The sequence below is a fragment of the Paenibacillus xinjiangensis genome, from assembly GCF_059686975.1.
The window spans coordinates 115,343-173,013 of the sequence record NZ_JCAALS010000012.1 but is presented as its reverse complement, the minus strand read 5'-3'; the positions used below and the strand labels follow the sequence as shown (position 1 = coordinate 173,013).

Genomic DNA, 57,671 nt, shown 5'->3' with positions numbered 1-57,671 from the left:
CGCATAGAGGCTGACTGCCAAATGGCGATAGCCGTCGAGCCAGTAGACCATTGTGACGACTAGCAGCTGCAAGAGGTAGATCAGGAGCAGAGGCGTTTGCTCGCGTAAAAAAAGCTTCATTGCGTCCCCTCCCAATTGGAATGGAGTCGGTACCCTTGTCCTCGAATCGTCTGGATTGCTTCTTCAATAGCTAGTGTGGACAGCTTCTTGCGAACTCGAGTGACATATACATTGAGTGTATTATCATCAACGAAGGCTTGGTCATCCCATATTCGCTCGAGCAGCCTGTCACGGCTAACCACTTGACCCGCTTTTTTCATTAGCTCATCCATAATCTTGACCTCCGTGAAGCTAAGCTCGATCTCGGTCCCCTCTAAGGTAAGAGTAAGCCTGTCTATATCTAATGCTAGACCCGCGACTGTCACCATACGCTCGTTAGACTGCGCTGAATAGCTTCCATAGGCACGACGAAGCAAGCTGTTAATCTTGGCCGTCACAATCTCATAATCGAATGGCTTCGTGATATAGTCGTCTGCTCCGTTCTCCAAGGCCATCACTTGCTCCATCTTGCCTTCCCTTGCTGAGATGAATAGGATCGGGCAGGTTGATACGCTGCGAATCTGCCTGCACCAGTAATAGCCGTCGAACTTTGGAAGATTAACATCCATAATTACAAGGTGAGGCGCGATCTGCTCGAACTGCTGCTTCACCTCATTGAAATCCTCTACGTGGTGTGTCTCATAGCCAAATTTATTGAGATGCTCCTCCATTAACCGGACAAGCCCTTTATCGTCTTCAACAAGCATTAATTTGAACATAGGATTGGTACCTCCATACTCTGAACTCTCATTCATTTAGGAATGATTATGTTCTTTATTATTCACGATTAATCGCGCATTCGCAACAATTGCAGGGTCAGCGGGCTTTTGTCACGGATAGGCAGCTGGCGCCATAGACTATTGTAAACAGCAAACAGCCGTGAACAGAAGGTTCACGGCTGCCTTATACATGCGCTGTTAAGCGCCGAATCTTTGTCTGTAGCCGCATTTGCGGCAGAGCTCTTCGACTGCCTCTCTTCTGGAGAAGCCATCTACGAGATTATTCGCTCGTTCGCTCTCTATGATGTCTGAGAACGGTGTGTGGTTGATATTGCCTAGGTTAATGACGCCCTCACCGTCCAGGCAGCATGGCACGACTGTTCCATCCACCAGTATGCCCGCCTGATTGCGCAGACCGTGGCAGAAGCCTTTGCCATCGTCTTCCTTCGCGTTCAAGTCCGGCCATTGGAACTCGAAATCTTGATTCAGATAGACACGCTCTGCGATCTTGAGCCCTTTGCCTGGAGATACTCTCTCTTCAATCCGGTAGTCGAGATCGAATTCACTCTCGATAGCGCTGAGCATCTCACGGTTACGATTCTTCTCGGCGTTAGTCGCATTGTCTTGATCCAGATTCCACAGTCGCAGCGATATAATCATATTCGTCTTCTCAATAGCCTCTCTCACGAATGATAGAACGCTGCCAACATACCCTTCCTTATCCGTTGAGCCCTCATGACCATCGAAGCTGTGCAGCGAGAAGTTCATCTGGCGGATGGCTGGCTTCGTGAGCAGCTTCTCCCTTGTTTTGTGAAGGAGCGTTCCGTTTGTTGTAATGTTCACCTTGAAGCCGCGCTCGTGGCTTAAGTCCAGCAAATCGCCGATCTTCGGGTGGAGCAGCGGCTCGCCTTTGAGATGGAAGTAAATATAATCGGTATGTGGTTTGATCTGATCTAATCGTTTCGTGAAATCATCTATCTTGATGAAATTAGCTTGACGCTTTGTCTGCGGACAAAAAGAGCATGCCAGATTGCATACGCTTGTAATTTCAATATAGAACTTTTTGAATTTCTTCATCCGTAAGTGCTCCATTCTGATCCTAACTATAGTCTGTCGTACATTATACCACTAATTAGGACCAGTTAGATTGTGATAATGATTATCACGAAGGGAGTTTGCTATATCAACCATGTTCATGCACAATCAAGGAGTAGCTGGAGTGCTATGCAGTGTTATGGGTGGAGAAGTGTACATCATTCAGTACCTGTATGCTTCGCAATTCGCCACCTTCCATTATTCCTTTCAAGAAATCGCAGATATTCTCCCCTATCCAGGCTGTCAGTAAGCCAATTATAAAAGGCAGCGCAGAGCATTACGATCATGCTCCACACTGCCTTCTCTATTGGTTACCCCATAATGGATAGAATGAATAATTATTGCTCTTTGACTGCCGAACGATCTACAGCTGCTTCCATTCCTTCTGTATAAGAGCGGAACAGGCCTAACCGCCAGAATGCTGCGCCCTTCAAATCATAGCGCTTGGCAAGACCAAGCTTATCGTCAATAGAGCCCGGCGTTTCACTGCTCATATCAATGCCTAGCAGCAGCTTGCTCTTCGGCACTCCCGCTTCAAGTGTCTGCTGAATTGCAGCGTTCACCAAGCTGTTCGGTTCAGGAACCTGTGACGCAGTGCCCGCAGGGTTATACTGATACGCCATGAGAACAAGATCATCCGCGATAGAAGCCAATGTTTTGTAATCATAGCCCTGATAAGCACTATTCGGAGGCGGTACGGCAAGAGATAGCGCTGTTCCTTCCGGCAGGCCTGCCTTCAGAAGCTTTACATAATCATTAAGCAGCTTCCGCTGTTCTTCTTTATCCAGCTTGAAGCCTAAGCCCTCGAAATCAAGCATGACGCCTCCGAAGCCATTATCTGTTACAGCAGCTGCAATACCTGCTATTGATTCCGCGCGTAACGATTCTGAGCTCAGCATCTTGGTGAGCTCTCCTTGCCCATCGAGTGAATACACCATCAGATAGGGCTTCACACCCTGATCAGATGCATCCGATACCAAGGATTGTGCCGTTATTTCTCCAGATGGAGCGGGAATTTTATATTCAGAGCCACTAAGCGTGAACTTGCCATCTCTATCGATTCTGCTCCAGCCGAAGGCGACCGAATTCATGGAATCTATCAAATCCTTCTCTTTGAAAGATTCGAGCGCATAGAAAGCACGCAAATGCATTTCTCTCTGAGGCGATACGATTGTAACCGTACTCGTCACTTGATTCCAGCCGACTTGCGCTCCGAACTGTGTACTGAAGAAGCTTAGCGGTATAAGCACTCTATTGCTTGTCATCTTCGGTGCCGCAGGCAGCTTAAGCTTCGCTCCATTAACGTCTGCAGTAAGGCTGCCGATCTTAAGGATGACTACGACTGGCTTGCCATCACGTTCGCCTGTTGCCTTGACCGTCTGTGTCTGGTTGTCCCAAATGACTGTAATTCCGAGCGCTTCCCCAATCGTTCGGAACGGTACGAATGTGACTCCCTTCGTTACCATTGGTGCTGCATCGAAGGCCAAGGGCACATCATCGAGCAATATAGTAACCTTGGATTCCGCATGCGCCCTTCCATCGTATATGCCCGTTGTTAGAATAGCTGCAGCAAGCATAGCTGCAGCTGCTTTCGTTCCCCATTTGTTCATCGTGGTCTCTCCCTCTTGTTCTTGTATGGCATCATAGTTAATAGAGTAGAATAGCACTCGCCTATTATAGCAATAATATTGTAATAGATACAAATTTCTGGATCTCAATTGATTGACTTTAAATGGCAGAACTGATACCATGTGGGCGTATTATAGAGCATCATCCCGGTTAAAGGAGCCAACAGCTGTATGGATATGACTTCATTGTTTCTGCTTGGCTTGGGTGCGCTCGGCATTATTAGCAGCAACTCTGCCGTAGCGATTGCCACCCTCCTACTTGTACTGCTGCGCGTGACGAACCTGCATCAGCTATTCCCTTGGATTGAGAAGAATGGCTTAACGATTGGTATTATTGTTCTGACAATCGGTGTTATGGCACCGCTGGCAAGCGGCAAATACAGCATGTCGATGATTGGTTCGCTATTCCTGCATTGGAAGTCACTGCTTGCGATTGTCATTGGCGTACTTGTCGCATACCTAGGTGGCAGAGGCGTTACGCTTATGACCTCTCAGCCAACCATTGTTGCAGGCCTGCTCATCGGCACTGTGATTGGTGTTGCCTTGTTCAAGGGCGTGCCTGTTGGACCGCTCATTGCAGCTGGCATTTTATCCTTGTTAATTGGAAAAGGTTAGGCCTCACTCTGAGCAAAAATAAGGGCTATCCCATATGGTCTTAGACCATTAGGGATAGCCCTTATTTGCTCAGCTCTATATCTAACTGCTCACGCAATACTTGGGTTCCTTGCTTAGTAATATGAACAGCTCGGCCTTTCTCTGCTCTCTTAATCCATCCTTAATCCAAAAAACGAATCACGATCGCAGATCCCAGCCAACCAGCCATATGATAACGTCTTTCACTCCAGTCAAGACAAGGCTTCGCAAACACTCTTTTGCTCTTATCTGCCTCTTCGATACGGATGCCTAGTTGAGTAAACCATTGCTTCCCAAGCTCCGTTATTACGTAGCGTCCTTCCTCTAGATAGAGATATGTCCTGTCTAGCAGCGCCTCTGTTAATTTCACGCCAAGCTCGCCTGCCAAATGGTCATAACAAGTTCTGGCATGACGAATCTTCTTCAGTTCATCCGATTGGCGCAAGGAACGAACGATCACTGGAGGAGCGATAGTCCCTAGTTTTTCGATAACCTCTGCAATCTCTGCACTAGCTAGACGGTAATAACGATGTCTGCCATGCTGTTCTGTAATGATTAAATGACCCTCCACTAATTTGGATAAATGAGAACTGATCGTTGGATTTGATACTTTGGCCCTATAAGCCAGTTCACTAGCAGGCAAAGCCTGACCATTCATTAAACTATCCAGAATGATCGCTCTTGCAGGCTCAGCAATTAGTTTTGCGATATAAGAAATATTCGGATATACATTCATATTTCGATGATACCCTAATGTTATTTGTATTACAATTGCCCTCTAACGACTAACAAGGAGGACATTACTATGAATGCAACTAGACTTAGTGTATTGAATTTAGAGGAAACGCGTAGACGCTCCATTAAGCTGTGGAGTTCACTTCCTGAGGGCTGGATCCATTGGCGACCGGATAAAGAAGCGATGTCCTTCGGGGAAATGATCAGGCATGTATGGAGCGGCAGCTTTCATTATCATGCTATTTTACAAAACAAAGGATCCTTGCAAATAGAAGCTCCTGCTCCGTTTGACGATGAACCCATCCTTTCTGTAGAGAAAGAAATTGAATTATCACAGGCATACTTTGAACCATTTATTCTATACGTGAAGTCCCTCACGAGTGAAGAACTAGAATCAACACTGATCGACCGTAGTAATATTGGCTATCAGCGGTATTTGGGAGACATGCTGCTGCGAATTGCCTATCATGATGCCGTTCATACAGGCCAGTTTTTACAATACTTGCGAATAGCCGGATTAGACAGACCCCAGATATGGGACTAAACCAAAAAGAGAAACGAATCTAAGTTCTAGATCCGTTTCTCTTGTCTCGATTACATGTTCAGATTCCGCTGCATGTTATAATAAATGCCTTCCTGAGCCATTAACTTATCATGTGTGCCTTGCTCAGCTATCCCGCCTTTGTCAATTACGAGAATGTTGTCTGCATTCTGAATCGTAGATAACCGGTGAGCAATGATGAAGCTTGTTCTCCCCTTCATCATCTCCAGCATAGCCTTCTGAATGCGAAGCTCGGTTCGAGTGTCGATGCTGCTGGTGGCCTCGTCCAGAATCAGTATAGACGGGTTAGCTAGCATCGTTCGGGCGATCGCCAGCAGCTGCCTTTGCCCTTGGCTCAGATTTCCTCCGTTCTCTGTAAGGGGAGTATCATATTTCAGTGGCAGTCTTCTAATGAAGCCGTCCGCACCCGCCATTATAGCTGCTGCTCGTACCTCTTCATCAGAAGCATCCGGCTTGCCGTATCTCATATTGTCCTTCACCGTACCAGAGAACAGATAAGTATCCTGGAGCACGATTCCAAAAGCACGCCGCAGACTGTCTCTTGTATATTGCTGAATATCGCGATTATCTATCGATATCGTTCCATCTGTTGCATCATAGAATCTGGTCAACAAATTAATGACGGTCGTTTTACCTGCTCCAGTCGGTCCTACGAGTGCAGTGCTGCTGCCAGCCGCTGCCGTGAAGCTTATTCCTTTCAGAATCTGTACATCTTCTCTATATCCGAACTGAACATGATCGAAGGACACCTCCCCTTTCGGGTTAGTCAATTGTACAGCATTCGCAGGATCTGGTATTTCCTCGCGTTCGTCGATGACCTCGAATACTCTCTCCGCACCGGCAATGCCTGATTGCAGTACATTATATACGTTCGCCAGATCATTAAGCGGTCTGACGAACTGCCGGGAATAGCTGAGAAAGCTAGCAATAACCCCGACTGTAATCATGCCTTTGACCGCCATGATCCCGCCTGCTATAGCTACAGCAGTAAAGCCGATATTGTTAATCACACCAAGGAGCGGCATCAAGAAGCCTGACCATATTTGCGCTTTTGTCCCTACTTTGATTAGCTCTGTATTTACTTCTCGGAATTCTGTAACCGCAGTCTTCTCATAATTAAAGGCTTGGACCACGGTGAAGCCAGAGATTGTCTCCTCAATCTGACCGTTAAGCTTGCCGATCTGTACTTGCTGAGCTTTGAACAGCAGCCGAGTACGCTTCGTAATGGTACTGGCTAACAAATAGACGAGCGGGACGGTTATAAGACTCGCTAGCGTCATGAGCGGACTAAGGATGAGCATCATCACAAGTGAGCCTATTATCATGATGAATCCTGACATGAGCTGTGTCGCCGTCTGTGATACGGAGGTGCTCACATTGTCGATATCATTGGATAGTCTACTCATTAACTCACCATGTCTCCGAGTGTCGAAGTAAACGAGCGGGAGCTTCTGCAGCTTGGCGAACAACGCTAAGCGCAAGCGACTGACCACACGCTGAGAGATGCCTGCCATCAGCCAGCCTTGCAGCAATGAGAACACTGCGTCACCCAAATAAGCAGCAATCAGTGCAAACAATATGATATGCAGCAGCTTGAAATCGACACTATTGGCCCCATCTACCATCGCATTCACACCTACGCCAATTAAGTAGGGTCCTAGAAGTGCAACGGCTGAGCCGATGAGAATGAAGCCGAACACAACAGAAAGACGGATGCGCTCTTCGCCCATATAGCTCCACAGACGAAGCAAGGTTCCTTTGAAGTCCTTGGGCTTCGCCTTAGCATCTCCTCGTGGAGTGCGTCCCCCTATTCCTCCCATGGCAGTGCCCGCAGCTCGGCTGGCTTGCTCTTGATTAGATGAAGAAGCCTCTTTATCCTGCTGAGACATGGCTGCCAACCTCCTTACCGATCTGAGAACGATAGATTTCCTGATAGACAGAGCAATCCTGGAGCAATTGCTCATGATTGCCAACACCTGCAATTTCACCGTCATCCAGCACGATAATGGTATTCGCATCTTTTACAGAGGAAATTCGCTGTGCAATGAGCAGACAGGTCATATCGTCCGCATACTGATGAATCGCTCGCTTAATCGAAGCTTCCGTTGCACTGTCCAGCGCACTCGTACAATCGTCCAGAATAAGAATATCGGGTCTTCGTACAAGCGCTCTTGCGATTGATACCCGCTGCTTCTGGCCGCCGGAGAAGTTGACTCCTCCTTGACCTAGCAATGTGTCATAGCCTTCTGGCAAAGTAGAGATAAACTCATGGGCAGAAGCCATCGTTGCAGCTTGTTGAACCTCCTCCATCGTAGCAGAAGGATTGCCTATTAGAATATTATCCAGAACTGTACCTGTGAACAGAATCGATTGCTGCGGTACGATGGCAATGTTGTCTCTAAGATAATGGGGGTCAAGCTCCCTGACATCAACACCATCTATCAAGAGTGTACCTGAGTTTGCATCATAGAACCTAGGAATCAGATTCACGAGGCTGCTCTTCCCTGCGCCAGTAGTGCCAATAATCGCTACCGTTTCACCCGGATTGCAGGTGAAGGATATCGACTTCAGTACATATTCTCCTTCTCCGCCACGATACCCGAAGCTAACCTTATCAAATGTAATGGTACCTAGCCGCTTGTGAGGCTGCTGCTTCTCGGCAGTATCCTGCCCAGTCATTCCATTGCTCACAGAGAGTACCTCTACAATTCTTCCATGAGACGCTCTGGCTCGAACGAACATATTGATTACCAACGTCATCGTCGTTAGTGAGAATAGAATTTGGGTCATATAGTTGACAAACGCTATAATATGACCCACCTGCATATGTCCTTGATCAACTCGTAAGCCGCCTAACCATAACACAGCGACAATTCCGAAGTTCATCGCGAGCGTTACACCTGGGCTAAATACAGACATGATTCGCTGTGCCTTGATTGAACGAGATTGGTAATCTTCATTAACGTCATTGAATTTATCGGTCTCATAGTCGAAGCGATTGAATGCTTTCACTACGCGTACACCGGATAAATACTCACGCATAATACCATTCAACCGATCGAGCGACTGCTGTACTTTTAGAAATAATGGAAACCCGATTCGCATATTAAGTACGATCAACAGCCCCACGATAGGAACAACAACCATCAATACCATGGATAGATAAGGGTTAAGTCGGAATGCCATCACGAAGCCCCCGATACAGAGGAGCGGAGCCTTCACAAATATCCGCATCATCCCATTCACGAAATTCTGCACCTGCGTCACATCATTCGTCAGCCTCGTGACGAGCGAAGCCTTATCAAGCCGGTCCATATTCTCGAAGGAAAGCTGTTGGATCTTCTCGAAGAGATCCTGCCTTAGCTCTCCTCCGAACCGCTGGGACACCCAGCTCGATACGACGTTCCGACTTGAGGCGGATATTGCACCTATAGCCGTTATGAACAGCATCCAGCCACCAAGCCGAAGTACGATATCCATATCGCTGTGTGCAACACCTTCATCGACGATTCGTGCCATAATGGTTGGCTGAAGCAGATCGACGATCGCCTCAATGGTCACAAGCATGACGGAGAAAGTGAAGAGCACGCCATATTTGCGAATATATTTCATCATGTAACGCACATCTACTACTCCCTTCCCTCTCGAACTTGATCCATGACAAGTTATTTCAACTGACTTAGCCACAGAACCAGTGATTTCTGATCACGCTCCGCTCCTATTTCTTTCAGCAGATCTCCTGCAGGCAGATCGGTCACAGCTTCCCCATTCCACCGTTCAATAACGATCTTAGTCAGCAGCTGACGATGAAGGATTTCTCTGAACACCATCTTCAATTGTGCTGCCTTCTCTGCGCTGCTGTAGAAGCTATGAATGCGTTTTCCATTGCTCTCTATCCAATATAACCACTGCTCCCCTTGAATGACAAGGAAATTGCCTGACTTACGAGCGAAGGCGCAGGACTTCTCTTGCGGCCAATCCATGATTAAGCCAAAGGGGTTAGCAGGATCTACAGCAGATAATAAGGTTATTGAATCGCTGCTGGATTCTGGCAGCTTGGCTCGCAGCTTCTCCGCAATCGCTGGTGTTGTGAACTGCATCGTTATGGTACCGTCTATGAAAATCCCTCGTGTAATCGTTCCCCATTCCTCGAACCTCTTCAGCAGCGGCAGCAGCTGATCCCATTGGAATGGCGATACAGCAGCAACCAGCTCTTTGGTAACAATGCCGTAGGTATCCAGCAAATGCCGAACCCAATAAGCTGCTGGCGATTCTGTATGCTCCGCATTCGCACTCGGAGTGAGGCCAATGGCACTGCTGTGAAGAACATTACCCTGTGGTTCGACTTGCAAGCTGTTGTCCTCTAATATAGTGGCTGTCGAATACCACCTGCCAAGTCCTGAGCCAGTACGCGCCCAGTCCTTGCCTTTCTTATTCGCTAACAGCCGCAAGGGTGCGAACTGATCATTCGATACATGACCCTCCCAAGCAAGCTCTAGGAGTGCCGCCAACGTGTCCGTCGGTGCTAGTCCTGCATCTCTGCTTATTCGGGTAAGGAAGCTGGCGCCCGATGCCTGCAGCTGCTCCAGCAGCCTAGGATGAGCTGCGGTTTTCTTATCCTTAGTAGATAGATATGGCTCATAGAGCGACCTGCTTGTAGCCAAGAAGAACGCAATCTTGCCTTCCTTATCCCCTGCATTCTTGCTTCCAAGCCAGATAACCTCACCTGTTGAACAGAGAAGATCAAGCTCTTCCTTACGGTACTCAGCCATTCTCGAAGGGAATATAATGGTTTCCCAGTGTGATACAGGAATATACAATCCCTGCAGTCGTTCGATAATCGCTCGCAGCCCATCCATGCCCCGCAGCTGTGTGCCTTGTAGAACATATTGCTGCATAGCCATCTGCGAGCACCAGCGAACAGGCTGGACAGGCTCCGCCTGCTTACGAGCTTCCAGAGTGGACAGACGAATCATACGAGCTGCCGCATTCCGGCTTGACCAGATGCGTTCATTCGCTTCATAGGCGAATGGTGCTTGCTCAATGATTCCTTGTCCCAGCAGCTCATTGACTATCCGCCTTGCGTCAACTAAAGACAGCTGTGGATATCGCTCGCATAATTCAATCTCGGTGAAGGAAAGCCTATAATCTGCGAACCGCCCAATGATGAATACCACAGACGCATGCTCGGTTGGAAAAGAACGATAGATATCCGCTTCATCTCTGCATATCCAGCGCAGATGTTCGTCATCTGAACCAAGCTGAACCAGCATGACTTCCCCTGCTTGCTCGGCTTGCTGAAGCAAGCCTACTGCTTCAGAACCGGCGAGCTTCATCCATTCATCGGTTGTCATGTCACCTCTTCGTTTCAACAGCTTAACTGCGTCGGCTCTATCTTGTACAGGTAAGCCCGATTCGTTCATTCGCTGGAGCTCAGCCTGCAGCACTTGCTCTGGAATAGCACTCTGAAGCGCTTCTTGTCCGAACAGTCTCCCCGCCAGCTCTTTGCTAACGTTCATCAGCTGCATCTGGACAGCTGCATCCAAGCCGTCTCCTTCATAGATGCGCATATTCACATAATCAGCAAGAAACTGCGCAGCCATAGGTGTTGGGAACTCCGTTTCCCTAACGACCATTTCAATATGTCCGGCACGGATATCCCCAAGCACTTCGCTTAGCCGATGGATATCCAAGTAATCATTCAAACATTCCTTCATGGCTTCATTCAAGTAAGGGAACTGCTTAGCATAGGGCAACGCCTCTCGAAGAAGCTCCTCGCTGCGAAGACGTTTCTGCCACAATGGGGTACGTGTGAAGCTGCGCGATAACAGAAGTGAGGTTTCTGCAATATGCCTGAACGCAATAGCCAGCAGTGGCGAGCCAGCTATCGCTTCCATCAGCATTGGTTCCAGACTTTCTGGAGTAACATGCCAGATCGATTGCAGCCATGACGGTTCCCTTTCTGGAAGCACGAATTCAATGCCATTATCCTTGGCATTGCCATACAGCCGATAAGGCAGCAGCTTCTCGAATTGCTGTTCAATAGCAAGCAGCCACGTTCGATTCACACGCCTGCCGAATGGATTATGGATAATAACATGCGTCTGATTCATGACATCCTTATAGTGCTCGATTACAACTCTGCGATGGGTCGGAAGCTCACTAACTTTGTGCTGGGATCGGATTAATGAAATAAGCTGGTCTGATGAGTGAGCATCTAATCCATACTGCTCCTGTAGCATGTCCTGTACAGGAGCATGCTTCAGCAGCTGCTCCTCATCTTCCTCCACCATAGTCGTCCTATCTTTTTCTTGCAGACCGAGCTTCTCTTCCAGAAGCTCGATGAACCTGCCTACTCGCAGCCCAAGAGCGAATGATCTCCCTGGACCTTCATTCCGCCAGAACGGGATTTCACTGAAGTTGTTCGCTGCTTCCCCTACATACACTTTATCCTTATCGATTCTGCGAATCATCCACGCATTCGTTCCCAGCTGGAACACATCACCAACACGGCTCTCCTGCACGAACTCCTCATCCAGCTCGCCAAGATGTATACGACTGTCTACATGATGCACAGGATAGGCAGAGCTCGACGGGATCGTCCCAGCCCCGGTCAATGCTGCAAGCGAAGAATTTTTCCGTCTCGTCAGCAATCCCGTATCCCGGTTCCAGTCCAGCAGTGGCCTGGCGAATGGATATAAGCCAGCAAGAACCTGCACCGTAGCCTCTAGCCTATCAACGGGAAAATTATTGTAGCTATCGCTCTGACAGATCAGCCGAAACAGCTGTACAAGCGTTATATCCTCTGCCGCTACGATCGACACCATCTGCTGTGACAGTACATCCAGCCTGTCTCTAGGAATTTCGATAGGCTCTATATCACGCTCTGCAATCTGTCTGCTTAGTACAGCAATCTCCGCTAATGAACCACGCTGCCGCGCAACAATAACACCTCGGCTAGCCGCTCCAACCGCATGGCCAGCGCGGCCAATACGTTGAATGCCTGAGGCAGCAGCAAGCGGAGAATCGAGCTGCAGGACAAGATCGATATGTCCGACATCAATGCCCAGCTCCAGGGATGAGGTCGCAACGATGCACCGCAGCTCCCCTTGCTTAAGCATCCTCTCTACTTCCAGTCGGCGCTCCTTGGCCATGCTCCCATGATGAGCCCGTGCCATCTCATAGCCGGCATGATCGTTCAACCGCAAGCATAGACGCTCGCACAGCCTTCTGCTGTTGACGAATAAGAGAACCGAACGACAGTCTGTCATGAGCGCGAATAGCCGATCAAGCAAGGGCAGCCATACCGACTCTCTTGTTGGCATCGGCTGGGAATGATCCGGCATTGTAACACTTACATCCATCTTCTTCTGCATGTTGCTCTCTACAATCGTAACTGGGCGAGGCCGGTAGCCTAATGGATGATTAGTTGAAGCTGAATTCACTTTCTCACCAATAGCGGTAAGCTCAGCTGCTCCCGATTCATTCGGCTCCCAGCCTCCGAGAAAACGTCCTACCAGCTCGAGCGGCTTCTGTGTGGCAGATACGCCAATTCGCTGTATAGGATGACCACTCAATCGCTGCAATCGCTCCAATGTCAAAGATAGATGAGAGCCTCGCTTGTCCGCTGCCAGGTCATGAATCTCATCGACAATGGCGAACTTAACCGTCTGCAGCAGCTCTCTGCCTTTCTCAGATGTTAGCAATATATAGAGGGATTCTGGTGTTGTTACGAGTATATCAGGAGGTCGTCTTAGCATCGCTGCGCGCTTGGAGCTGCTTGTATCTCCTGTTCTTACCGCAGAGCTGATGCCAGGCCAATCGCTATCTTGCTCCTGAGCATGCTGGTCAATTTGTTTAACGAACGAGACAAGATGATCATAGATATCATTATTCAACGCCTTTAACGGAGTAATGTACACAATTCGCACTCCGCTCTGCGGCCTTTTCTTCTGACTAGCTGCAGAATTAATCTTATCTTTAATAATAGCATCCAAGCACGGAAGCAAGGCAGCCAGTGTCTTGCCCGAGCCAGTCGGTGCAGCGATTAACGTATGCTTCCTTGACCGGATGGAATGCCAGGCTTGTCGTTGTACATCCGTCGGTTCACCGAAGGACGCTCGGAACCATACAGACAGTGAAGGATGAAAATGTTCAAGATCAGAATTCAACAATGGCTTCAGCTCCAATGAATAATATCCCTAATTATACCAGTGTAGAGGAAGATTCACCAAGCTGTTGCCCTATTTACTAGAACAAAGCCAGATGATACAATATGTATCATCTGGCTTTGTTCTAGACGGATGGAGCTGACTAAATTACTTGTTTCAATGACGAATTCAAGCGGATTGCGAGGTAGAGGTATTGATCGGTCAACTGTACAATCAACTAACGCTAAGAGCTTTGCTAATCGGGCTTCTGGTCCTATGCTTCACCGACGCCGCTCTTACAGACTATGGAATAAGATCAGCGTACATTCAAGAGTCTAACCCACTAGTCCGCAGCCTATATGAATGGCATATTGGAGCCTATTATGCCATTAAGCTTGTATTGCCGCTCTTATTGCTCCTGATTTATTCCAAGCTGCAGCACAAGCAATGGTTAAAAACATTATTGCTGCTGCCCTTTCTGCTCTATGCAGCCGTTAATCTGTATCATTTGGTGTGGCTATGCCTCGCTTTGAAGGCCGGCATGTAACAGCAGCAGCATTAGGAATGAAAGGAGCTCCAGAACTCGCCATTCCGATCAATGATACCTTTGATTTGCTCGAAAGGTATAGTGAAGGTTGGGAATCCCGCCGCGTAAGGAGCAATCTCATAGGGTTCAAAATATAAATGAACAGCTTCCTCTGTCACATAAAAAGGCTGATCCGGCTTAATCCCAGTATACGTGCCTGGAAAAACATAGCTGTACTGCGGATCATTCTTAATCTGTTCCCCTACTATGTCACTCAATACTTTGACATAATCACTTCCTGGCTTGAACAAATCCTTAAGCTGATACATAGAACCCGTCGTCACATTGATATGCGAATAGATTCGAATTGGCATGCCATGCGCTGCTCCGAAGGGGAAATGATAGCCCTCCAGCTCAATCACAAGCAGATCCTTATGGAAGAAAGCCACATTGTAATCACCCGAATAAGAATAGTCAAGCTGAGCATCTGATGGAATGGGCTTCACCTTCGACAGCGTCTTCCACGCTTCATTGATCTTCTTCTCTGCACTGGCATTAACCATTCCAACCAGTACTGGATAGTATACCAAATAATCTTTATTAGGTTTATATTTAACCTCATTAATTCTCAAAGGATACCGTAACGGAATCGTCTGATTCGGCTGCCAAATAAGCTCGCCATTATGCCGGAAGTAGGAGATTCGATTATCAATATTCACTTGAATAAGCCCATTCATTAAGGTCAAAACACCGTTTCCATCAAACCGTGGATATCCTGGAGCTGCTTCACCGCTGCGATCGATGAAATAGGTTTCTGCCCCATCAGAGGCTGAGGTAACACCCTCTTTATATTCCGAGACATCTCTATACTTGAAGTCGGATAATCGGATACCTTTTGTATCATATATCGCAAAAATAGACCCGAGAAAAGGCTGCTCCTCATCTAGCGCCTTACCTACAGCGAGCCGCTGCTGCCTAAGCTGTCTGATCTCATTATACGCAGGCTGAATGATCCATTGGCCGCGCCCATCAATAACACCATAGCGGGATTGGAAATCCTCTGCTGTATTCACAATCGCTCGACCATCTTGAAAAGCCATTGCATTCATATAAGCAGGAGCTATAACGATTGCCCCTTGTTCATTCAAATAGCCGTATTTGCCGCTTGCTTCCTTCTGGAACGGCAGCAATCCGTCACCCCATTGGCCAACAAAGGCATAAGGATAAGTAGCAATTCTCGTTCCATCGGGCTTAATGAGCGCATACTCTCCATCTTTCACTTTGACGACTGCGCGTTGTTGATTGAAATCATTAGCTTCCTCGTATTGAAGGGGAATCACTTCTTGTCCTTGCCTGTCAATATAGCCATATTTATTGCTGCCATCTGCCAAAGTGTTGTATACCATAGCTCTGCCATCATGCATAGAAGACATATATGAATACGTTTGCGGAGTAATCACATATCCCGACTCATCGATCAATTTAAACCCATCCTGATCAATAACAGCAGCACGACCTTCCGAGAAAGGTCCGATGAATTGATAGATGGGCTGCACGGCATAGGCGCCAGATTCATATATAAGTCCGCTATGTCCTCCCTGCTGAACAACAGCTAACCCAACCGGCTGAAACTCGTAGGCATATTCATACTTCGGCTGGATGGTCATCCTTCCGTTGCTGTTAATATAACCCCACATCGTGCCTTGGGTTGTTTTGACTGCACCCGGATATAGCGCGTAAGCTCTTGTGGACTGGTGCAGCAGCTTCTCAATCCGATTCTTCAAGTGAAGCATAGCTTCTCTGGATGGGTAAGGCTCCTCGAATGATAAAGCATGCTGTACGGATACGTAAGCTTCAGCTGGCAAGCCTGCCTTCAGCTGCGCATCAGCCAAATAAGACCAGTAAAAAGAATAATCGGGATGCTGATTTACAAGCTTTTTATAATAATGGACGACCTTCGGGAAATAAGCCGCATAAGCGTCTCTAGCAGGGATGAACGACCCTTGACTCCATCTAAGAAGCTCGACTTGATAAGCCTCGCCTGTGTCATGAGACCATAATGCCAATATAGATTCACCGCTAGGAACAGCTGCACTAGGTACGCTTACTACCTCCGCATAGCTGAAAGTAAGCTCAGCCGGAGTCAAGTCCTTAAGGCCCTGCGATGTCCATTCATACACAGATAGCTTCGACCATATCGCCCCGAGCTGCCAACCAATGAGTAGATTATTCACTTGAGGGCTAGTAATTGGTGCGGCTGTAAGCAGTGTTACACCATAGCCTTGACCTGGTTGACGCGCAACGGTTACCCAAGAATGCCCCCGGAATGCCAGAATATCAACATATAATTGATCATTAGAGCGGAATACGACAGCAATCTCCGGCATATGATCCCCATTCAGATCAGCCATACAGATAGCATATGGATTGGGTGATTGATCAAGTGTGATCAGCTCTGCACCTGCTGGCAGAGAAGCTTTGACGACTCTTATCAACTGCTCATTTATTGGATACATAATAGCACCCCACCACTCATCGCATTATTCAACTTAACTAAATAATCGTATGCTTGGGGCTGCGCATTATGCTATTTAGTTAACATAATATTTATTATGTTACTTCACGAGTCCGATTGGAATTTTACTGGATATATTACCCATTGCATGCTGAAGCTGCTTGTTATCAATATGCGTATAGATTTGGGTCGTCTCGATACTCGCATGACCAAGCAGCTCCTGCAGCGTTCGAATATCGGTGCCGCTGCGAATCTGCATCGTTGCGAAGGAATGTCTCAGCTTATGGCTGGATATCGATTTATCCCCTAGGCTGGGCCAATCAAGCTTCAGCTGTCTGATCGTTGTATCCGCGACTGTCTGGATCATACGAATCGAGAGACGACGGCCGAGCTGCGATACGAATACCGGCTGCTCCTTGCCCGCTCTCACATCCATTCGATCATCCAGCGCTTTGCGAAGCACGTCATGAAGGGCGGCAGGGAGCGGAATAACCCGCCATTTGCGCCCTTTGCCGAGCACATGAATGGCGCCATCTTGCCGAATATCGGGAACATTCAGCCGATGAATCTCACCAACACGCAGACCGGCATAGGCCATAAGCAGCACAATTGCCAGATTACGATAATAATATTTGCCATGGATTGATTGAACGAGAGCTTCCAGCTCATTCTCCTCCAAGTAGACCGGGATCCGATTCTTCTCCTGCTTGGACTTCGCTATCAACGTGGCAGGATTGGCATCGGCCGCTTCCATTTCGATAAGAGCCTTGAAGAAGGAACGGAGTGAAGACAGCTTGCGATTCCATGCTTCATCTCCTGCCCCATTCTCACGGCAGCCCGATAGAAACCGCATCACATCCATTTTGCCAAGCTGCTTCACACTAACAGGATGCACTTCATGCAAAAAATGACGGGTATCATTCAAGTATGCTTGTTGAGTCGCTTTGGTCATTCCTTTATTTTTCATCCAGATCGAGAACAGGTCGATTTCCATACTATAGGTATCTAGTAGTTCATGATGTTTGATCGCTAATGCGCCTCCGATGTAAAATAATGGTTAATAATACGATAAAATAAACAGTACTCTGTATTCTATCACACCCAAAAAGAGGCTTACAATCGAAATTGCGTGAAATATGTATTTCATGCAATTTTTCTAAGCCAAATATCGCCCTATTTCCCCACTCATCGAGCATTCCTTTCATTGGTGAACGCAAAAAAAGAAGAAGAGACCGCCTTCTCCTCTTCTTCTACTTGCTTATATCATTTATTGCTTATCCTAGCAGCTGTACAGCAACACCTTCTGGAATAATATGCTCTACTCTTTGTCTAACTTCAGATTGATTCAGCTCTTCTCCGAACAAAATAATCTGACCTGCGTCTTCTCGCGAACGAATGAGCCGTCCTATCCCCTGTCTAAGACGAAGCAGCATATACGGCATGTCCACATCCTCGAACGGCTGCTCTGAATCATTGCGTCTAGCTGCAAATACCGGATCATTCGGAGGGAATGGCAGCGACCACACAATTACTTGGGATAAGGATGCGCCTGGAATATCCAGCCCCTCCCATAACGTAACTGCACAGAGAATACTGCTCTCCTCATTCTGGAACTCACCAATCAAGTAACTAATCTCAGCAGATCCTTCATAGAGGAATCGATATTGTAAGCTGATAGGAAGCTTCTGCATCTCTGCACGGAACTGTTCAAGCTCCTCTTGAGATGGGAACAGCAGTAAGGTTCGTCCGCCGGAAGCGATTAACAGCTCCGTCGTTTTGCTTATTTTATCCGTGAAGGACAATGTCGTTCCTTGTTCAGGCACAAATAGCTTCATTTGATTCTCGTAATCATACGGAGATGCAACAGAGAAGCTAAGCGCTTGATCAATTCCTAAGCTGTCTTTAATGTAGTCAAAGGAACCATTAACAGACAACGTGGCAGATGAGAAAACAATCGGCATTTTTTTGGAGAACACTTGCTCCTTCAGTACTTCCTTCACCCATTTCGGCATAATCACTAGGGAGATCCCTTTGGAATCGTCGGTTACCCAGCTAATTGGCTTCTCTGCCTGCTTAAACAGAGATAATGCGAATTGAATCATTTCCAAGTGCTCTTCTACAATTTTCAATTGATACGTATCAATTGTGTACAAGCCGCTCTCGAACACCAATTCCTCTTCAATTGTTGCGAGGATATCCTGCAGGCGATTAATCTCGCGAATCAGCTCTGCATTCCATATAATTTCCTTCCGATCAGAAGCGGTTACCTTTTCACTGTACTTATTCACGATGCGGAACAAATGCTCACTCTGCGTGATGGCATCCTCGACGGCAACAGCTAACGATTCCCGAATCTCCTCTTGCAGCAGACGAGTGACAATGCCCTCGAACTGAGCATGATTCAGCTTATAGGTTAATGCCTGCTGCGCCGCAGTCTCCAGCAAATGTCCTTCATCAAATACAACAGAGCTATGCTCTGGAAGGAGCGGAAGCTGCCCTTCACGCTTTCTCGCTTCGTAAGTCCACACATGCTCCATGTAGAAATCATGAGAACAGATAATCAGATCCGCAGCCTTCCGATAATGCTCTCGAGATAACGTCTGGCCGCAGCGATGACGTCTGCTGCACACAAGGCAATCCTGGAATACATCCCAGCCTAGCTTATTCCACTGCTCGTCATTCAGATCAGGATAATCTTTGCGATTGCCATAAGGGTAGAAGCTCTGCATCGTCTCTGGCTTATGAACGAAGCTTGGCAGCTCGCGATAAATATCATCGAAGAGCTCTCCGTCATCCAGCTCAGACTTCGCATCGTCCAGCTTATTCAAGCACAAATACTGATCCTGCGATTTGCCTAACCTAGCATCAATAGTCAGCTCCAGATATCGTGCCAGCTTAGCAATATCTCCTTCTGGCTTCACTAACTGTTCAATCAATGACTCGTCCGCACAAGCAATAATCGCTGGTTTTCTTGTATAACGAGCATAGCTTATCGCATATAGCAGGTAGACGAGCGTTTTACCGGTTCCTACTCCTGCTTCTGCGAATATCGTCTGTTTATCAGCATAAGCCCGCTCCAGCTGGAAAGCCATGTAGATCTGTTCATCTCTTATCTCGAAGCCTGCCTCAGGAAGCTTCTCATAGAACACATCTGCAATCCAATCGCTGGCTTGCTGCATATATGACTCTTTTGGGTCGAACGTAAACGGATAATTACTCAATATCGTTGTGCCTCCATTAGGCACAAACGGCTGCGTGCAGCGCACGCAGCCGTTTGTGCAATCCCCTTTTCAAACTCTAAAAGTCAGACTTCGGTTTTCGCGGCTGTGGTTTCGGTTTGTTCTGTACTGCAGGAAGATGCTTCATGCTGCGCAGCATTGTTCCTTTGCATATCGGACAATTCTGATCCGTCGATGCGAACTCATCTCTAATCCACGCTTTGCAATCCGGATTTTTACATTTTAAAATCTTGGTAGGTGTTAATTTCGGTTTAACTATGTCTTCACTTGTAGCCAATTCTTTACATCCCTTTCCCTCATGCACATTCAAAACAATCCCGATTAATATATCATTTCTGGGTGGTCCAAGTCAAAGGGAATTAGGTATTGCGACATGCTCAGAGACATTTGTGAGAAGTACTTCTACCAGCTGTTCATCCATATATCCGTAATCATCCGGTATGTGCAAGCATATGACTTTTTTACCAGCTAGCTCTACCCCATATTTATCCTGTAGTCTTCGAACATGCTTTTTCTCCATAGCAAATATAAGATCTGCCCATCCAATATGTCCTGCTGTCACCTTAATTCTTGCATGATCCTCTGTCCCTGCTGAGCGTACCTCAAAGCCATCCATAGGTGCGAATATATGCTCGGCTGTCAGGCTTCGCCATTTGTTGCGACTGCATACAAATAAAAGTTTGATGAAATCGACCTCCATTATTAGCCTAACAAGGCACTGCTTCTAGCGAAGAAGCAGTGCCTTTCCACACGATGTATCTATTCCTCCACCACATCTGCCCTGAGTGCGCTGGCAACCTCAACCATAGTTGGAATCACTGCATCATTGTTACCCGACACGTAGATTTCCCCCTCATAATGCCGGAATGGAATGAGAGTATCTCCAAAACTCCACATGAAGAAATCTCCTTCAATTGACATGCTGGTCGCACCTTTCACAGTAAATACAGATGAATAAGTGAAATCGGATTTTTCAGCAAAATATTGCTTACTTTCTTCTAAAGTTATCATTTGTTCGGATTGGCCATCGCCCTGCAATGATCTCGTAATGCGATATCGTTTGCTCATTGTAATCCCTCCACTGTTGTTCTTCACACGTTCATGCGATTCTAAAAGTTCATTTTACTATAACAATGCCCATTAACACCACTTCATCTCTACTATTCAAACTCTAGAGTAAAGATAAGCGCCCATTCAAGTCTGCTTAAGGATTCCGGTGAGAAGTCCGAAGTGTAAATGGCATTATTGCTTGTTGCGTGCATTCCCCATACATGAACAGGCTCATCCGCTAAAAAGGTTTGTGGTGTACTGTTGAAGATCAGCCCTCTTGCTGTCAATTGTTCATCATATGGAAGGTTAATAGTAAAGAGGCTTGAACTATTGTCATAAATCGTATTTACTTTAATGATGTGAAAACTATCTTTTCCATCAAGTGACACCGTTTCAATCGAAATAATGATCTCTACTTCCTGTGATTCCATAGCACCCGAACTGAAGAACAAATCGCCAATCGAGCCTGAGGATTTTACTTTTTTGCCATCTTCCCAGAGATCAATATTTAGCTTCGCATTTGGTTTGTTTCCTTCATAGCGTACTTTAAATGCACCGGACATGGGGCCTAAGAAATGCTTAAACTTAGCTCCGTCTCCTGTAAATACGTCGACTGGTGTTACTGTTATTTCCGCTGGTGCTTCCTTTACTTCAGGTTCAGATTCCTGTGCTGATGTACAGCTTGACACTAACAGCAATAGTAAACTTAGGAACACAACTACACTCCATGTTTTGAATCTATTAATTGCCATTGGTCCTCCCTATTAGACGAGAATCTATTCCTTCATCGACCGAGCCTGCGCTTGTCTGCGCTTCATGACTCCAGAGACCATTTCCACGAACAATCTTAATGATCTCCAATAGATCTCCTATCTTGCCATCATGCTCAAAATCTTCCTGATAATGCTTGTCTTCCTTCCATATGCCGATCATCCCAGCATTTCGACTCGCTATTACATCGTTGAGCGGATGATCTCCTACATAGATGGCTTCATCTGCTTCCAGCCCTAATCGGCTAAGCCCTCTTGCGAAAATAGCTGAATCCGGCTTCCTTAAGCCCTCTGTCTCAGACACTAGAATCGTATCGAAATAATCTTCAATCCCTAAGGCCAGAATGTTATTCATTTGAAACCGGCCAAAGCCATTCGTTATCATCCCGAGCTTTAATCCCATCTCTCTCAATAACCCCAATATTTCATGAAGATTATTGAAGCCTATGCAATGTCTCTGGAAGCCTTCGATGTAATCTTCTAGAAGACACTCCCCATCCAGCTTGAGATCGTACTCCTCTATGAGCTGCTGGTACACTTTATCTTTCCAGACATACCCCCGATTGTCCAGCTCAATAAAGCGATTCACATACACGGATTTCGCAACCTGCTGCAGCTCGTTCCATCTTTCGTACTGCTCCTCTACAAAAGAAAGTAGAGAAGCGTCCCGATTAAGCAGTGTACCATCCAGATCGAATAGAACCCCTTTTATCAAACCATTCCCTCCTTTTTGCAATCAACAGCATACCAATACTCACAAGCCTGTTCGATTTGATCGACCCACTCTCCACTTGGGTCTGCCTTATAGGTTCGCCAAACGAGTTGACGTGCAGGGGACAAATTCTTATCCTGATCATCTACATACCAGATTGGTCGACTAGAATCTAAGTTCTGATTAACTAGGTTATAGATCGCAAGCTCCGGCTTGCAGACTCCAACTGCACTGGATATAGTGACGCTTATAATAGAAGACCGCACAGACTGAAGAAGCTCGACTAGCCACTCTTCCCTATGATTACTGAGCAGATGGATATCCATTCTCTCACTCCAACTGGCAAGCCGCTCTATCGCAGGCAATGGCTGCATTTGCTGCTTCAATACCTGCTTCGCAGCTACAGTATCAAGCAATGGATTTAGCTGCTTCAACCATACCCAGAACTCCGACTCGCTCATTGCTCCAGTCCACAATGGATGCCTTACTTCTTGTTTTAATCGTATCTTTACCTGCTCAAAGCTCATTCCCGATTGCTCTGCTACCTGCATCCACATGTGAGGAGATAGATTGCTAATGAGCACCCCAGCCAAATCCAGCACTAACTGCGGCTTAGCTGCCATGGTCATCAACTCCCCTTCGTCTACTTTCACCTTGCCAGTAGTACATGGAATCTCCTCTCTCCCTATACAAAAAGGCCTGCATCAGCAGACCTTCTAATCTGTCTATCCTACAATGCTGGTGTAATGCTCGACTGTTGGGAACGGATCATAGAAGTGATGCAATAAGCTCTTCCATTCCAGATACTGCTGTGATCCTCGGAAGCCTATTGTATGATCCTCTAGCGTTTCCCAGCGTACGAGCAAAATATATTTGTTCTCTTCCTCGATGCATTTCTGCAGTTCATGGTTCACATAACCCTTCATACTAGAAATAATTGTTGAAGCTTGCTTGAAGCTCGACTCAAATTCGTCCGTTAATCCTGCTTTTACTTGTAGAATCGCTACCTCTAATATCATGTTATAATTCCTACACCCTTCTTCATTCAATCTATGATCTATAATTAATTAATGATAGAGTACATCTTCACATCGATATACTCATTCTTCACGAATACATGCTTACGTAATATCCCTTCCAGCCTCATCCCTGTCTTCTCCATTACTTTGGATGAACCAATATTATCTGGATGGCATCTTGCTTCGATTCTAACTAAGCCCATATCTTGAAAACCAAACTGGATAACGCGATTCACCGCTTCTGACATAATTCCATTATTCCAATATTCCTTCGATAGTGCATAGCCTATTTCAGCTTTGGAATGCTCACGGTCCCAATTCACATAACCACAGGTTCCAATTAACTTGCCGGTCAACCGATCAACCACACCCCATGAAGCAATATCTTTGTTCGTATACCTTTGCAGTACGTTGGAGATGAACCTCCGTGTATCCTCGATCGATTGATGTGCCTCCCATGTCGTATATTGCGAAACCTCAGGATCAGAACAATAATGGAACATATCTGCAGCATCACTCTCACGAATTTCCCTGAGCAGCGTCCGCTCTGTTTCTAATATTGGAAGATGGGCGAAAATATCTGCATTGTTCAATGTACATTCCCCCTTAGCAAATTCAGTAATCAATCAACTGTTGGCTGCTTCAGTCTCCATGCTTCTGATACAGATTCGCACTCCACTGATCCCAATTCTTGGATCGAATGAATTGATAACCTCTGCTTATATAATAACCATTCAACCGTTCATTAGCGGCCATACAATCAAGTCGTATCTTCAATCCATTAGAGTGAATATAGCTCTCTGCCCAATCAAGCAGCTGCTCGCCTATCCTCATTCCGACATGGTTTCTGCTCGTTGCAAAGCGGTGAATATAGCCAGACTCCTTATCATCCAGCTCTTCCCACATGAAGGAATCCGACCAATTAACAATTAAAGTACCGACAATTACATTCTGCCATTCTGCTACATAAATTTCGGAGCCACTCTCAAACCATTCATGCACCTGCTCCAGATTGAAATATTCTGGCTTCCATTGGTTAATGCCTTTGGCTTGCAGCCATCTGGCAGAAGCTTGCCACAGCTCTAATATACTGCTGCTATCCTCCAACAACGCTTGTCTTATCTGGATCGTAATCGGCTCGCTTACCTGCTTCATCTTTTCACCTCTGAATGTGAAGTTATGTTACTTTGTTCTATAGCACTATCCTTGCGAATGCTACTCTCTATTCCCCACCGCATAAGGTCCTGTATGAATGTCGATAACTACTCTAAAAGGACCAATCTGTGAAATCTCATGCTGACAAGTCCATTTACTGCCGTCTATGCCCTCAATTGTATTACCGTCTTCAATAACCTCGCCATTGTGATATATGTAATTCCCATAGGAGTATAATGTATTGGCAATAACATTCGCATCCAGGCTGTGATAATGACACTGCAGATCTGGAAGACCAATTGCCCCAAGACCAATTGTATCCATTAATGAATCCTCGGTGCCTTCAATTTGATATAATCGCACATTAATGATTCCGATAAGGGGATCATAGGATTCCGATCCAGGTACGTTATCCAGGTAGTCCTGAGGCTCAATCCACTGTTGGCTGTGAACCCAATGCATGGCCGCACATGGTACTTCTTGTACAATCGTGTAGAGAACCTTCTGGAATAGCTGCATTCGAATAGGATAGGCAAGTCCAGATGCCATCATGTCGGTAACGAGTACCGAATATCGGCCCTTCTCCTCTACGACTTCTCTCGCCTCAGACCATCTCCAGGATTGCTCGAAGCTCTCATCCCATCTTTCCCTAACCTTCTTGCTTTCCCTGAATGCTAGAGTAATCTGGGCCGGCAGTATTCCATCTGCATATTCGCAATAATGCTCTTGGAACACGAATGAGATGAAGCCGTCGCTCTTGCCGATGAGCACTGCATCAGGCAGCAGCTCTCTAATTGAGGCTAACAGTGAATCTGGTGATACATTAGGCTTGTCAGTGTATAGCAGCTCGACCCCATACGCAGCCACGAATACTCCCTTATTATTGTCATCTGGATTATGTTCGGACACGAGGTTCCCTCCCTTCCAAGCGTTAAGCGTTCAATCGACTATTCTAATGAAAAAACCGCATAATCGAATTGTCCATTTCTGTACAAATCATTGGATATGCGGCACGATGTAGCAGTTAGCGTATATTATACCACACCCAAATGGATGTGGCTTCCTTTTTCGGATGAGTTTAGGACAATCAGCCTTCATTCGCGCTGATCAAACTTAGCTCAATCATTAGAATGAAAAAACCCGAGAACCTACAGGCTCTCGGATTCATCACAGGCTAAGACTTATTGGAATCTCTGGCCAGATCGATTATCATTACAATCAGCACGAGTAGTTGAATGAGCAGTTCTGCACTCATAGTCCTTCCTCCTTGCTATCCGCAATGCTCCTTCTCTCTGGTCTCCTCCCCATGCATGCTTAAACCTGACTTACGTTTCCCACTACTATATATATGGCGTGAACCAGCCTTGTATGACTCGAGTACTCTTATCCATTACTTTATATGGATGTTGATTTATAATTCTCTCCAAGGCATTGCTTAGCGATATACAGAATCTGTCCCATATGCTCCGAATAATGCGCAGCGCATTGATGCAGCATGTCTAGATTCGTTCTAACCTTCTGTCTAACGATCTGAGTCATAATAGGAGTTCCTTTTCCCGTATTGGAAAATAAATATCGGTCTGAATATGGTCTGACTCTTTATCCCAATTACGAACATCATACACCTCGACTAGGAAGCGTTCACATAAATCATAGGAATGACTGGCTAACCAAGTCGAATTCAAGTATTCATGAATAGCGCCGGCGCCCGCAGCGGCTTCTTCTCGTTCTGGCAATGTAAAGACAACGTAGTCATTCTCTGGAATTAAACGATATACCATTCCTTCTGGTATGTCATTGCTGATATAGACCTGTGCACCGATAAAATACTCCATCCCCTGATCATTCGAAGCATCCACTTCAGGATTCGTAAGCAGCCCGATTACCTCATCTGTATTGATGCAATTGGTAAGCTCTCCTCTTCTAGCATAAAACTGTTCGGCAAGCTGTTGAGCCGAGATCGCTGAGGTCCCCTCTTCCAACGATACTTGACATGCTAAGCCTAACAAAGTCATCTCAGGTCTCTTCAATAATTTATCCTTCAACGTCCTACCTCCCATCATTCCTACCATTATTGGTATGCACTTACAATTGATAATCTGCATAAGCAGCTATAGGTTGTTAAGACTTTTCTAATGGATGTGAATCGAACGATAACGACACGGAGAATATAGAGAAGGATATTCGTGGATGACTACCACCCTTGCTTGTCTTGCCTCGCAAAGATGGTGTGGATGTCTATGCTTCTTACGCTCAGTATCACCTGCTTGCTGCTAAAGATTGCCCGGTTCATACTTATCGAATTTCGTTACAATTTTATTCAGCTCCAGCTCAATATTGAACTCTGTGTTCTTAGGAAGATTAACAATGAGGAAGCCGCCGAACACAATCTCCCATTTGCCATGCATCTCTATAATTTGTGTTTTGAGTCTATCAATTTCTTCTGATAACATTGCAGTCTTACTAAGCAGCCAAGTATATCGCTTGTAATCCGACTTACGCATCGTTTCCATGTAATAGTATATATCTTGATCCTGCTTTACTTTAATAATATCTCCGAATGTGACCTGTTCCGTGAATATAGGGTTTTCGGCTACTCTGTACGTATTATCCGTAATCTGGTGAACATCTAACTCTTCAATCTGTTGCCCCATACCATCGAAGCATATTTTTAATTGCAGAACCTCTCGTATGATCTTCACCTTCTCAGCTAAATTACATCATATTTTATAGATTAATAGAATTAGAGTCAATTCACAACGTTAATTATCGATAATATCCTCTATTATTTCTATCGGCCTATTAATTAATTACATTAATCTTTCACATGGTTTACTATTAACCTTATTATATTTCCTCGTATATTGGTATCACTTCTTGAATCTTTGTTCAAAAGCAGCTTGATCTCCGTTATACACATTAATATCTACATATGCTTCAATGCCGTCTATTCTACCCCGGTTATTGTACTGCCAGAACGTCCATTCTCTATTGTACTTAAGGCTAGGATGCTTCACAATATCTCGAATCCATATCTCATTCTCATAGAATTGATCAGTAATATAGGTGTTGAACGTATCGTATGTCACATATAGTATCGGTTTTTGTTCATAATGCTGCTCCAAGATATCACTTAGAATGGTTAATTCACGCCGGATTACTGCGACCTCTTTATCTAGCGCAATCTCAATATCAATGACTGGTGGCAGTTGAATTCCATCGTTAGGTACCGTATGTATGAAATGCATGGCCTGCTCTTCACCTGTACTCTGTGTCGTAAAAAAATGATAAGCGCCAACTAACAGATCCGTCTTGTTAGCCTCCAGCCAATTCTGCTCAAAATATTTATCTGTGAAATCTCTACCCTCGGTTGCCTTGATGTAGGCGAATTGGTATTGTCCGCTGCCAGCTACTTCTTCCCAGTCAATATCCTTCTGATAACGGGCTACATCAATGCCTCTAACCTCGTACTTAGAGGCGAATATACTGTTGTGCCAGATGATGCCCTTATACTCTAGTACGCCAATGATAAATAGAAGAACAATAATAATGATCAGCCTGTAACGGCTCACAAATCTAATTGTAGCCTGTCGTCTATTATGCAAGATTATAGATTCCCTCCATTCTATCCATCCTCGCCTAGTCTATCTGTCCTCTCACATTCAGATACTGGTAGCCTATCCTAACAATAAGGTTTTGCCAAGCGCCAAGTACTCTCTAATCATATTAACAGGCTTCAAATAACCGGGCGAAGGGCCTGGCATACCATAAGCCGTAATATCCAGCTGACGAGCCAGCAGCTTCGCTCTGAACATGTGATAATCGCTTGTAACTAGAATAATGCGTGGCTCCTCTATTCCTTTCTCCTTCATAATCCTTTTAGAAAACCGCAAATTTTCTTCCGTGCTCGTCGACTTATTTTCCAATATGATCCTCTCAGGTGCTACACCTTTGCTCTCTAAGTAGCTGCTCATAGCCTCCGCTTCCGAAATATCCTCATCGGGTCCCTGACCGCCGGACACAATAATCGGAATATCACCTCTGCTGGTTGCGACCCTCAAGCTTGTATCCAGCCTGTCCTGCAAGGTTTGTGACAGCTCCGCACCCTTCAGGCCAGCTCCCAGCACAACGATATAATCGGCGTAGGCTGCTTGATTCTCTTCGCTTCGGAAGCCAGACAGGACATAACCTTCTGCGATGACAAAGGATATCCCCACCAATAGGGAACCCGCAATAAGAAATCTTTTAACCATATAGTGCTTTTTATAATTGATTTTGGTGCCTGCAATGAACACAGCGCTGGCGAAGCATATCAGCAAAACCCCGAAGCTTCGTCCGAGTGTGAGCAGTAATGCAGCACAGACCGCGATTAAAAGGTAATCTACTTTTTTCATCGGTAATCGAATTCTCCTTCATTCCTATTCCCATAATGTTCTGTAATCTACTATTGCAGTATAACAAACCTCCTAATTGATGGGAATAGGTCACAACTAGCTCCTAATGCGGATAATGCGTATAAAAAAAAGCACAGAGCGTCAGCCCCATGCCTTCTATCCATTCACGAACAATTATCTACTCGCTTTGCCTTTGGTGAACCATTCCGATTGAGGCTTGCGCACTGGCTTAGATTGGGAAGCCGCAGCTGGCCTTGAAGATGAACCAGCTGATCTTGACGATCCAGCTCCTGCTCCTGCTCCTGCTCCTACTCCTGCTCCAGCCGTCGCCGGTTTAGGTGTGCCAGGTCTAGCGCTTGACGGTCTGCCAGAAGCCCCTTGTCTTGCACCCGATGGTCTATTCGCTCTTGGCTTACCTTGTCCCGCTCCAGCAGAGCTCTTCGCGACTGGACGATTGCGCATCGGATATGGATGATCCTTCACTTCAGGGATGCTCTTCTTAATCAATTTCTCAATATCCTTCAGATTCGACAGCTCCTCCAGCTCGCAGAAGGAGATTGCCATTCCGCTATTGCCTGCTCTACCCGTACGGCCAATACGATGAACATAGGTTTCTGGAGTATCAGGAAGGTTGAAATTGAAGACATGGGAGAGCTCATCCACATCGATACCTCTTGCTGCGATATCTGTTGCTACAAGGACACGTGTAATGCCGTTCTTGAAGTTTCTCAAGGCGTTCTGACGGTCATTCTGGGACTTGTTCCCGTGAATAGCTTGAGCTGTAATGCCTGCTTTAGTCAAATCACGTGTTACACGATCCGCACCACGCTTGGTACGAGTGAACACTAGTGCAGACGCAATGGCTTTGTCCTGCAGCAGATCATTGAGCAGCGCCTGCTTCTTCCCATTCTCGAGCAAATAAATCGACTGCTCTATCCGATCTACCGTCGAAGACACGGGTGTAATCTCTACTTTTACTGGATTAACGAGAATAGATTTAATCATGCTCGCTATTTCTGTAGGCATCGTTGCCGAGAAGAACAGCGTTTGTTTCTTACTAGGCATCTTGGCGATAATTCGCTTAACGTCATGAATAAAGCCCATATCCAGCATGCGGTCAGCTTCATCCAGTACAAGAATTTGAACATGCTGCAGATCAATACGCTTCTGGTTAATCAGGTCGATTAGACGGCCCGGTGTTGCAATTACAATATCCGCACCTTGGCTAAGCGCACGCTCCTGCGCTCTCTGTGAGACACCGCCGACAATAGAAGTACAGCGAATATCTGTATATTGGCTGTAAGCCTTGATGTTGTCTGCAATTTGAATCGCCAGCTCCCTTGTCGGTGACAATATGAGAGAACGAATACGGCGTGCATTCGTCTTCACGATCTTCTGCTCGCTGAGGAGTTGAATAATGGGCAATGAGAATGCAGCAGTCTTACCCGTACCCGTCTGTGCACAGCCCAGCAAATCTCTGCCCTCTAATACAGCAGGTATCGATTGCTCCTGAATAGGCGTTGGCGAAGTATATTTCTCTTTACTTAAAGCTTTTAGAATGGGGGGGATCAAATTTAATTCGTTAAATGTCATGTTATCTCCTTAATTATAAGTACATATATTATTATTTACGTAATTTCAATGATGAATTGCAGCGGTCTCCACTAACCGTTCTGTTACGTCATAACAAATAAAGATACCATAGTTGAGCATGAAAAGATACAAGCTTTTTTTCAGAAATTAATTAGTAGCAAAAAAAAACCGAATTACGCTCTCACGTAACCGGCTTTTTACTAAGCTAAGCTATAATTCCTTCTGTCCCTATTCACTCAATATAACTACGCCATAGCCAGGCACTTCAACCGTACCCGCAACTGCTTCGCCAGATATCGCATCAGTGTAGGATACTCCCGTTTCCAGCTCTGCAGTAACTGCGTCAGCGTTGTGGTTAAGCAAGAACAACAGCGCCTGACCATCCTTCGTCCGGCGCGAGGCTTCGAGCCCAATAGGACCACTCGCTAGTGAACGAATGCCTTTATCCTGTACTAGCTTAGCCATAAAGCCTTCCATGAATGCCTTATCTGGGCTAGTTGCAACGTACCATGCCTCGCCTTGACCAAACTTATTGACTGTCAGAGCAGGCATGCCCTTGTAGAAATCACTGCCGTATTCCGCAACAGCCTGCGCGTTCTCCGTATGAATCAAGTCGCACAGAATACCACACTCATAAGAACCCTGAAGTGCTCCAAGCTGCTCCTTCATCACGAGCTGATTTGTTTTACCCGGCAGCAGGGCATCGATCTCCTCTGCCCAAATGCCCAGCACATTCCGAAGCTCACCTGGATAACCACCCGTTGTAACGAGATCATTCTCATTCACGATGCCGCTGAAGAATGTCGTTACGAATGTGCCGCCTGCCGCTACGAACTCCTCCACTTTGTTAGCATAACCAGGCTTCACCATATATAGAACAGGAGCAATGACGATATCGTACCCGCTCAAATCCTCTTCTACACCGATCATAGCCGTCTGAACGTTCATATTGAACAAAGCGTCATAATATTTATGAACCTCGTCAACATACTTCAATGCGACAGTTGGACCGCTGGACAGATCAATTGCCCATCGATTCTCCCAATCGTACACAATGGCAACCTTTGCCTCAACACGTGAATCCAGAACCTTGTCACCGAGCTTCTGGAGCTCCATACCAAGCTCAGCGCTCTCGCGGAAGACACGGGTATGCTCATGACCAACATGCTCAATTACAGCTCCATGATATTTCTCGCATGCGCCGATCGAACGACGCAGCTGGAAGAACAACACGGTATCCGCGCCGCGTGCTACTGCCTGATGGCTCCACAGACGCATTACACCTGGACGCTTCAACGAGTTGTAAGCCTGCCAGTTCTGCTGGCTAGGTGTTTGCTCCATCAGCATGAACGGCTGGCCCTGCTTCAGACCACGCATCAGATCATGAGTCATAGCTGTGAAGCTGTACGGGGTGTCCAATAAAGGGTAGTTGTCCCATGATACCACGTCCATATATTTTGCCCACTCGAAATAATCCAGCTCTGGATAGAAGCCCATCAGATTCGTTGTTATAGGAAGATCTGGTGTATGCTTTTTGAGCACATTGTATTCGATCTTATAGCATTCCAGCATGCTTGCTGATTGGAAGCGACGGTAATCCAGCGATATGCCTTGGAAGTTCGTGCGGTTGCCGCTCCACTCCTCACTCAGCTCATTAGGAACGACGATCTCATCCCAATTGTAGAAGGTATGGCCCCAGAAGCGTGTGTTCCAAGCTTTGTTCAGCTTCTCCAAGGTGCCGTAACGCTTCTGCAGCCATTCACGGAAACCTGTCTCGCAATTATCGCAGTAGCAATAACCGCCATATTCGTTCGACACATGCCAGATCAGAACAGCAGGATGATCCTTGTAGCGCTCAGCCAGCTTCTCGGCAATCCGTTCCGAGTAGATGCGATACGTTGGGCTGTTCGGACAGGAGTTGTGACGACCGCCAAATTTACGCTTACGTCCTTGATAGTCTACACGCAGCACATCAGGATATTTCTTCGCCATCCAAGCGGGGTGCGCTCCTGTACTTGTGGCGAGACAGGTGTAGATACCGTCCTTATACAAACGATCTATGGTTTCATCCAGATAGGTAAAATCATACGTGTCTTCATTCGGTTGAGCCAGCGCCCAAGAGAAAACGTTAACCGTTGCAACATCGATGCCCGCCAGCTTGAACATACGGTTATCTTCGGATAATATTTGCGGGTCTTCCCACTGCTCCGGGTTATAGTCTCCCCCGTACCAGATCTTAGGAAGCTTGCTGTTGATCATTATGGACACATCCTTTACGATAGTGGTATATAAGTATATATCCATTGTAACGATTGTTGTATGCGCTTTAAATATAAGATACTAGAGAAACCCATATAATAATATGGAACTTACTGTAGGAGGAAGACCCATTGGAACCTATTGTGCTGGCTAACCAATTGACCCATCTGCGATTTGTCCTCACTCCGTCTGAGGAACAGCCTATGCCACTCATGGTGGAGAGCCTTGGACATAACCGAGAACAAGAGAAAGTAACTCGTCCACAGGGGTATCCGATTTATCATTGGATTCAGACCAAGCGAGGAGAAGGTCAAGTTCAATTTGACGATAAAACCACGCGCCTTGCAGCTGGCAGCGGCGTGCTGCTTCTCCCCCATGCTCCTCACCAGTACGAGGCAGCCGCGAATTCGGACTGGGAAACCTTTTATGTAACATTCGGTGGACCTGCAGTAGAAGCAATCCTACAATCCTTGGATATGAACCGGTCTGCTTATTATGAATGGGAGGAGCAATCACCCTTTGCTAATCAAGTTGAGGCGATGCTCCATCGGATCAAAACCGATCACGACGTATTCGGACTTCATCTCTCCTCCGATGCTTACCTATTCCTTACCATGCTGAGCAAATATGGACAGCTGCACAATAAGGCGACGATATCCAGCAATGTGGACAAGCTTCGTCCGCTCATGGAATGGATGGAGCTGCATTTGGCCGATCCGGATATTGGCTTGCCCGAGCTCGCTCAGATATTAGGTATCTCATCACGCCATCTCAACGGGCTATTCCGGCAGACCTTTAGTTTATCCCCCTATGCGTATTTCATCAGCCTGCGAATCCGCAAGGCCAAAGAATTACTCGTCATGCAGCCGTCCTCAACCGTCAGACAAATCGGAGAGCTTGTTGGATTCAGGGACGCCAGCCATTTCGTAGCAACCTTCCGCCGCAGCGCTGGCATGACTCCTGAGCAATTTCGGAAGCTTCATTAATAAGAAGAAGCGTTATTTGCTCATTTTCGCCTGACACTATAATGCCTCATCGCGCGCGGCACCCCTTTGATGTCCAAGTAGCCATTGTACACAAGATGCCGCAATCGATATTCGAAGTAAGCATCGCCAATATACTGCTCGCAATAGCCAAGCGCTTCGCCAATGATCCGTGATGCTTTTATGAAATCATTATTTCCTCTATAGGAATGAAGCTTGTCTATCGTATTTAACAAATAATCATCGAAATAATGATCAGCAACACTGACAATCTGTTGACCATCCCATATTCGCAGCACCTCATGCTGCTGGGCTAGCAGCAACCAATCCTGCTCCAATTGCTCTCTGTCTTGTCTTGATATTGGCCTCGATGCTACCGCATCGTCAAAGACAGCTCTTAGCTTCTCTGTAGGGATTTCCCCACTGTGTACATATTGGATTTCCCTATCTGGCCGATTGAACCTATTCTCACAAGTCACTGCTGGATTAAATAAGTGAATGTCATTCCTGCTCTGCCTCAGCAAATACATCGCAAATCTTAGTCCTGCTTGCTCATAAGCATTCGTGCTGCACCATATTACAATTGAGGCATGTACCGGAATTTGTTTAAGCTGCCTGACCAGGCCAGCATGATTGGCTTCTACTTCTTCATCATCGGAATACAGCTCACTATAGCCTTGATTAATGTGATCCCTAAGCCATTCCTCTCTTAGACTTCGCCCTTCCTCTTCATGAAGCATCCATAATGGACCAATGGAGAATAGATCCTGGAAGCATATAACCTTATTCGTCTCGACACATCCCAGCTGGTTAATGACTGCTTTCAAGCTCCCTGCAGTTGAATCACCGAATACAAGATGAACTTTAGCTGTACGTGCATCTGGCTCCCATCTATGTATCTGTTCATCAGGCATGAGCAGCTCCTCGTAGAGCTCCTTCAAGGAATCATATACATCTTCAGCCGTGTTAGAATGAAGGTCTGAGGGATGGACCTGGAGCATCAAATGCTTCAATACCATCTTCAATTCCTGAGGTGACAGCTTATCAATTGCTTTCTTGATCTCGATATATCGTTCCATTGCCCTCTACACTCCTCTGCCGCTTCTGAATTATATTTGTTGCCGCCTTAAGCGAGGTAACTCTAAGAAATTTTAACATGTATACACTCGAAAAACATATGAACATCCCAAAAATATCCAAAATAATCATTTATTCTATACAGAAAAAAGAGGAGCTCATCGCTCCTCCCTTCAGTCATACATAACCTGCACACGCGCAGGGAACATTCCTTATATAGCGAAAATATGATTGCCGATCTGCACGATTTGCTCACGTGACCATATCCACTTCGATGTCGCTGTCTCTGGGTTGAAGTAGTACAACGCTCCCTTGGATGGGTCTGCTCCATGCAGAGCATCTTGTGCCGCGTGATACGATTCTGAGTTCGGTGACATATAATATTGCCCATCATCCACTGCAGTGAATGCACCCGACTGCTCGATGACTTCTTCTATCGTATCAGGGAACTCTGGTGAAGCCAGACGATTCAGAACGACTGCAGCCACTGCGACTTGCCCCTCATAGGACTCGCCACGTGCCTCTGCGTATACAATGCGAGCGAGCAAATTCATCTCACGCTCATTCACAGACACTTTCTTAATGGCAGACCACGTCTTCTCTCCTGCAATGCCGTCAATCTCGAGCTGGTAATCCTTTTGAAACTTACGAACCGCATCCTCTGTCTGTTTGCCGTAGAAGCTTGTTACGTTCTCATCCGTAAAATACCCCAGTACCTTCAAACGATATTGTAGATCCGGTACATCAGCAGCGGTACTGCCATATCTTAACGTAGCAGGCGCAGCTGCTTGCAGCGTCTGCATTGGAATTGCGAATGCTATTATAAATGCAAATAAATACGCAATACTTTTACTAATAATATTATTATTTTTCATGCATTACACTCCTTCTCATTTTTTTAATAATTATTCACCATCATTAAATGGAATATTTTGTTTTGACCCAGCTACTTTCATGATAATAACACATAATAATTTATTAAGTAACCCAAATACACAAATTACATTTATTTGCTAATCCATTAATTAGGTTCCAGTTTCACCTTGTGTTTGCAGGATGGAAGCCTATATCTTCCTATATAACATTGTTCCTGCTCCATGGATTTTGGTACAATATAGGAAGTTAAGAAGCGAGGTGCAAGCAATGAATGTGATCAAAGTAAAAGACCGTCAAGAGCTGGACAAGCGAGTTCCGAGCATGCCCTGGTATGTTGAGAAATTCGTGAATTACAAGCTTCCCGACCTCTCTCCATCTTCTTTGCTCGAATATGTGAGAGATTATGATCTGTTCATGTCTTGGCTGATCTCGGAAGGGCTGTCACAAGCCTCCTCCGTCAAGGAAGTCGAGCTAATTGAGCTGGAGCGGCTTCACATGGACAGTATAGATAGCTTCCGAATGTTTCTATCCACGCATCCCAGCCATTCGAATACACGAACGACGATTACTCGCAGATTGTCCTCCTTACGCTCTCTCTTTCATTATTTGAGCCAGATCGCCGAGGATGACGAGTTTTATCCATTATTGAAGCGCAATGTGATGGCGAAGGTATCTATTAAGCGGACAAGCAAACCGAAGGATACGGCGGCTAAGCTGGAGGGCAAGCTGCTGCAGGAAGAAGAAATTTCTGAATTCCTAGCTTACATTCACCATGATTATGAGAAGGATGTCTCCACGAACAAGCAGGCTCTCTATTCCTATAAGCTCAATCAGACACGCGATGCCTGTATTATCAGCTTAATTCTGCATTCCGGTCTTCGTGTATCCGAGCTCGTGAATCTCAATACAGATGATATTGATGTGAAGAAGAAGCTCGCCTATGTTTATCGCAAAGGTAAGAATGACGATACCTTCAAGACACCTGTCTACTTCCGTCAAGAAGCAGTAGACGATATTACCGATTATTTGCGTATGAGGGATACGCATTATAAAGCGCCTAAACGTGAAAAAGCCCTCTTTCTAGCCATTGCGAATGGCAAAAAAGAAGGCTCGAGAATGACCAAACGTGCCATTCAGGAAATGGTAATCAAATACGCGAAACGGTTCGGCAAGCCTTACCTCTCCGTACATAAGCTGCGTCACTCGTTCGCTACCGATTATTATTTGCGCAACGATATCTATATGACCCAAGAGCAGCTCGGTCACGCTTCTCCAGAAACAACGCAGATCTACGCCCATCTGACCGATAAGACGATGGCGGAAGCCATCGATCGGATCAAACGCGCCAGTGAACAAGCTGTTAATTAATATTCTTCAAACAACAAACGAGCTGCATCTTATGCAGCTCGTTTGTTGTTGTATTCGAGTTCTATTGGAGTTCTATGAAGAAGTCACTTATTATTTCTTGTTCGTTGCTAATCATTCGTCCATCCCGCATCCGCTGTCGATATCCCTTGCTCGACTGCGAATTCGAAATCCTCGATATCGTACACCTGCACAGGAACCTCAGCTTCAATCAGCTTCTCCTGGAATTCGAACTGATCCGATAAGAGCGGTAGATTAAGCTTCGTTCCAGTCAGCAGAAGCTCGGTTTCAATCGGGTCGAAATACTCACCATAATGCGCATTATCTACCGCATGAACAACTGTGAATTGTATCGTATCGCTAAGCAGCAGTGGCGAGCTCTCCCGCCATGGCACCTGCATCGTACGTTCAATTTTTTTACGGTTAAGCGGGTCCTCGAAAAAAGTGATCAGCTCTACAATTTTATTTTTAACATGAAAATCATCCTCGGGATCATCCATTACTGGATCTGATCCGTCTCTCATATCATAAAGCTCCAATATCGATGAATAAGGCACAACGTAATCGATCGGACGGCTCGGGACGAGAAGATGACCATACGTTGCTACCATGACTGCTTCAATGACAAATCGCCGCCGCATGTTTGCTCCTCCTTCAGTAAGAACGGTTCCACATTATTATACAATATTCCATAACCTGTACAAGATAGCCATACGCCAAATTTGCGTTATTTCCACTCTGCGCTGTACAATTATTCATATTCGAATACAGGAGGAGCAGATATGGACAGAGAAGAAGCCATTATAATTGGATCAGGACCTTGCGGCTTAGCCGCTGGAATAGAATTGCAACGTATCGGACTATCCCCGTTGATTATCGAGAAGAACAATATGGTCCATTCCATTTCACAGTACCCTACATACATGCAGTTTTTCAGTACAACCGATCGTCTGGAGATTGGCAATGTGCCCTTCACAAGTCCCAATGAGAAGCCCTACCGGCTTGAGGCCATTAATTATTACCGGACCGTTGCTCTTCGGCATGAGCTGCGAATTAACGCATATGAGACAGTGACACAGATTGAACGAGTAAACGGAGGCTTCCAGGTCAATAGTGTCAATCGGCACGGTGAGTCCAAAACCTACTTCAGCCGCTATGTCGTGGTTGCAACTGGATACTTCGATAATCCCAACTATCTTGGAATACCTGGTGAGCATTTGGACAAAGTCACCCACTTCTTCCGGGAACCACATCCCTATACGGGCATGGAGGTAGCGATTATTGGTGGAAGCAACTCGGCCATTGATGCCGCACTCGAATTAGAGCGAGTGGGTGCGAAGGTAACGGTCATCTATCGGGGAGAGGGATATTCTTCAAGCATTAAACCGTGGGTTAGACCGGGATTTGAAGGGAAAGTGGATAAAGGAAATATTAAAATGCTCTTCCAATCGCGTGTCATTGAAATTGATCAACGCAGCGTGATTATTGAAAGACCTGATGGCATAACTACTATAAAGAATGATTTCGTATTAGCGATGACTGGTTTCCACCCTGATCGTGAGTTTTTAACGAAGACAGGTGTTGCTATGGCTCCAGAAGGCTATCCTTTCTTCAATGAAGAAACGATGGAGACGAACGTACCGAATCTGTTCTTAGCCGGTGTCGTCGCCTCCAAACATGTAGCGAATGAAATTTTCATTGAATCGGGACGCTTTCACGGCAACAAAATTGCAGAGCATATCAAAAGATTGCCAAGCCATACATCCCTTTAATTATCGTTATTAACGCACCTCATCAAGTCGTTTCTTAAGTGCGGCAATTTTATCCGAATCCGGCTGCTGATCTCCATATCGAACTTCTTCGTACAGATGTACAAGCTCTTGCTCATCAGCAGACGGATTCGATTGATTGCGCCAATGCATCAGATCATCCGCTGTTTCCTTAGGCGTTAGATGTGCTTGTATCGCATACCCCTTCTGGGCTTGACTCTTGAGCAGTCTACTGTACAAATAGCGTACCCGCTCCGCTCCATTCATTTGCTCGCCCCATTGGCCTTCTTTTCCCCGTCTACCTGAGAATAGTCTATTCACTGAATTCCGCAGCTCATCTGACCATTTGTTTAATGTCATTAAGCTTTCAACTTCATCCGTATAACCTGCTTCTTGACTTCGTTTCTCCGCAGAACGCTCCAGCAGCTGAAGATAGAGCTTCCTTCCAAGCTTCCACAATCCACGGCATGCAAAGTAAAGACCCACTAGAACGAGAATAATAACAATAATAATACCGATTACCTTCATCGCTTGCTCGATCCACAGCATCCATGCTGCTGGTTCCTTCACTTCGTCTGTTAGCATTGACGTAGGGGGAATAATCTCCTGCCCTTGCTCAGGCTCTGCCGGTATCTCCTCTTCAGGACGATTGAACCATTCCATAATCTTGGCAGCAAGAGAAGTGACAAGTGCTTCAACACCCTGTTGCAGCTGGCGGAACAAGCTGATAATAAGCAGTATAACTACTGCGATGCTGATCATCACACGATTCTGCCTTTTGAAAGCAGCTGCTGTTGATTGGGTCACCTTACCGCTGGCATCCGTTTCACTGGATAATAATCGTTCATTCACGAGATACAATGTTGTAATAACAGCCGCAATTCCGCAGATCGTCAATAGCAAGCTATAGGAAGCAAGGCTTGTTAGTGGCTTCCTAAGTATTTGGACGATAATTGATGCTGTTAATCCATAGAACATTACCTGATTAGGGAAGGATAATAACCATCCCTTGGCAGATTGTTGAATACCTCGATAGGTGATTATAGCTCCAAGTATTACAAGTCCAGGCGTATAATAGCTTATTGCTTCATTATTGATATTCATTAGAATGGCAGTCATTCCGGTATGAATAACACCGCCAGCAAGCGCTATAAGCAGACGGTAAATTCGTCGATCTTTCTTGAGCTTCACGATACTCACACTACCAGCCATATATACGAGAGGCAGAGTTAGAAGCCATAGAGCAGCCCAATTACCTGAAAGCGAGTATACGGCTGCTATAAGCAGCAGCGGCGTATAGAACAGTGTTTCTACGATACCCTTCAGCAGTGCAGCCAAAGCGGGATAACGAAGCTCTATTCGATTCATCCAGATGCACCTGCCTCTCCTGCCAGCAATTGATCGGTTAGCTGCCAGAACACGACCGAATTGCCATTGGCGCTAAGACGCTCTGCTTGAAGCTCCATTTGGTCATTCCAATAAGCGGACAGAATTAGGATATCCCGCTGCGAATAACCGGCATCTGCCTCTCGCTCAAGCATGTCATTGAACCTCTCTGTTCTTGTGAGCTCAAGCTTGGCCATTGCCTCGAACAGATCGAATAAATGTTCATTGCCTCCACGCGGTTCAATTACGGTGCTCTCCAGCTCTCCCACCAGATTCATATTAGTCGCAAAGCCTGCTTCCATCCCACTCAGAACGACCGCTTGCGCAGCTCCTGCTGCCCACTCGATACCTCGTTCAATAAGGGATTCATTATTGACTGTACGCCACATGCCATCCGTATCCTCGGCGTTCAGGTAGATCATAAGCTTTCTATCCGCTGTATAATCATATTGATGCACCTGCATACGTCCCGCTCGTGCTGTTGCCTTCCAGTTCACCTGCTTATAGGAATCTCCCGCTCTATAATCCCTCGCTCCAGTGATGACGAAGGGATCTTCAATAATCCAACGTCGAACCGAAGTATCCCCCTGCCAGCTATGTGAAGGCAGCTCATGGATAGGAACCTCCGCTGGCAATGGATAGACAATTAACTGCCCTTGCAGAGCAATCTGCTTCGTCTTGTTCATCAGTCCAAGCAGATCTCCACCTGTCATCGACACAGATTCAAGCTTGTACCAGCCACGCTTCTCGCAGACCATGCGATGTCTTCGCGTGATCTTCGTATGTGGCATAAGCGTGAAGAAGCTTTTATGATTCTGAGATAGCTGCCCGCTGCTAACATCCAGGTTATCCTGTTGATGGAATCGAAGCTTGGCAGACAATTGCGATTCTAGACGAAGCCAGGGAACCGGCAGCCACTTCTCATTCTTAAGCTGCTCGACAAGCTCAATCGTATCCCCGCGGAAGCATGTCCGTTTCTGGAACTGCCTTGTATAGCTAATATTGCGAAGCCCATAACGATTGAATACTTTGCTTTGCAAGTACAGTAAGAGAATGGCCGATACAATGAACCAGAATAGAATCATCGCTGTGCCGGCCTAACGGGCAGCAATGCCTGCCTCAGCAGGCACTTCTATGCGATTGATAATATCCTCAATGATGCTCTCAGCATTACGCTGCGTGCGCTGTAAGCCTCGAAGCGCTAGCCGATGTGCCAGCACAGGCTTCGCCATCGCCTTCACATCATCCGGCGTTACGAAATCACGGCCCTGTAGAATGGCGTACACCTGAGAGGCTCTAAGCAGCGCTTGACTGCCTCGAGGACTTACGCCGATCGTGACCTCATCGCGTACCCTAGTTTGTTCGACGATCTGCAGCATATAGAGCAATAAATCATCGGTTACGCGGACAGTTGGGTACAGCCGCTGAGCTTCTGCTATCATTCCGGAATCAGCTGCTGGTTGCAGCTCTTCGAGTGGATCACTGACCTTGAACCGCTTCAGAATCTGAACGGCCTCATCCGTAGTCGGATAGCCCATCTGAATTTTGAACAGGAACCGATCTAGCTGAGCTTCCGGCAGCTGGAATGTACCTTGATGCTCAACAGGATTCTGCGTTGCAATAACCATGAATGGCTTGTCCAATCGTTTGGTTTCACCATCTATACTAATCTGACGCTCCTCCATACACTCTAGCAGACTTGACTGTGTTCTTGGCGTTGCCCGGTTAATCTCATCAGCAAGCAGCAGATTCGTGAAGAGTGGTCCTGGACGGAATTCGAAGCTTCCTTCTTTCTGATTGTAGAAATTAATACCACTAAGATCAGATGGCAGCAAATCCGGCGTGAATTGAACACGCCGGAACTGCAGCTGCAGTGACTTCGCCAGGGACTTAGCCAGCAGCGTCTTCCCCGTCCCTGGGACATCCTCTAACAGCACATGGCCAGAGGTGACGAGAGCGATGAACAGCAGATCAACCACTTGATTTTTGCCGACAATAACACGGCCGATGTTCTCTCTGAGTTGTGCAGCTAATTGTGTAACCGAACGATAGGGCATTTCAGCAGCTCCTTTGTAGATGCGACTATTCGCTTCATTAGTTCGACTTACTTTCTCCATCCGGTTTTTGCGCGCTGAAGCTTTTGCAGATCACTCCAACGGATGATTCGTATTCCTTCAGCCTTGATCGACTTCTGAATGTCTTCGTCACGGAATAATTGGTATTCCATTCCCCTTTTCTCCGGTTGACCGTGAAAGGCTAGTAGCTCGTCTGTGACCAAGGAAGGATGTATGATAAGCTCTGTAACACCTGGCTGCAAGCTGCTTAGCAGCTTCTTCATATCTTCCTTGAGCGACAGATAGGTTTCCCCCTTCTGCAGCTGGAATGGAAGCCCTACGAGATAATCCAGCACCACAACTCCCATAGAATCAGCCAGAAGCCCGAGCTGTCTTGCCTGCTCAGCCTTCTCAGGTGGAGCCATTTGCCCATTGCCTACTGCCAGCTGCCTTGGGAGACGGAATGGTAATCCATACTTGGCGCACACCTCAAGAACAACGTCTAGGAAATGACGTCCTGTCTCCAAGCCATATAAGCTTCCCATATGGTTATCTGCATGTGTAGGCTGCATACCGTATTGAAGGGCGGTTTCAATCTGGGCAATGAGCTCGCTTCTCACTTGCTCAGCAACTGCCTTCTCTTCGAAGGTTTTGCTGTCTTTCGGGAAAAACCCTTCACTTGTAATAAGTGACTGAGCTGCTGCTCCGCGATTTATTGGCCCCCATCGATAAGAGTTCCACTCGCTTGTGAATGTGAAATGAATGCCGACATCATAATTAGGATTTCTTGCGCTCCATTCAGCTGCATCCTTCGAGGCTCTGCACGGCATCATAATGGTCGCTGAGCTTACTGCCTGCTCTTGAAGCAATTGCTGGATACCCGAATTGACGGATTGGCACAGTCCATAATCATCCGCATTAACGATTAATAACCGTTCTTCGCTCCCATAGCCTAGTGACGTCGCTACATTCATACTCACTCATCCTCCTTCGATATGATCGAACAGTTATCTAACCCAACAGTCTATGACACAGCTGCTTCAAGCTTTGTTCATTATGATCTACCCACTCACATACTCGGTATGCTTGGTCTGCGATACGAGCGAGTACGTCAGCATCATCCAACCGTTCCTTCCAACGCGTTGCAAAATGCAGGGTAATATCCAGCATGCGCAGCTTGATCAATACAGGCATACTAATGATTTCCTGCTCCGTTAGCTTAAGCAATGAACCATAGCCTTCACAGAATAGCGTAATTTGGCTCATGGTCAAAGATTCATCCTCGCCAATCAGATCGACGATGACTACAGCTAATTCCATTGGACGAACATCTATCGTACTGAACTCGAAATCGAGTATTCCGATAACTTTATCGCCCACTGCAACAGCATTACTAAAGTTTAGATCACCATGTATCCATTGTTGGGGAAGCTTTGTAATGCTGTCCATTGCAGATAGAAGATCGTCACGTTGGCGCTGCAAGGACTCGAATTTCGAAGCTCTCTCTTGCAGCACGGACGCAGAGGCAGAGACGGACTGCATCTCTTCCCTGCTTAATGCAGCATATGTTTCTTCCAGCATATAATAAGGCTGATAGATGGGCTTATTCTGAAGCTTCACTTGGCTTAAAGCCAATGTCAGAGCGGCAGCTGCACGGCCAAGAGAAGATATATGGGCTGGATTTCCAACCGATGGTCGCTCGCCTGCTATGAAATGATAGAGAGCTGCCAGCGTTCCGTCTTCACCTATCGTCACCGTCTCGCCATTCTGATTAGCGACTGGAATAGGCACATAGAAAGCTGGCTCTGTAAGCTGTAGCGCTTTCAATAGTTCATGCTCCAGCAGGACAGTTGGCTTGTCTTTGTGGTTATTGTATATGCGCAGAACATATATGCGATCATTAGCTACAATCATTCGCGTTGTATTATTCATTCCGTTATTTCCCGGCTCAATGAACCAATCTGCATCAAGCTGGTACTGCTCTACATACTCGGCAACAGCTTCCCTCGTCAAATACTCGTGCCCCCTTGCTCCTCCAGGAGACGCTGCAATCGACTCGTTAACGTCTTACGCCAGCTGTCAGCAAGCTCCTCTACGGCTAGCAAAGTCTGCAGTCCTGCCAAGTCATCTTTGTCCTTGTACATAATACGATTAGCTTCTGATATTGTCATAGCAGCAGGATGGCGTGTAACGACATGAACCCGATCACCGCTCTGAATATTGCCTTCTCTCAGAACTCGGAAATACAAGCCGGTATATCCCGTTATCCGAACCTGCTCGGTTAGCTCAGGCCTCTGATGACGCAGTCCGAGCTTGTAGCATGGTTGTCTTGGCTGGCTGACTTGAACGAGCGTATGACCCGCTTCTAAGATATCTCCAATGCATAGATCATCCTCCGACCAATCCGCTAACGTCCAGTTCTCGCCGAATGATCCTAGTTCCAGCTGGCGTTCGAGCTGCTGCTCCCAATAAGGATAATGCTTGTGTAAATATACACATACAGCTTTATCAGGTCCCCCATGATTCACAAGATCACCTTGACCGTCCCCTGTTATACCACCACTATGGAGCTGATGAAGGTTATGAGATGGTCTTTTAAAAATACCCGTCTGAATCTCTTTCGAACCATACGCTGCTGCTACAGGCATTCCCACATTAAGGGATACAATGTAGCTTTGGTTAGCTTGAATGAACAACTGGAATGCCCTCCTGACCTATTTATACGTAGTTCTATTATAATAGCTTTAAGGAGAAGTTGGCAAAGAATAATATGCTACTCATTTATTAATGACATTAACTATAGTTCAATTACATCTATTGTACCATCGTGATTCGACACGTTTTGTAGCATTCGATTCGCTCATGTCGAAATCGTTTCCATTGTGTAATATCCTGCGCTTCCCCGGGAAATAAGAGCGTTCGTTTCTTCGATTTATTTCCTCAAATCTATTTCCTCAATTTTCCGACAATTAATCAACATGGAACTTGCGCTCCATCCTAATAATGTCCCCGCGTGGACGCTTCAACCGGCTCTGGAGCCTCGCGAGATGACGCGTGCGGAATTTCAAATCCGCCAGTAGCGTGAAGATCAGCAGAATGCCAGCAGCGACTGCTCCTCCTATCCCGAATACGAGTATGGAGCCTAGTCCTGTCAATGCGAGCCATAGGAAAGCCATTACATTCACCGTAAAGCTCCATTTCCCAAGATGCCATGGAGCCTCCTTCAGAAGCTGATGCTCGCCTTTGAGGTTTATTTTGAGTGCAAGCGGTATCGCATAAGCAGCATTCAAGCATATGAGCATGAATCCGAATAAGAAGGCTGTTGAGTCAACGCTTAGGAGCCGAGCAGTGATAAGAGTAAGCAACGCGGTCCCTGCAGACAACCATACGGCTGCCTCTGGTGCTTGCGTCTTCACACCAACTCGAGCCCATTTCCCGCTCAATGGCAGTGCATGATCTCGTGCCATGCTGAATACAGCTCTAGAGCAGACTGTCATCGCACTGCAGCCGCTAAGCCACAGAGCTGCCATCATAGCCATTACGACTATCGGAGCCCCGCTAAGCATCTCTAGAGCAGCAGCCACCATTATACTTCCACCGCTACCTGCAATGACTGGCTCATTAAATGCCGGCAACAGAAGAGTCAGGAACAGCAGTAGGATGAAGCCTATAATAAAGGTATATACCGTTGACATATAGATTGCCCAAGGGACTCGAATACGGGGATCACTCGTTTCTTCAGCGCCTTGTGCAGCAGCATCCATACCAAGGAACAGCTTCTGCAAATACAATATGCCGCCAAGAAAGGACGCAACTGGCACAGCACCTGTCAACGATTCGTTCTGAAAAGCGTACAATACGGCCGGCGAATAATAGCCCGGCCAGAACAAGATGGCCAATCCACCGATAAGAGCTAACGCAATCACCGCTTGAACCCATATGCCAGCCTGCTGAAGCCATCCCAGAGCAGAGGCGCCCCAATGATTGACTATCGCTTGCGAGGAGATAAGCGCAGCCGTCAGAAGGCTGTAAGACCATATGGAAGTCGAATATCCGAATCGGCTTGCCAGCAATGAATCAAGAACAGCTGCGCATGCACCGTTCATTAGAGCAATCATCGCGATGTATCCAGCGATATGGAACCAGCCTGCATGAAAGCCCCATCGTCTCCTGCCCAGCGCAGACGACCAATGATAGACGCCGCCTGACGTTGGCACGGCTGACGATAACTCAGCTAGTGAGGCGCTCACAGCCAGCCCGAATATAGCAGCGAGCGGCAGTCCGATGCTTATTACGGACGGCCCTCCTCTCTCCAGTGCAGGTCCAAGACCAATCACCGCAGCCCCAATCCATCCAATGGAATTGAAGGACAAGCCAAAGGAAGCCGTCGCTCCTAATTTTCTTCTTAATTGCTGCGCTAGACCGAATCTATTCAGATCATGTTTGTCCTGCTGTGCTTGTATGTAAGAGGCGTAAGACGTCATACTCTGATGCCTCGATGACCGTATCCCCTGCTGCGCCTTCATCGCGCCTGCTAATGCTGCCATACATACGACAGCGAATATAGCCATTCCGAGCCATGCCATAATCATAAGCAGTCCCCTCCCTATCCATAAGGTATGAACCACCCCATTCGCTCATGTCCCGTGCATGTTTTCCCAAGCCATAATTTTCGCACCGTCTGCAATAAAAAATGCTTCGTATCAATAGATACGAAGCACCATGAAGCTTACGATACATGCCAGTACGAATACGATAGCGTGCATTGCGAAGCGATACCATTTGTCCTTGCTAGTCTGGAGCGGTCTCAGCGCTCTGAAGTTAACAATGAAGAGAATCATAAGGTAGACGAGAGCGATAGCAATTCCCCATAGCCTCTGGGACAAGGTTGGTGGAGACATGAACCCGTAGATAAGAATAATGCAGCCTACGAATACATATGGGAACAGCGCACCTAACAGCAAATGAACAGCAATCCCTAACCATTTCATTCTATTCATCCGCTTACCCATCCTTTCAGAGCATGTCCATTCATGGAGCCTTGCTGCTAATTGTTCGGGACCATCACGCCAAGAGGCCCTGTGTCTAGAATGATATCTTGAATGTCGTATACAGAGATCGGAAAATAAGGAAATCCAAATGCATATGGCGTCAGCTCGTACAGGGCAAAATAAATAACTAATGCTCTATCGGCAATATAGAAATCCTGATCCGGTCTGATCATCTGAAAAGGCACCAAGGTACTGATATCCCTTTCTTTGATCTGTTCACTAATAAGTTCAGAGAGCCGCTTGATATAGTGACTTCCTGGTTTGAACAGTTGTGCGAGTGTATATTCATATCCAGTTGAGACTCGGAACGTCATTGACTTCTGCAGCGTCAAGCCGTGTGCCCCGCCAGTATAAGCATAATTGAACAGCGAGAGACTGAGAATATCCTTCTCATTTGTCTTTACCTCATAGAAACCCTGCATCTCTGATCTAGGGTCGTCAAGGGAGCCTTGATCAGCCACAAGCTGCTGTGCGCTTCGTCGAATCGATTCATTAATCAGGTTAGTTGCCGAGGCAACAGGCCCTCCGCTCACGTATGGAATCCATAGCTCTGCCTTCGGAAAAGTCGCTCGGGAGGATTGGATGACAACAGGAGATTGAAATACCATATAGAAGACACCTGCCTATTCGGTAAGATGCTCCATTGTATGCAAGGTTAACCTCATCTCATGCCACTCAATTCCACCATGGGTAGAATCTGCTATATTTATGTATGCAAATCCCGCCTGCTCATAAAAGGAGATCAGATGACGTTCGCACATCAACAGGATCGATTGGACGCCCGCAGCCTCACATTCAGCAATCAATCGCTTCAATAGCAGCATACCGATGCCTTGCCTTCTCGCTCCCTGTGCAACCACTACTGTTAGAATGCAGAAGTTGCTGCCGTCTATGGCATCCTCTTGATTACCTTTCATCTCATCTCCACAGCTGGAGGCTGCTGTTCTCACCCCATTGGCTATACCTAGCAGCTGATTGTCTGACCACGCAGACCAGAAATATTCGGGATAGCGCTGATGACGAAAAGCAAAGCCCTCCCGGGTTGCCGCTGCCTCAGCATTGTAGCAGCTCTGTTCCAGATTAAGCGCTTCCTCGAGCTCTCTGGCTTCAATACGTCTTAACGCAATGTGGCTCACAGAAGCATTTTCTCCCTCTCCGTTAATCTTCTTCCTTTAATGTCGATAACTAATTCTCCATTATTCAACCCAATGATGCGGTCGGCGAACCGTTCAGCCCAATCGCCTTGATGCAGCACAGCGATGACAATGACTCCTTGTTCCTCGCACAATTTCTTCAGATCGCTTAGCACTTTATCGGCTGTATGAGGATCAAGGCCCGCTACTGGCTCATCCGCTACAATGACCTTCGCTCCATGCACGAGTGCACGCGCAATTGCGATCCGCTGACGCTCTCCGCCGCTCATCTTCGATGCCAGTTGATGAGCTTTATCAATCAGGCCCATCTTCTCGATCATATCCATCGCGCCCATATAATCATCATTGCGCATCATCCCTGTCCATCTTCTCCAGGCAGGCGTCTGGCTAACAGAGCCGATAATAACATTCTTCAAGCCTGTCTTATTCAGATACAGCGAAGCCTTCTCCTCCAAGTAAGCGACTTCACGCCGAACCTTAAGCTTGCCTGATAATCCTTGCTTCAGAATATCAACACCATCGAATTGATAGGAACCCTTGGTCCATGACTCCTGCATGGAAAGACATTTCAAGAGCATGGATTTGCCGCTTCCGCTTGCACCCTTGATGGCGATAAATTGTCCAGGCTGTGCTTCAAAGCTGATCTGTTTAAGGACGGTTGGTCCTCCAGGAATTTGCTTCATCAAGTTCATTACCTTAATCATTGTTCGCGCCCCTTCGTATTACGCATCGCTGTTTCTATTAATCTAGTTTACGGTAAACAAAAAACAGTTTCCACACGAACAAATGTTTGCTATAATAAAAGTAAGAACAAATGTTCTGTTTCCACTGAAACCATAACCAAATTAGAGGAGGCTGGATCACCATGAAGAGCAATTGTGAAAACTTTCGTTTTGAAGAGAAAAGATGGCCACATCGGGATTTAACATTCAAGTTTTATTCTAACGGAGCATTGACGATTATTGATAATCGTACGGAGGAGGTGATCTCGCCCAATGATTTGAAGGGTGACAGCTTAGATTTCTATATCCGCCGGAGAATTACTTACATTAAGAATCAATTAACGGCATCACAATTGAAATATGCATAACCTAAGATAATTAGGGGGAGCGCCACAACCTAGTGCTGTGCTCCCCTAATTCGCATGTTGTTTAAGGCAGATGTTTGCTAATCCCGTTCAGGCTCGGAGGAAGCTTGGCTAGCTTCGACAGCCTCACGCCTGATCCTTGTTTTCTCGAATTACCATGATTGGTTGAATCCTTGTTACTCTTGCTCATCTCAATCACCCCCCATTGTAATTATGTGGATATTGATTATTATTTATGTAGTTCTCCTATACAATCCCCGTTCGTTGACGTGAGGCTCCTAATGCGGTAGATTGTTCATACAACGTACACTTCGCCAAAGGAGCCGTGTTCTATATGAAGCAACATCTATTCTTCGACCTTGATGACACGCTCATTCACTGTAATAAATATTTCTATTCAGTAATTGAGCAATTTGTAGATGCCATGACGACTTGGTTTGCAGGCTATGAAGGCATTGACGCCGAGGCCGTTCGGAATATGCAGACGGAGATTGATATCGCAGGCGTAGCCATCCTGGGCTTCAAGAGCGAGCATTTCCCACAATCTTTTATTGACACCTACATCTACTTCTCTGATCTGACAGGACGCAAGCGCTCGGCAATAGAGGAGGACTTGCTCTGGAAGCTTGGACTGAGTGTCTATGAGCATGAGACAGAGCCTTATCCGAATATGGAGGAGACGCTCGATACTCTTGCCTCTGGAGGACATAAGCTTCATCTGTACACTGGTGGGGAAATTACGATACAACGTCGCAAAATCGAACAGATGCAGCTAGAGCGATACTTCGATAATCGCATCTACATTAGCCGTCATAAGAATAGTGAGACACTGGAGTCCATATTAGCCGACGGCGGATTCGATCGTACTCTGACTTGGATGATCGGCAACTCCATTCGTACAGACGTCGTCCCCGCTTTAACAGCTGGCATTCACGCCATCCATATGCGAACACAATCGGAATGGAAGTATAACGTCATTAATATCGATGTCGCTCCGAAAGGTGCCTTCTTCACACTGGACAAGCTGCTCGAGGTCCCTGGCACCATTCATAATTATTTGAACCGTATATAAATAAAGGCGCTGCACACGGATGTGCAGCGCCTTTATTATCTTCACTTAGTCGTTTATCCGTAGCGTTACCGTCCCTTTATTGCGATCCGCTAACACTAGCTTGCCTTTGATCGTGCTTCCATCCTCATCATTCTTGAATGTTAAGGAGTTCGTTGCACCCTTCTCGATCATCGACTTGACCATAGTCAGCGACAGCATCTTGCCTTGCTGTTCTTTCCAAATAACGAACGTACATCCTTCACGGAAAGAACTGCAGCCATAGCCACGTTTGCCCTCAATGATCTGGCCATTACACCCTTCTCTAGGACATGGTGTAATCGGCTCTCGAGCTGAGGACGCTGCAGGTACTGCAGCTTTCGATTTCACTGGCTTAGCAGCCGTTGCGGTGGTTGAACTACTATTCCCTGCCCGTGAACGCTGTCCAGTAGGACCGCCTTTAGATGAAGCAGCCTCCTTCTTGCCAGATGGAGCTCTCTCCTCGAATGTGCCAGGTGCCGCAGGCCGCTGCTGCCGTACTTTATCGACAATCATAGTGGCGAATTGCTTCACCTTCATAATAAATTGATCGTCCGACGCTTCGCCTTTGGATATTTGGTGCAAGCGCTGCTCCCATCTGCCCGTCATCTCTGGAGAAGCTAACAATTCTACTCCAGCGTTCCGAATAAGCTCGATCGCAGCGCAGCCCTTCGGAGAAATCTCGAGGCGTTTGCCTGTTAGCTGCATATAGCCTACATGCTTTAATCGCTCGATTGTAGCTGCACGCGTCGCAGGTGTACCAAGACCGGTATCCTTCATCGCTTCACGCAGCTCATCATCCTCCATCGACTTGCCTGCACTCTCCATCGCCTTCAGCAGAGTACCCTCCGTGAATGGCTTAGGAGGCTGTGTAGTCTTCTCCGTCGCTTCCGTACGAACACAGTGTACACCAAGCTCTGTTGACAAGCTGAACGGTTGATCCGTCAACAGCTCTTCGTCATCGGCCGCTTCCTCATTGCCTTTGCGCTTACTCGGCTTGCGCGAAGCTGATGATGGCTCCTGCTGCTGAACAACCTTCCAGCCAGGCTCTAGCTGCTCCTTCGCCTTGGTGCGGAATATCTCCCCTTGCACCTCCGTAAGTACAACGTGATTCTTGTACACAGCCGGAGGATAATAATGAGAGAGGAAACGTCTGACGATCATATCGTATACATGCTGTTCTTCAGTGTTTAGGCCAGAGGCACGCTTAGGCGTAGGCATAATCGCATGGTGATCCTCTACCTTTGATGGGTTGCATACTGCTTTATTGCCTTTATGCACACGACTACGATCGGCTCCTCCTGCTATCTCCTTATACGTCTCAGTTCCTTGCAGCATAGACAGAACTTTATGCATAACAGGGATATTCTCTTCTGTAACATAGTTCGAGTTCGTTCTCGGATAAGTGATGACCTTATGCTTTTCATACAAGGCTTGTGCAATATCGAGCGTCTTCTTCGCAGAATAGCCGTATTTGCCATTCGCCTCGCGCTGCAGCAGTGTCAAATCATAGAGTCGATAAGGAAATTCCTTGCTCTCTGTTACTTGGTAATCGGTAATAACACCTGGCTTGTCCGTTGTCTTGGCTGCCAATGCTTCCGCCTTCGTCTTCTCCGTCAAGCGATCTCCCTGCCAGACACCAGAATAGCCGAAGCCTTGCTGATCGAATGCTGCCTTCACGACATAATAGACATCTGATTGAAAGGCTGTTATTTCCTTATGACGGTCATACAGCAAGGCAAGCACAGGAGTCTGCACTCTGCCGACCGACAGAAGCGCCTTGTGGCGGATCGTGAAGGCCCTAGAGGCATTCATACCAATTAACCAGTCCGCCTCACTACGAGCCCTTGCAGCCTTAGTGAGGGGCGTATAATCCTCATCACTGCGCAAGGAGTCGAATCCCTTCCGTATCGTTTCTGGTGTCAGATCAGATATCCATAATCGATCCGTGGGCTGAGACAGCTTCAGGTATTGCCGAATCAGATGAAAGATCAGCTGACCTTCACGCCCGGCATCGCATGCATTGACGAGTCGTCCGCATCGCTTGGCAAGGTCGCCGATCGTATTCAACTGATCCTTCGTCCGCGGGTTCGGCCATAGCTTGAATGATTGCGGAATGATTGGCAAATCCTGATCATTCCATCTCTTGTACCTTGCATCATATTGATCAGGCTCGGCTAGAGTTACTAAATGTCCGATTGCCCATGTAATAATATAGCGGTCTCCCTCTAGATAAGTCCGTCGATTCACAGCTTTAGGCTCTATTACAGCTGCGATTGTACGCCCCATATCCGGCTTCTCCGCAATAATTAATGTTTTCAACAAATCGCCTCACTATTTCTCGCTTGGCGTCTCTATTTGACGCTGCATGGTGCCAAATATGGTCCTTACGCCTTCAGACCAGTTCGGGTCTTCTGCGTATTTTCGATTTATCCATGTAATGGGATCGGTCCCTTCAGGACGCCCTTTACTTAAATTAACGATTGTCCTCGCTGCAATCTCCGCCGACTCGTGAATCGTCGTGTTGAATTCCTTCCAGCTGTGGAATACATTGAACGGGTTATTCGCAATTTCCTTAGCTTGTTTATTCGTCTTAGGAACGAAGCCCTGTTCCTGTCCCGTAATGGCAAACAGCAGAATCGGATGGATATCGAATGCCTTAGCTGCATCAATAATGGCGTCCAGATAGGGCTGTTCAGCCAGGATAGAAGACTTGCTCGTCAAATAATCGACCAGCTTCGCTTCATCAATCTGCACATATCTAAGCTCAGCAGGAAGACCGTCCACTTCCACTTGAACAATGGGTGCGGGTTGAATCGCCGCAGCTTTTGGCTGTTCCTGCCCAGGTGAATTCGTCAGAGACCACCCATACAAGAGCGAAGCACTAATGAGGATGAAACAGAGAATACTGTATAGCAGAGGCTTCGGCCTACTCTTGTTAGGAATTACTTCTGGTACCAGCTGTGGCAAAGGCAGCGGTATAACAGGCGCAAGTGACGGACTAGCTAGCTTATCAGCAGCTTGTATGGAGGCTGATGAACCTGAATGCTCAAGGAGAAGCGTATCCCACTTGTTCCAGCTTGGATTCTGTTGCCTATCATAACTATTCAGCTTGTCCAACACTCGATGGAAATGGCCTGAATCTGTCCCTGCCTTCAATTGTGCTTCGACCCAACCGTATAATGGCTCTTCGATACATGGATCATGCATATCTAGCTCGAGACATGCTTCTAATATATGTTCGGACTTAACGGGACTTTGCCTGCCTAGAACTGCACTTCGAATAAGCTGAGCAGTAACCTGCCGTTTCAGCTTCTCCTCGAATGGAGGGAGCTGCTTATGTATAATGCGGCTCACAGCATCAGCAACGATTTCCGCCTTTTTATCTTGCGGCATAGCGGTATATTTATGCTGAACATACCGACGGATGTTGCGCACATCTGACGGCGATAATACATATGCTTCTTCGGCTGGCATGACGAATCGCCCCTTCACGTCATCTCATACCGATTCTACCACAACTTTCCTTATTGTGGGGAAGATAGATTTGCAATACGAGCCTGCATTTCTTCACTTTCTATATAGGCTTTAATCTGTTCCTTCTCGAAAGTCGTGAATTGATATTCACAATCGCAGTCTTCATCCTGAGGCACAATTTGAGCGATCGCTCCCCCAAGTGTACATATAACCAAACCGCTGAAAGCAATCAAATCATCAGGAATTGGCGTATCTTGAGATAGTCCGAAGCGCAGCGTTATGTCGACCCACTGGTTGTCCCTACGCTCCAAATCTGCTTGATAGGATTTGAAATTCAGCTCTGTTACGCGATCCAGACCATACTTAATCATTGCGCAGCCCCTTTATCTTGTTTAATATACTGATTTGTTTACATAGTTAAAGATCATTATCCCATCGACAATAAAAAGCGCCCGAAGGCGCTTTTCTAATGTTGAACTATTAGGTTTGGTGCAATCGCTTATGGAAGCATCGATGAACCCATCAGATATTTGTCTACCTCGCGAGCAGCCTCACGGCCTTCATTGATTGCCCATACGACTAAGCTTTGTCCACGACGCATGTCGCCTGCCGCGAATACTTTATCTACGTTCGTCGTATATTTTCCATAACGAGCTTTTACATTCGAACGACGATCTTGATCAAGACCAAGCTGATTGATAATCGTGTTCTCAGGACCTTCAAAGCCGACAGCAATAAATACAAGATCAGCAGGCCATACTTTTTCAGTTCCTGGGATTTCTTTGTATATTTTGCGTCCAGTCTCATCTACTGTACGCTCAATTTGTACGGTGTGCAGCTCTTTCAAGTTGCCATTCCCGTCACCAACGAATTTCTTAGTCAGAACAGAGAATGCGCGAGGATCTTCACCGAAGATCGCTTTCGCCTCTTCATGAGCATAATCCAAAGTGTACACATTCGGGAATTGCGGCCAAGGGTTATTCACATTGTCACGCGTCAGCGGAGCTTTCGCATGAGTACCGAATTGAGTAACCGATTTACAACCGTGGCGAAGTGCAGTAGCTACACAGTCAGTACCTGTGTCGCCGCCGCCAATGACGATAACGTCTTTGTCTTTAGCCGAGATGTATTGACCATCCTCCAGATTGGAGTCCAGATAGCTCTTGATCGTACCGTTCAAATAATCCATCGCTTGATGAATACCGTTAAGCTCACGGCCTTCCATCTCTACATCACGAGCTTTCGTAGCTCCGCCGCACAATACAACAGCATCGAATTGCTCCATGAGCTCTTGAGAGGTAATGTCTTTACCGATTTCTGTATTTGTAACGAATTCGATACCTTCTTCAATCATAATATCAACACGACGCTGAACGACACCTTTTTCGAGCTTCATCGTCGGTATACCGTATGTTAACAGACCGCCAACACGATCCGCACGTTCATAAACCGTTACTGTATGACCAGCTTTGTTCAATTGAGCTGCAGTTGCCATTCCCGCAGGACCAGAGCCTACAACAGCTACACGCTTACCTGTACGCACCTTCGGAGGCTGTGGCACTACCCAGCCTTCTTCGAAGCCGCGATCAATAATCGCTTGTTCGATCGTCTTAATCGTTACTGCATCGCCAATCAGACCAACCGTGCATGAGCCTTCGCATGGTGCTGGGCATACGCGGCCAGTAAACTCAGGGAAGTTATTCGTCTTGTGCAGACGATCCAGCGCTTCACGCCATAATCCCCGATAGATTAAGTTATTCCATTCCGGAATTAAGTTGTTGACTGGGCAGCCTAATACAGAACCAGCCAATTCTATGCCTGTATGACAATACGGTGTTCCACAGTCCATGCAACGTGAGCCTTGCGTACGCAGCTGCTCGTCCGGCATGTGCTTGTGAAATTCTTCCCAATCTTTAACCCGCTCAATAGGATCACGGTCGGCTGGGAGCTGACGCTGATATTCCATAAATCCAGTAGGTGTAGACATGATCGTATTTCCTCCATCCGTTATTCCCGTTAACCTCAATAAGTATTCTCTATCAAACTATATCGGGAATCCATTAAATATTCAATATTAAACTTTTACACTTTTGAATACCATTTTAAAGAATCCTACCATTCCTGTCTACCGTAGTTAATGGATTATCCGCACAATCATTTGCACTATATAGCGTATCGTTCGTGAAATGCATCTTAGTAGGAGGAACTATTTGGAACTACGTACGAACGTCTGGAAAGTAAAATCATGAATATTGGTCTCATTCTTGCTAATTCGTTCAGCGTTAATACGCTCCCATTCTCCATCAGGCATCTCTGGGAAGAACGCATCAGCATCAGCAACTTCAATATCTACCTCTGTCAAAAGCAATTTGTCCGCATACGGAAGGAACTGCCGATAGATATCCGCTCCGCCTATAACCATGATCTCATCATGCCCATAACGCTCCATGGCCTCTTCAATGGAATGGACCACCTCACAGCCTTCATAGACCAGTTCTGCTTGACGGGTGACAATAACATTCAATCTATCCTTGAGCGGCTTAGGCAGCGACTCGAACGTTTTCCGTCCCATAACGACCGTCTTCCCTTTTGTCTCACGAGTGAAAAACGCCATTTCGGCTGGCAGACGCCATGGAAGCTTGTTGCCGATCCCAATGGCGCGGTTGCGGTCCATAGCCGCAATTAATGTAATGGACACAGCTGTTTCTCCCCTTTTATACAGCTACTGGAGCTTTTATCGATGGATGTGGCTGATAGGAATCAAGTGTGATATCCTCCACCTCAATGTCAAATATCGAACGGATATCTGGGTTCAGCTTAAGCTCAGGCAGCGATTTCGGCTCACGCTGTAATTGTGTTTCAATCTGATCCAGATGGTTCACATAAATATGAGCATCGCCAAGGGTGTGAATGAACTCACCTACCTGCAGCCCGCATTCATGTGCGATAAGATGAGTCAGTAATGCATAGCTTGCAATATTGAACGGAATACCGAGGAATATATCTCCACTCCTCTGATATAATTGACAGGAGAGCTTGCCTTCAGACACGTAGAATTGGAACATGGTATGACATGGCGGCAATGCCATATTATTAGGCACATCCTCTGGATTCCATGCCGATACAATTAATCTTCTGGAATCAGGGTTGCTCTTAATCGTAGCGATAACGTCCTTCAATTGGTCTATTGTATCTCCTTGCGACGTCTTCCACTCACGCCATTGCTTGCCATATACGTTACCCAGCTCACCATATTTCACAGCAAATTCATCATCACTGAGGATAAGAGCCTTGAACCTGTCCATTTGTTCAACGTATAACGCATTGAACGCCTCATCTGACTGTGATCGAAGCCCGAAGTTCGTCATATCCGGTCCAGTGTAATCAGGGCTCTCCACCCACTTCTTGAACGCCCATTCATTCCATATATTATTATTGTGCTGCAGCAGATA

57 protein-coding genes and 1 pseudogene (2 of these 58 running past the window's edge) are annotated in these 57,671 nt (G+C 46.5%); 9 read left to right on the top strand and 49 right to left on the bottom strand.

What is annotated here, in order from left to right; translation table 11 throughout:
• The 3 genes from AC6ESP_RS14280 to AC6ESP_RS14270 form a co-directional block, all read right to left on the bottom strand.
• Positions 1-120 carry the 5' portion of a sensor histidine kinase gene (locus tag AC6ESP_RS14280; protein ID WP_497097405.1) on the bottom strand. Its footprint begins 876 nt before the window's first position, so the window shows 120 of its 996 coding nt (coding positions 1-120); its start codon is at positions 118-120; its stop codon lies off the left edge, out of view.
• The gene (locus tag AC6ESP_RS14275) at positions 117-818 is read right to left on the bottom strand and encodes a response regulator transcription factor (protein ID WP_497097404.1); all 702 of its coding nucleotides are present in this window, start codon (positions 816-818) and stop codon (positions 117-119) included. The genes AC6ESP_RS14280 and AC6ESP_RS14275 overlap by 4 nt, the downstream gene beginning before the upstream one ends.
• Positions 819-1,016: 198 nt before the next feature.
• Entirely contained in the window at positions 1,017-1,895 is an 879-nt protein-coding gene (locus AC6ESP_RS14270; protein WP_497097403.1) for a radical SAM/SPASM domain-containing protein, read from the bottom strand.
• 118 nt (positions 1,896-2,013) lie between these two features.
• On the opposite strand from AC6ESP_RS14270, the gene AC6ESP_RS14265 reads away from it, so the two are divergent.
• Positions 2,014-2,163 (top strand): hypothetical protein, encoded by a 150-nt coding sequence (locus AC6ESP_RS14265; protein WP_497097402.1) that lies wholly within the window; start codon positions 2,014-2,016, stop codon positions 2,161-2,163.
• A gap of 88 nt (positions 2,164-2,251) precedes the next feature.
• Here AC6ESP_RS14265 and AC6ESP_RS14260 read toward each other — a convergent pair whose 3' ends face one another.
• Complete coding sequence (locus AC6ESP_RS14260; protein ID WP_497097401.1) at positions 2,252-3,523, bottom strand: stalk domain-containing protein; 1,272 nt, start codon at positions 3,521-3,523, stop codon at positions 2,252-2,254.
• A gap of 189 nt (positions 3,524-3,712) precedes the next feature.
• Here AC6ESP_RS14260 and AC6ESP_RS14255 point away from each other — a divergent pair, with 189 nt between their 5' ends.
• The gene (locus AC6ESP_RS14255) at positions 3,713-4,156 is read left to right on the top strand and encodes a DUF441 domain-containing protein (protein WP_497097400.1); all 444 of its coding nucleotides are present in this window, start codon (positions 3,713-3,715) and stop codon (positions 4,154-4,156) included.
• A gap of 61 nt (positions 4,157-4,217) precedes the next feature.
• Here AC6ESP_RS14255 and AC6ESP_RS14250 read toward each other — a convergent pair.
• Positions 4,218-4,910: pseudogene (locus tag AC6ESP_RS14250) on the bottom strand (ArsR/SmtB family transcription factor).
• A gap of 69 nt (positions 4,911-4,979) precedes the next feature.
• On the opposite strand from AC6ESP_RS14250, the gene AC6ESP_RS14245 reads away from it, so the two are divergent.
• A complete protein-coding gene (locus AC6ESP_RS14245) occupies positions 4,980-5,453 on the top strand; it encodes a DinB family protein (protein WP_497097399.1) in 474 nt (157 codons plus the stop codon).
• A gap of 50 nt (positions 5,454-5,503) precedes the next feature.
• Here the strand turns inward: AC6ESP_RS14245 and AC6ESP_RS14240 are convergent, their stop codons facing one another.
• Genes AC6ESP_RS14240 through AC6ESP_RS14230 form a run of 3 tightly spaced genes read right to left on the bottom strand, consistent with a single transcriptional unit; the run spans position 5,504 to position 13,645 of the window.
• Positions 5,504-7,360: an ABC transporter ATP-binding protein gene (locus AC6ESP_RS14240; protein ID WP_497097398.1), complete on the bottom strand. Its 1,857-nt coding sequence runs from the start codon at positions 7,358-7,360 to the stop codon at positions 5,504-5,506.
• Positions 7,344-9,095 carry an ABC transporter ATP-binding protein gene (locus AC6ESP_RS14235; protein ID WP_497097397.1) on the bottom strand — a complete coding sequence of 584 codons (1,752 nt, stop codon included), beginning with the start codon at positions 9,093-9,095 and terminating at the stop codon, positions 7,344-7,346. The genes AC6ESP_RS14240 and AC6ESP_RS14235 overlap by 17 nt, the downstream gene beginning before the upstream one ends.
• A gap of 41 nt (positions 9,096-9,136) precedes the next feature.
• The gene (locus AC6ESP_RS14230) at positions 9,137-13,645 is read right to left on the bottom strand and encodes a DEAD/DEAH box helicase (RefSeq protein ID WP_497097396.1); all 4,509 of its coding nucleotides are present in this window, start codon (positions 13,643-13,645) and stop codon (positions 9,137-9,139) included.
• Between the two features lie 190 nt (positions 13,646-13,835).
• Between AC6ESP_RS14230 and AC6ESP_RS14225 the strand changes: the two genes are divergently transcribed.
• Positions 13,836-14,168, top strand: coding sequence for a DUF5658 family protein (locus AC6ESP_RS14225; protein ID WP_497097395.1), 333 nt, complete (start codon positions 13,836-13,838; stop codon positions 14,166-14,168).
• Positions 14,169-14,179: 11 nt separating this feature from the next.
• Here AC6ESP_RS14225 and AC6ESP_RS14220 read toward each other — a convergent pair whose 3' ends face one another.
• From AC6ESP_RS14220 to AC6ESP_RS14125, 20 genes are all read right to left on the bottom strand, one after another.
• Entirely contained in the window at positions 14,180-16,663 is a 2,484-nt protein-coding gene (locus AC6ESP_RS14220; RefSeq protein WP_497097394.1) for a WG repeat-containing protein, read from the bottom strand.
• A gap of 99 nt (positions 16,664-16,762) precedes the next feature.
• On the bottom strand, positions 16,763-17,629 hold the full coding sequence (locus AC6ESP_RS14215; RefSeq protein ID WP_497097393.1) for a tyrosine-type recombinase/integrase: 867 nt from the start codon (positions 17,627-17,629) through the stop codon (positions 16,763-16,765).
• Positions 17,630-17,936: 307 nt separating this feature from the next.
• Entirely contained in the window at positions 17,937-19,883 is a 1,947-nt protein-coding gene (locus tag AC6ESP_RS14210; protein ID WP_497097392.1) for an ATP-dependent DNA helicase, read from the bottom strand.
• A gap of 76 nt (positions 19,884-19,959) precedes the next feature.
• A complete protein-coding gene (locus AC6ESP_RS14205; RefSeq protein WP_497097420.1) occupies positions 19,960-20,205 on the bottom strand; it encodes a cold-inducible protein YdjO-related protein in 246 nt (81 codons plus the stop codon).
• Between the two features lie 45 nt (positions 20,206-20,250).
• Positions 20,251-20,601: a low molecular weight protein tyrosine phosphatase family protein gene (locus tag AC6ESP_RS14200; protein WP_497097391.1), complete on the bottom strand. Its 351-nt coding sequence runs from the start codon at positions 20,599-20,601 to the stop codon at positions 20,251-20,253.
• Between the two features lie 59 nt (positions 20,602-20,660).
• Complete coding sequence (locus AC6ESP_RS14195; protein ID WP_497097390.1) at positions 20,661-20,969, bottom strand: hypothetical protein; 309 nt, start codon at positions 20,967-20,969, stop codon at positions 20,661-20,663.
• A gap of 92 nt (positions 20,970-21,061) precedes the next feature.
• Positions 21,062-21,703: a hypothetical protein gene (locus AC6ESP_RS14190; protein ID WP_497097389.1), complete on the bottom strand. Its 642-nt coding sequence runs from the start codon at positions 21,701-21,703 to the stop codon at positions 21,062-21,064.
• The gene (locus AC6ESP_RS14185) at positions 21,693-22,436 is read right to left on the bottom strand and encodes an HAD family hydrolase (RefSeq protein WP_497097388.1); all 744 of its coding nucleotides are present in this window, start codon (positions 22,434-22,436) and stop codon (positions 21,693-21,695) included. The genes AC6ESP_RS14190 and AC6ESP_RS14185 overlap by 11 nt, the downstream gene beginning before the upstream one ends.
• Positions 22,433-23,086 carry an HAD family hydrolase gene (locus AC6ESP_RS14180; protein WP_497097387.1) on the bottom strand — a complete coding sequence of 218 codons (654 nt, stop codon included), beginning with the start codon at positions 23,084-23,086 and terminating at the stop codon, positions 22,433-22,435. Before AC6ESP_RS14180 ends, AC6ESP_RS14185 begins: the two co-directional genes overlap by 4 nt.
• A 72-nt stretch (positions 23,087-23,158) precedes the next feature.
• A complete protein-coding gene (locus AC6ESP_RS14175) occupies positions 23,159-23,452 on the bottom strand; it encodes an antibiotic biosynthesis monooxygenase family protein (RefSeq protein WP_497097386.1) in 294 nt (97 codons plus the stop codon).
• A gap of 44 nt (positions 23,453-23,496) precedes the next feature.
• Positions 23,497-24,045: a GNAT family N-acetyltransferase gene (locus AC6ESP_RS14170; protein ID WP_497097385.1), complete on the bottom strand. Its 549-nt coding sequence runs from the start codon at positions 24,043-24,045 to the stop codon at positions 23,497-23,499.
• 49 nt (positions 24,046-24,094) lie between these two features.
• The gene (locus tag AC6ESP_RS14165) at positions 24,095-24,607 is read right to left on the bottom strand and encodes a GNAT family N-acetyltransferase (RefSeq protein WP_497097384.1); all 513 of its coding nucleotides are present in this window, start codon (positions 24,605-24,607) and stop codon (positions 24,095-24,097) included.
• Between the two features lie 60 nt (positions 24,608-24,667).
• Positions 24,668-25,516 (bottom strand): DUF4261 domain-containing protein, encoded by an 849-nt coding sequence (locus tag AC6ESP_RS14160; RefSeq protein WP_497097383.1) that lies wholly within the window; start codon positions 25,514-25,516, stop codon positions 24,668-24,670.
• Between the two features lie 486 nt (positions 25,517-26,002).
• Entirely contained in the window at positions 26,003-26,146 is a 144-nt protein-coding gene (locus AC6ESP_RS14155) for a DUF1572 family protein (RefSeq protein ID WP_497097382.1), read from the bottom strand.
• Positions 26,143-26,652, bottom strand: a complete 510-nt coding sequence (locus AC6ESP_RS14150; protein WP_497097381.1) for a GyrI-like domain-containing protein — start codon at positions 26,650-26,652, stop codon at positions 26,143-26,145. The genes AC6ESP_RS14155 and AC6ESP_RS14150 overlap by 4 nt, the downstream gene beginning before the upstream one ends.
• Positions 26,653-26,880: 228 nt before the next feature.
• On the bottom strand, positions 26,881-27,309 hold the full coding sequence (locus AC6ESP_RS14145; protein WP_497097380.1) for a DUF4265 domain-containing protein: 429 nt from the start codon (positions 27,307-27,309) through the stop codon (positions 26,881-26,883).
• Positions 27,310-27,477: 168 nt separating this feature from the next.
• Positions 27,478-28,212 carry a GH25 family lysozyme gene (locus AC6ESP_RS14140; RefSeq protein ID WP_497097379.1) on the bottom strand — a complete coding sequence of 245 codons (735 nt, stop codon included), beginning with the start codon at positions 28,210-28,212 and terminating at the stop codon, positions 27,478-27,480.
• 72 nt (positions 28,213-28,284) lie between these two features.
• Entirely contained in the window at positions 28,285-29,001 is a 717-nt protein-coding gene (locus AC6ESP_RS14135; RefSeq protein WP_497097378.1) for a YdcF family protein, read from the bottom strand.
• A 174-nt stretch (positions 29,002-29,175) separates the two neighbouring features.
• Positions 29,176-30,594, bottom strand: a complete 1,419-nt coding sequence (locus tag AC6ESP_RS14130) for a DEAD/DEAH box helicase (protein WP_497097377.1) — start codon at positions 30,592-30,594, stop codon at positions 29,176-29,178.
• A 228-nt stretch (positions 30,595-30,822) separates the two neighbouring features.
• A complete protein-coding gene (locus AC6ESP_RS14125; protein WP_497097376.1) occupies positions 30,823-32,853 on the bottom strand; it encodes a beta-galactosidase in 2,031 nt (676 codons plus the stop codon).
• A 131-nt stretch (positions 32,854-32,984) separates the two neighbouring features.
• Between AC6ESP_RS14125 and AC6ESP_RS14120 the strand changes: the two genes are divergently transcribed.
• Positions 32,985-33,839 carry an AraC family ligand binding domain-containing protein gene (locus tag AC6ESP_RS14120; protein ID WP_497097375.1) on the top strand — a complete coding sequence of 285 codons (855 nt, stop codon included), beginning with the start codon at positions 32,985-32,987 and terminating at the stop codon, positions 33,837-33,839.
• A gap of 20 nt (positions 33,840-33,859) precedes the next feature.
• Here the strand turns inward: AC6ESP_RS14120 and AC6ESP_RS14115 are convergent, their stop codons facing one another.
• Together AC6ESP_RS14115 and sleB are read right to left on the bottom strand one after the other, a co-directional pair.
• On the bottom strand, positions 33,860-34,915 hold the full coding sequence (locus AC6ESP_RS14115; protein WP_497097374.1) for a DUF1835 domain-containing protein: 1,056 nt from the start codon (positions 34,913-34,915) through the stop codon (positions 33,860-33,862).
• Between the two features lie 210 nt (positions 34,916-35,125).
• Positions 35,126-35,788, bottom strand: coding sequence for a spore cortex-lytic enzyme (gene sleB, locus AC6ESP_RS14110; protein ID WP_497097373.1), 663 nt, complete (start codon positions 35,786-35,788; stop codon positions 35,126-35,128).
• Between the two features lie 268 nt (positions 35,789-36,056).
• On the opposite strand from sleB, the gene xerS reads away from it, so the two are divergent.
• A complete protein-coding gene (xerS, locus tag AC6ESP_RS14105; RefSeq protein WP_497097372.1) occupies positions 36,057-37,157 on the top strand; it encodes a tyrosine recombinase XerS in 1,101 nt (366 codons plus the stop codon).
• A gap of 107 nt (positions 37,158-37,264) precedes the next feature.
• Here the strand turns inward: xerS and AC6ESP_RS14100 are convergent, their stop codons facing one another.
• Entirely contained in the window at positions 37,265-37,795 is a 531-nt protein-coding gene (locus AC6ESP_RS14100; protein ID WP_497097371.1) for an ADP-heptose synthase, read from the bottom strand.
• A 141-nt stretch (positions 37,796-37,936) separates the two neighbouring features.
• Between AC6ESP_RS14100 and AC6ESP_RS14095 the strand changes: the two genes are divergently transcribed.
• Positions 37,937-38,926 (top strand): YpdA family putative bacillithiol disulfide reductase, encoded by a 990-nt coding sequence (locus tag AC6ESP_RS14095; RefSeq protein ID WP_497097370.1) that lies wholly within the window; start codon positions 37,937-37,939, stop codon positions 38,924-38,926.
• A gap of 9 nt (positions 38,927-38,935) precedes the next feature.
• Here the strand turns inward: AC6ESP_RS14095 and AC6ESP_RS14090 are convergent, their stop codons facing one another.
• The 11 genes from AC6ESP_RS14090 to AC6ESP_RS14040 form a co-directional block, all read right to left on the bottom strand.
• The gene (locus AC6ESP_RS14090; protein WP_497097369.1) at positions 38,936-40,291 is read right to left on the bottom strand and encodes a DUF4129 domain-containing protein; all 1,356 of its coding nucleotides are present in this window, start codon (positions 40,289-40,291) and stop codon (positions 38,936-38,938) included.
• Positions 40,288-41,394, bottom strand: coding sequence for a DUF58 domain-containing protein (locus AC6ESP_RS14085; protein WP_497097368.1), 1,107 nt, complete (start codon positions 41,392-41,394; stop codon positions 40,288-40,290). The genes AC6ESP_RS14090 and AC6ESP_RS14085 overlap by 4 nt, the downstream gene beginning before the upstream one ends.
• 12 nt (positions 41,395-41,406) lie before the next feature.
• Positions 41,407-42,366, bottom strand: a complete 960-nt coding sequence (locus AC6ESP_RS14080; RefSeq protein ID WP_497097419.1) for an AAA family ATPase — start codon at positions 42,364-42,366, stop codon at positions 41,407-41,409.
• Between the two features lie 47 nt (positions 42,367-42,413).
• A complete protein-coding gene (locus AC6ESP_RS14075; RefSeq protein ID WP_497097367.1) occupies positions 42,414-43,337 on the bottom strand; it encodes a polysaccharide deacetylase family protein in 924 nt (307 codons plus the stop codon).
• Positions 43,338-43,374: 37 nt separating this feature from the next.
• A complete protein-coding gene (locus AC6ESP_RS14070; protein WP_497097366.1) occupies positions 43,375-44,376 on the bottom strand; it encodes a phosphotransferase in 1,002 nt (333 codons plus the stop codon).
• Positions 44,373-45,059 carry an MOSC domain-containing protein gene (locus tag AC6ESP_RS14065; RefSeq protein WP_497097365.1) on the bottom strand — a complete coding sequence of 229 codons (687 nt, stop codon included), beginning with the start codon at positions 45,057-45,059 and terminating at the stop codon, positions 44,373-44,375. The genes AC6ESP_RS14070 and AC6ESP_RS14065 overlap by 4 nt, the downstream gene beginning before the upstream one ends.
• Positions 45,060-45,332: 273 nt before the next feature.
• Positions 45,333-46,955, bottom strand: coding sequence for an amino acid permease (locus AC6ESP_RS14060; protein ID WP_497097364.1), 1,623 nt, complete (start codon positions 46,953-46,955; stop codon positions 45,333-45,335).
• Between the two features lie 111 nt (positions 46,956-47,066).
• Positions 47,067-47,363 carry a hypothetical protein gene (locus tag AC6ESP_RS14055; RefSeq protein WP_497097363.1) on the bottom strand — a complete coding sequence of 99 codons (297 nt, stop codon included), beginning with the start codon at positions 47,361-47,363 and terminating at the stop codon, positions 47,067-47,069.
• A gap of 47 nt (positions 47,364-47,410) precedes the next feature.
• Positions 47,411-48,022 (bottom strand): DUF3298 and DUF4163 domain-containing protein, encoded by a 612-nt coding sequence (locus AC6ESP_RS14050; RefSeq protein WP_497097362.1) that lies wholly within the window; start codon positions 48,020-48,022, stop codon positions 47,411-47,413.
• Between the two features lie 15 nt (positions 48,023-48,037).
• Positions 48,038-48,550 carry a GNAT family N-acetyltransferase gene (locus tag AC6ESP_RS14045; RefSeq protein ID WP_497097361.1) on the bottom strand — a complete coding sequence of 171 codons (513 nt, stop codon included), beginning with the start codon at positions 48,548-48,550 and terminating at the stop codon, positions 48,038-48,040.
• On the bottom strand, positions 48,547-49,272 hold the full coding sequence (locus tag AC6ESP_RS14040; RefSeq protein ID WP_497097360.1) for a phosphonate ABC transporter ATP-binding protein: 726 nt from the start codon (positions 49,270-49,272) through the stop codon (positions 48,547-48,549). The genes AC6ESP_RS14045 and AC6ESP_RS14040 overlap by 4 nt, the downstream gene beginning before the upstream one ends.
• A 161-nt stretch (positions 49,273-49,433) precedes the next feature.
• On the opposite strand from AC6ESP_RS14040, the gene AC6ESP_RS14035 reads away from it, so the two are divergent.
• Positions 49,434-49,658: a hypothetical protein gene (locus AC6ESP_RS14035; protein WP_497097359.1), complete on the top strand. Its 225-nt coding sequence runs from the start codon at positions 49,434-49,436 to the stop codon at positions 49,656-49,658.
• Positions 49,659-49,719: 61 nt separating this feature from the next.
• Here the strand turns inward: AC6ESP_RS14035 and AC6ESP_RS14030 are convergent, their stop codons facing one another.
• Positions 49,720-49,845 carry a hypothetical protein gene (locus AC6ESP_RS14030; RefSeq protein ID WP_497097358.1) on the bottom strand — a complete coding sequence of 42 codons (126 nt, stop codon included), beginning with the start codon at positions 49,843-49,845 and terminating at the stop codon, positions 49,720-49,722.
• 144 nt (positions 49,846-49,989) lie between these two features.
• Between AC6ESP_RS14030 and AC6ESP_RS14025 the strand changes: the two genes are divergently transcribed.
• The gene (locus AC6ESP_RS14025) at positions 49,990-50,727 is read left to right on the top strand and encodes an HAD family hydrolase (RefSeq protein WP_497097357.1); all 738 of its coding nucleotides are present in this window, start codon (positions 49,990-49,992) and stop codon (positions 50,725-50,727) included.
• Between the two features lie 45 nt (positions 50,728-50,772).
• Here the strand turns inward: AC6ESP_RS14025 and AC6ESP_RS14020 are convergent, their stop codons facing one another.
• From AC6ESP_RS14020 to AC6ESP_RS13995, 6 genes are all read right to left on the bottom strand, one after another.
• Entirely contained in the window at positions 50,773-53,064 is a 2,292-nt protein-coding gene (locus AC6ESP_RS14020) for a type IA DNA topoisomerase (protein WP_497097356.1), read from the bottom strand.
• A gap of 12 nt (positions 53,065-53,076) precedes the next feature.
• Complete coding sequence (locus AC6ESP_RS14015) at positions 53,077-54,219, bottom strand: hypothetical protein (RefSeq protein WP_497097355.1); 1,143 nt, start codon at positions 54,217-54,219, stop codon at positions 53,077-53,079.
• A 50-nt stretch (positions 54,220-54,269) separates the two neighbouring features.
• The gene (locus tag AC6ESP_RS14010) at positions 54,270-54,590 is read right to left on the bottom strand and encodes a hypothetical protein (protein ID WP_497097354.1); all 321 of its coding nucleotides are present in this window, start codon (positions 54,588-54,590) and stop codon (positions 54,270-54,272) included.
• 128 nt (positions 54,591-54,718) lie between these two features.
• On the bottom strand, positions 54,719-56,206 hold the full coding sequence (locus AC6ESP_RS14005) for a glutamate synthase subunit beta (protein WP_497097353.1): 1,488 nt from the start codon (positions 56,204-56,206) through the stop codon (positions 54,719-54,721).
• 219 nt (positions 56,207-56,425) lie between these two features.
• A complete protein-coding gene (locus AC6ESP_RS14000) occupies positions 56,426-56,917 on the bottom strand; it encodes a dihydrofolate reductase (RefSeq protein ID WP_497097352.1) in 492 nt (163 codons plus the stop codon).
• A 16-nt stretch (positions 56,918-56,933) separates the two neighbouring features.
• A protein-coding gene (locus AC6ESP_RS13995) for a thymidylate synthase (RefSeq protein WP_497097351.1) crosses the window boundary here: on the bottom strand, positions 56,934-57,671 show its 3' portion. It continues 228 nt past the right edge of the window; only the last 738 of its 966 coding nucleotides appear in the window; its start codon lies beyond the right edge, outside the window — the gene reads right to left on this strand; its stop codon occupies positions 56,934-56,936.

Excerpts from the sequence above, each read along its gene's own strand:
- AC6ESP_RS14275 (WP_497097404.1), bottom strand. The coding sequence starts at position 818 with ATGTTCAAATTAATGCTTGTTGAAGACGATAAAGGGCTTGTCCGGTTA.
- AC6ESP_RS14270 (WP_497097403.1), bottom strand. The coding sequence starts at position 1,895 with ATGAAGAAATTCAAAAAGTTCTATATTGAAATTACAAGCGTATGCAAT.
- AC6ESP_RS14265 (WP_497097402.1), top strand. The coding sequence starts at position 2,014 with ATGCACAATCAAGGAGTAGCTGGAGTGCTATGCAGTGTTATGGGTGGA.
- AC6ESP_RS14260 (WP_497097401.1), bottom strand. The coding sequence starts at position 3,523 with ATGAACAAATGGGGAACGAAAGCAGCTGCAGCTATGCTTGCTGCAGCT.
- AC6ESP_RS14255 (WP_497097400.1), top strand. The coding sequence starts at position 3,713 with ATGGATATGACTTCATTGTTTCTGCTTGGCTTGGGTGCGCTCGGCATT.
- AC6ESP_RS14245 (WP_497097399.1), top strand. The coding sequence starts at position 4,980 with ATGAATGCAACTAGACTTAGTGTATTGAATTTAGAGGAAACGCGTAGA.
- AC6ESP_RS14240 (WP_497097398.1), bottom strand. The coding sequence starts at position 7,360 with ATGTCTCAGCAGGATAAAGAGGCTTCTTCATCTAATCAAGAGCAAGCC.
- AC6ESP_RS14220 (WP_497097394.1), bottom strand. The coding sequence starts at position 16,663 with ATGTATCCAATAAATGAGCAGTTGATAAGAGTCGTCAAAGCTTCTCTG.
- AC6ESP_RS14215 (WP_497097393.1), bottom strand. The coding sequence starts at position 17,629 with ATGAAAAATAAAGGAATGACCAAAGCGACTCAACAAGCATACTTGAAT.
- AC6ESP_RS14200 (WP_497097391.1), bottom strand. The coding sequence starts at position 20,601 with ATGGAGGTCGATTTCATCAAACTTTTATTTGTATGCAGTCGCAACAAA.
- AC6ESP_RS14195 (WP_497097390.1), bottom strand. The coding sequence starts at position 20,969 with ATGAGCAAACGATATCGCATTACGAGATCATTGCAGGGCGATGGCCAA.
- AC6ESP_RS14190 (WP_497097389.1), bottom strand. The coding sequence starts at position 21,703 with ATGGCAATTAATAGATTCAAAACATGGAGTGTAGTTGTGTTCCTAAGT.
- AC6ESP_RS14175 (WP_497097386.1), bottom strand. The coding sequence starts at position 23,452 with ATGATATTAGAGGTAGCGATTCTACAAGTAAAAGCAGGATTAACGGAC.
- AC6ESP_RS14165 (WP_497097384.1), bottom strand. The coding sequence starts at position 24,607 with ATGAAGCAGGTAAGCGAGCCGATTACGATCCAGATAAGACAAGCGTTG.
- AC6ESP_RS14155 (WP_497097382.1), bottom strand. The coding sequence starts at position 26,146 with ATGACTCAGATCGTTAGACAGAAGGTTAGAACGAATCTAGACATGCTG.
- AC6ESP_RS14135 (WP_497097378.1), bottom strand. The coding sequence starts at position 29,001 with ATGAAAAAAGTAGATTACCTTTTAATCGCGGTCTGTGCTGCATTACTG.
- AC6ESP_RS14130 (WP_497097377.1), bottom strand. The coding sequence starts at position 30,594 with ATGACATTTAACGAATTAAATTTGATCCCCCCCATTCTAAAAGCTTTA.
- AC6ESP_RS14125 (WP_497097376.1), bottom strand. The coding sequence starts at position 32,853 with ATGATCAACAGCAAGCTTCCTAAGATCTGGTACGGGGGAGACTATAAC.
- AC6ESP_RS14115 (WP_497097374.1), bottom strand. The coding sequence starts at position 34,915 with ATGGAACGATATATCGAGATCAAGAAAGCAATTGATAAGCTGTCACCT.
- sleB (WP_497097373.1), bottom strand. The coding sequence starts at position 35,788 with ATGAAAAATAATAATATTATTAGTAAAAGTATTGCGTATTTATTTGCA.
- xerS (WP_497097372.1), top strand. The coding sequence starts at position 36,057 with ATGAATGTGATCAAAGTAAAAGACCGTCAAGAGCTGGACAAGCGAGTT.
- AC6ESP_RS14100 (WP_497097371.1), bottom strand. The coding sequence starts at position 37,795 with ATGCGGCGGCGATTTGTCATTGAAGCAGTCATGGTAGCAACGTATGGT.
- AC6ESP_RS14095 (WP_497097370.1), top strand. The coding sequence starts at position 37,937 with ATGGACAGAGAAGAAGCCATTATAATTGGATCAGGACCTTGCGGCTTA.
- AC6ESP_RS14090 (WP_497097369.1), bottom strand. The coding sequence starts at position 40,291 with ATGAATCGAATAGAGCTTCGTTATCCCGCTTTGGCTGCACTGCTGAAG.
- AC6ESP_RS14085 (WP_497097368.1), bottom strand. The coding sequence starts at position 41,394 with ATGATTCTATTCTGGTTCATTGTATCGGCCATTCTCTTACTGTACTTG.
- AC6ESP_RS14080 (WP_497097419.1), bottom strand. The coding sequence starts at position 42,366 with ATGCCCTATCGTTCGGTTACACAATTAGCTGCACAACTCAGAGAGAAC.
- AC6ESP_RS14075 (WP_497097367.1), bottom strand. The coding sequence starts at position 43,337 with ATGAATGTAGCGACGTCACTAGGCTATGGGAGCGAAGAACGGTTATTA.
- AC6ESP_RS14060 (WP_497097364.1), bottom strand. The coding sequence starts at position 46,955 with ATGATTATGGCATGGCTCGGAATGGCTATATTCGCTGTCGTATGTATG.
- AC6ESP_RS14055 (WP_497097363.1), bottom strand. The coding sequence starts at position 47,363 with ATGAATAGAATGAAATGGTTAGGGATTGCTGTTCATTTGCTGTTAGGT.
- AC6ESP_RS14050 (WP_497097362.1), bottom strand. The coding sequence starts at position 48,022 with ATGGTATTTCAATCTCCTGTTGTCATCCAATCCTCCCGAGCGACTTTT.
- AC6ESP_RS14040 (WP_497097360.1), bottom strand. The coding sequence starts at position 49,272 with ATGATTAAGGTAATGAACTTGATGAAGCAAATTCCTGGAGGACCAACC.
- AC6ESP_RS14035 (WP_497097359.1), top strand. The coding sequence starts at position 49,434 with ATGAAGAGCAATTGTGAAAACTTTCGTTTTGAAGAGAAAAGATGGCCA.
- AC6ESP_RS14030 (WP_497097358.1), bottom strand. The coding sequence starts at position 49,845 with ATGAGCAAGAGTAACAAGGATTCAACCAATCATGGTAATTCGAGAAAA.
- AC6ESP_RS14025 (WP_497097357.1), top strand. The coding sequence starts at position 49,990 with ATGAAGCAACATCTATTCTTCGACCTTGATGACACGCTCATTCACTGT.
- AC6ESP_RS14015 (WP_497097355.1), bottom strand. The coding sequence starts at position 54,219 with ATGCCAGCCGAAGAAGCATATGTATTATCGCCGTCAGATGTGCGCAAC.
- AC6ESP_RS14010 (WP_497097354.1), bottom strand. The coding sequence starts at position 54,590 with ATGATTAAGTATGGTCTGGATCGCGTAACAGAGCTGAATTTCAAATCC.
- AC6ESP_RS14005 (WP_497097353.1), bottom strand. The coding sequence starts at position 56,206 with ATGTCTACACCTACTGGATTTATGGAATATCAGCGTCAGCTCCCAGCC.